62 protein-coding genes and 1 pseudogene (1 of these 63 running past the window's edge) are annotated in these 54,443 nt (G+C 60.8%); 45 read left to right on the top strand and 18 right to left on the bottom strand.

Annotated elements, in window-relative coordinates; all coding sequences use genetic code 11:
• From INQ47_RS23890 to INQ47_RS23875, 4 genes are all read right to left on the bottom strand, one after another.
• Positions 1–322: the 5' portion of a hypothetical protein gene (locus INQ47_RS23890; protein WP_404702766.1), read on the bottom strand. The gene continues 224 nt to the left of window position 1, outside the view; only the first 322 of its 546 coding nucleotides appear in the window; the start codon lies at positions 320–322; the stop codon falls past the left edge of the window.
• Entirely contained in the window at positions 319–588 is a 270-nt protein-coding gene (locus INQ47_RS23885) for a hypothetical protein (protein WP_221100272.1), read from the bottom strand. The genes INQ47_RS23890 and INQ47_RS23885 overlap by 4 nt, the downstream gene beginning before the upstream one ends.
• A 19-nt stretch (positions 589–607) precedes the next feature.
• Positions 608–991 (bottom strand): response regulator transcription factor, encoded by a 384-nt coding sequence (locus tag INQ47_RS23880; protein ID WP_404702765.1) that lies wholly within the window; start codon positions 989–991, stop codon positions 608–610.
• 896 nt (positions 992–1,887) lie between these two features.
• Positions 1,888–2,544 (bottom strand): LexA family protein, encoded by a 657-nt coding sequence (locus INQ47_RS23875; RefSeq protein ID WP_404702764.1) that lies wholly within the window; start codon positions 2,542–2,544, stop codon positions 1,888–1,890.
• Between the two features lie 98 nt (positions 2,545–2,642).
• Here INQ47_RS23875 and INQ47_RS23870 point away from each other — a divergent pair, with 98 nt between their 5' ends.
• From INQ47_RS23870 to INQ47_RS23805, 14 genes are all read left to right on the top strand, one after another.
• Positions 2,643–2,843: a helix-turn-helix domain-containing protein gene (locus INQ47_RS23870; protein ID WP_404702763.1), complete on the top strand. Its 201-nt coding sequence runs from the start codon at positions 2,643–2,645 to the stop codon at positions 2,841–2,843.
• A gap of 334 nt (positions 2,844–3,177) precedes the next feature.
• Positions 3,178–3,969, top strand: a complete 792-nt coding sequence (locus INQ47_RS23865) for a replication protein (protein ID WP_404702762.1) — start codon at positions 3,178–3,180, stop codon at positions 3,967–3,969.
• The gene (gene dnaB / locus INQ47_RS23860) at positions 3,962–5,341 is read left to right on the top strand and encodes a replicative DNA helicase (protein ID WP_404702761.1); all 1,380 of its coding nucleotides are present in this window, start codon (positions 3,962–3,964) and stop codon (positions 5,339–5,341) included. The genes INQ47_RS23865 and dnaB overlap by 8 nt, the downstream gene beginning before the upstream one ends.
• Entirely contained in the window at positions 5,338–5,766 is a 429-nt protein-coding gene (locus tag INQ47_RS23855; RefSeq protein ID WP_404702760.1) for a VRR-NUC domain-containing protein, read from the top strand. Before dnaB ends, INQ47_RS23855 begins: the two co-directional genes overlap by 4 nt.
• Positions 5,763–7,061 (top strand): tyrosine-type recombinase/integrase, encoded by a 1,299-nt coding sequence (locus INQ47_RS23850; protein ID WP_404702759.1) that lies wholly within the window; start codon positions 5,763–5,765, stop codon positions 7,059–7,061. Before INQ47_RS23855 ends, INQ47_RS23850 begins: the two co-directional genes overlap by 4 nt.
• A 436-nt stretch (positions 7,062–7,497) precedes the next feature.
• Positions 7,498–7,815, top strand: a complete 318-nt coding sequence (locus INQ47_RS23845; protein WP_404702758.1) for a hypothetical protein — start codon at positions 7,498–7,500, stop codon at positions 7,813–7,815.
• An 11-nt stretch (positions 7,816–7,826) separates the two neighbouring features.
• Positions 7,827–8,168: an antiterminator Q family protein gene (locus INQ47_RS23840; RefSeq protein ID WP_233692374.1), complete on the top strand. Its 342-nt coding sequence runs from the start codon at positions 7,827–7,829 to the stop codon at positions 8,166–8,168.
• A 199-nt stretch (positions 8,169–8,367) separates the two neighbouring features.
• Positions 8,368–8,691, top strand: coding sequence for a phage holin, lambda family (locus INQ47_RS23835; RefSeq protein ID WP_054892292.1), 324 nt, complete (start codon positions 8,368–8,370; stop codon positions 8,689–8,691).
• Positions 8,691–9,029, top strand: a complete 339-nt coding sequence (locus INQ47_RS23830; protein ID WP_404702757.1) for an HNH endonuclease — start codon at positions 8,691–8,693, stop codon at positions 9,027–9,029. The genes INQ47_RS23835 and INQ47_RS23830 overlap by 1 nt, the downstream gene beginning before the upstream one ends.
• A 158-nt stretch (positions 9,030–9,187) precedes the next feature.
• Positions 9,188–9,733 (top strand): terminase small subunit, encoded by a 546-nt coding sequence (locus INQ47_RS23825; protein WP_404702756.1) that lies wholly within the window; start codon positions 9,188–9,190, stop codon positions 9,731–9,733.
• Positions 9,730–11,418, top strand: a complete 1,689-nt coding sequence (locus tag INQ47_RS23820) for a terminase large subunit (protein WP_404702755.1) — start codon at positions 9,730–9,732, stop codon at positions 11,416–11,418. The genes INQ47_RS23825 and INQ47_RS23820 overlap by 4 nt, the downstream gene beginning before the upstream one ends.
• 2 nt (positions 11,419–11,420) lie before the next feature.
• The gene (locus INQ47_RS23815; protein WP_404702754.1) at positions 11,421–12,632 is read left to right on the top strand and encodes a phage portal protein; all 1,212 of its coding nucleotides are present in this window, start codon (positions 11,421–11,423) and stop codon (positions 12,630–12,632) included.
• The gene (locus tag INQ47_RS23810) at positions 12,619–13,260 is read left to right on the top strand and encodes an HK97 family phage prohead protease (protein ID WP_404702753.1); all 642 of its coding nucleotides are present in this window, start codon (positions 12,619–12,621) and stop codon (positions 13,258–13,260) included. The genes INQ47_RS23815 and INQ47_RS23810 overlap by 14 nt, the downstream gene beginning before the upstream one ends.
• Positions 13,257–14,456, top strand: coding sequence for a phage major capsid protein (locus INQ47_RS23805; protein ID WP_404702752.1), 1,200 nt, complete (start codon positions 13,257–13,259; stop codon positions 14,454–14,456). The genes INQ47_RS23810 and INQ47_RS23805 overlap by 4 nt, the downstream gene beginning before the upstream one ends.
• Here the strand turns inward: INQ47_RS23805 and INQ47_RS23800 are convergent.
• A complete protein-coding gene (locus INQ47_RS23800) occupies positions 14,453–14,947 on the bottom strand; it encodes a pentapeptide repeat-containing protein (RefSeq protein ID WP_404702751.1) in 495 nt (164 codons plus the stop codon). The genes INQ47_RS23805 and INQ47_RS23800 overlap by 4 nt on opposite strands.
• Between INQ47_RS23800 and INQ47_RS23795 the strand changes: the two genes are divergently transcribed.
• The 16 genes from INQ47_RS23795 (at position 14,931) to INQ47_RS23720 (ending at position 29,558) form a co-directional block, all read left to right on the top strand.
• Positions 14,931–15,230, top strand: a complete 300-nt coding sequence (locus INQ47_RS23795; RefSeq protein ID WP_404702750.1) for a head-tail connector protein — start codon at positions 14,931–14,933, stop codon at positions 15,228–15,230. The genes INQ47_RS23800 and INQ47_RS23795 overlap by 17 nt on opposite strands.
• Complete coding sequence (locus INQ47_RS23790; protein ID WP_404702749.1) at positions 15,230–15,556, top strand: phage head closure protein; 327 nt, start codon at positions 15,230–15,232, stop codon at positions 15,554–15,556. Before INQ47_RS23795 ends, INQ47_RS23790 begins: the two co-directional genes overlap by 1 nt.
• 9 nt (positions 15,557–15,565) lie before the next feature.
• On the top strand, positions 15,566–15,736 hold the full coding sequence (locus INQ47_RS23785) for a hypothetical protein (protein WP_402798218.1): 171 nt from the start codon (positions 15,566–15,568) through the stop codon (positions 15,734–15,736).
• Positions 15,737–15,739: 3 nt separating this feature from the next.
• The gene (locus INQ47_RS23780; RefSeq protein WP_233692361.1) at positions 15,740–16,240 is read left to right on the top strand and encodes an HK97 gp10 family phage protein; all 501 of its coding nucleotides are present in this window, start codon (positions 15,740–15,742) and stop codon (positions 16,238–16,240) included.
• Positions 16,233–16,619, top strand: coding sequence for a DUF3168 domain-containing protein (locus INQ47_RS23775; RefSeq protein WP_404702748.1), 387 nt, complete (start codon positions 16,233–16,235; stop codon positions 16,617–16,619). Before INQ47_RS23780 ends, INQ47_RS23775 begins: the two co-directional genes overlap by 8 nt.
• A 55-nt stretch (positions 16,620–16,674) precedes the next feature.
• Positions 16,675–17,178, top strand: a complete 504-nt coding sequence (locus INQ47_RS23770) for a hypothetical protein (protein ID WP_404702747.1) — start codon at positions 16,675–16,677, stop codon at positions 17,176–17,178.
• A gap of 40 nt (positions 17,179–17,218) precedes the next feature.
• A complete protein-coding gene (locus INQ47_RS23765) occupies positions 17,219–17,548 on the top strand; it encodes a hypothetical protein (protein ID WP_404702746.1) in 330 nt (109 codons plus the stop codon).
• A 291-nt stretch (positions 17,549–17,839) separates the two neighbouring features.
• Positions 17,840–21,232 (top strand): phage tail tape measure protein, encoded by a 3,393-nt coding sequence (locus tag INQ47_RS23760; protein ID WP_404702745.1) that lies wholly within the window; start codon positions 17,840–17,842, stop codon positions 21,230–21,232.
• On the top strand, positions 21,229–21,714 hold the full coding sequence (locus INQ47_RS23755) for a DUF1833 family protein (RefSeq protein WP_129932795.1): 486 nt from the start codon (positions 21,229–21,231) through the stop codon (positions 21,712–21,714). Before INQ47_RS23760 ends, INQ47_RS23755 begins: the two co-directional genes overlap by 4 nt.
• Positions 21,714–22,115, top strand: coding sequence for a hypothetical protein (locus INQ47_RS23750; protein ID WP_182374921.1), 402 nt, complete (start codon positions 21,714–21,716; stop codon positions 22,113–22,115). The genes INQ47_RS23755 and INQ47_RS23750 overlap by 1 nt, the downstream gene beginning before the upstream one ends.
• Positions 22,087–25,191, top strand: a complete 3,105-nt coding sequence (locus INQ47_RS23745) for a host specificity factor TipJ family phage tail protein (protein ID WP_404702744.1) — start codon at positions 22,087–22,089, stop codon at positions 25,189–25,191. The genes INQ47_RS23750 and INQ47_RS23745 overlap by 29 nt, the downstream gene beginning before the upstream one ends.
• Positions 25,192–25,193: 2 nt before the next feature.
• On the top strand, positions 25,194–25,676 hold the full coding sequence (locus INQ47_RS23740) for a hypothetical protein (RefSeq protein ID WP_404702743.1): 483 nt from the start codon (positions 25,194–25,196) through the stop codon (positions 25,674–25,676).
• Positions 25,677–25,719: 43 nt separating this feature from the next.
• Positions 25,720–27,669, top strand: coding sequence for a sialate O-acetylesterase (locus INQ47_RS23735; protein WP_404702742.1), 1,950 nt, complete (start codon positions 25,720–25,722; stop codon positions 27,667–27,669).
• Between the two features lie 13 nt (positions 27,670–27,682).
• A complete protein-coding gene (locus INQ47_RS23730; RefSeq protein WP_404702741.1) occupies positions 27,683–28,486 on the top strand; it encodes a hypothetical protein in 804 nt (267 codons plus the stop codon).
• A gap of 95 nt (positions 28,487–28,581) precedes the next feature.
• Positions 28,582–29,028, top strand: a complete 447-nt coding sequence (locus INQ47_RS23725) for a structural protein P5 (protein ID WP_404702740.1) — start codon at positions 28,582–28,584, stop codon at positions 29,026–29,028.
• Entirely contained in the window at positions 29,025–29,558 is a 534-nt protein-coding gene (locus INQ47_RS23720) for a DUF2514 family protein (protein ID WP_108191451.1), read from the top strand. Before INQ47_RS23725 ends, INQ47_RS23720 begins: the two co-directional genes overlap by 4 nt.
• Before the next feature lie 82 nt (positions 29,559–29,640).
• On the opposite strand, the gene INQ47_RS23715 is transcribed toward INQ47_RS23720, so the two are convergent.
• Positions 29,641–31,350 carry a glycosyltransferase gene (locus tag INQ47_RS23715; protein ID WP_404702739.1) on the bottom strand — a complete coding sequence of 570 codons (1,710 nt, stop codon included), beginning with the start codon at positions 31,348–31,350 and terminating at the stop codon, positions 29,641–29,643.
• A gap of 155 nt (positions 31,351–31,505) precedes the next feature.
• Between INQ47_RS23715 and INQ47_RS23710 the strand changes: the two genes are divergently transcribed.
• Both INQ47_RS23710 and INQ47_RS23705 read left to right on the top strand, forming a co-directional pair.
• A complete protein-coding gene (locus tag INQ47_RS23710; RefSeq protein WP_060495488.1) occupies positions 31,506–31,799 on the top strand; it encodes a hypothetical protein in 294 nt (97 codons plus the stop codon).
• A complete protein-coding gene (locus INQ47_RS23705) occupies positions 31,796–32,011 on the top strand; it encodes a hypothetical protein (protein ID WP_404702738.1) in 216 nt (71 codons plus the stop codon). Before INQ47_RS23710 ends, INQ47_RS23705 begins: the two co-directional genes overlap by 4 nt.
• A 306-nt stretch (positions 32,012–32,317) precedes the next feature.
• Here the strand turns inward: INQ47_RS23705 and INQ47_RS23700 are convergent, their stop codons facing one another.
• Positions 32,318–32,632 carry a hypothetical protein gene (locus INQ47_RS23700; protein ID WP_231114308.1) on the bottom strand — a complete coding sequence of 105 codons (315 nt, stop codon included), beginning with the start codon at positions 32,630–32,632 and terminating at the stop codon, positions 32,318–32,320.
• Between the two features lie 17 nt (positions 32,633–32,649).
• Between INQ47_RS23700 and INQ47_RS23695 the strand changes: the two are divergent.
• Both INQ47_RS23695 and INQ47_RS23690 read left to right on the top strand, forming a co-directional pair.
• A pseudogene (locus tag INQ47_RS23695) lies at positions 32,650–32,805 on the top strand (DNA polymerase V subunit UmuC); the annotation flags it as partial.
• Positions 32,806–32,958: 153 nt separating this feature from the next.
• Positions 32,959–33,540 carry an MliC family protein gene (locus tag INQ47_RS23690; RefSeq protein WP_252458239.1) on the top strand — a complete coding sequence of 194 codons (582 nt, stop codon included), beginning with the start codon at positions 32,959–32,961 and terminating at the stop codon, positions 33,538–33,540.
• A 116-nt stretch (positions 33,541–33,656) separates the two neighbouring features.
• On the opposite strand, the gene INQ47_RS23685 is transcribed toward INQ47_RS23690, so the two are convergent.
• Together INQ47_RS23685 and INQ47_RS23680 are read right to left on the bottom strand one after the other, a co-directional pair.
• Complete coding sequence (locus INQ47_RS23685) at positions 33,657–34,412, bottom strand: DUF4239 domain-containing protein (RefSeq protein ID WP_021782109.1); 756 nt, start codon at positions 34,410–34,412, stop codon at positions 33,657–33,659.
• A gap of 851 nt (positions 34,413–35,263) precedes the next feature.
• Positions 35,264–35,938, bottom strand: a complete 675-nt coding sequence (locus INQ47_RS23680) for a polysaccharide lyase family 7 protein (RefSeq protein ID WP_404702737.1) — start codon at positions 35,936–35,938, stop codon at positions 35,264–35,266.
• A gap of 233 nt (positions 35,939–36,171) precedes the next feature.
• Here INQ47_RS23680 and INQ47_RS23675 point away from each other — a divergent pair, with 233 nt between their 5' ends.
• Positions 36,172–36,495, top strand: a complete 324-nt coding sequence (locus INQ47_RS23675) for a DUF1654 domain-containing protein (protein WP_404702736.1) — start codon at positions 36,172–36,174, stop codon at positions 36,493–36,495.
• 38 nt (positions 36,496–36,533) lie between these two features.
• On the opposite strand, the gene INQ47_RS23670 is transcribed toward INQ47_RS23675, so the two are convergent.
• Positions 36,534–37,358 (bottom strand): helix-turn-helix transcriptional regulator, encoded by an 825-nt coding sequence (locus tag INQ47_RS23670; RefSeq protein ID WP_404702735.1) that lies wholly within the window; start codon positions 37,356–37,358, stop codon positions 36,534–36,536.
• A 164-nt stretch (positions 37,359–37,522) separates the two neighbouring features.
• On the opposite strand from INQ47_RS23670, the gene INQ47_RS23665 reads away from it, so the two are divergent.
• Positions 37,523–37,861: a chemotaxis protein gene (locus tag INQ47_RS23665; RefSeq protein ID WP_404702734.1), complete on the top strand. Its 339-nt coding sequence runs from the start codon at positions 37,523–37,525 to the stop codon at positions 37,859–37,861.
• A gap of 66 nt (positions 37,862–37,927) precedes the next feature.
• Here the strand turns inward: INQ47_RS23665 and INQ47_RS23660 are convergent, their stop codons facing one another.
• Positions 37,928–38,110, bottom strand: coding sequence for a hypothetical protein (locus tag INQ47_RS23660; protein ID WP_176682410.1), 183 nt, complete (start codon positions 38,108–38,110; stop codon positions 37,928–37,930).
• 235 nt (positions 38,111–38,345) lie between these two features.
• Here INQ47_RS23660 and INQ47_RS23655 point away from each other — a divergent pair, with 235 nt between their 5' ends.
• Positions 38,346–39,167: a shikimate 5-dehydrogenase gene (locus INQ47_RS23655; RefSeq protein WP_404702733.1), complete on the top strand. Its 822-nt coding sequence runs from the start codon at positions 38,346–38,348 to the stop codon at positions 39,165–39,167.
• Positions 39,168–39,221: 54 nt separating this feature from the next.
• On the opposite strand, the gene INQ47_RS23650 is transcribed toward INQ47_RS23655, so the two are convergent.
• The 3 genes from INQ47_RS23650 to INQ47_RS23640 form a co-directional block, all read right to left on the bottom strand.
• On the bottom strand, positions 39,222–39,464 hold the full coding sequence (locus tag INQ47_RS23650) for a hypothetical protein (RefSeq protein WP_021782100.1): 243 nt from the start codon (positions 39,462–39,464) through the stop codon (positions 39,222–39,224).
• A gap of 97 nt (positions 39,465–39,561) precedes the next feature.
• Positions 39,562–40,089, bottom strand: a complete 528-nt coding sequence (gene gloA, locus INQ47_RS23645) for a lactoylglutathione lyase (protein ID WP_404702732.1) — start codon at positions 40,087–40,089, stop codon at positions 39,562–39,564.
• Positions 40,090–40,313: 224 nt separating this feature from the next.
• Positions 40,314–40,673 (bottom strand): histone-like nucleoid-structuring protein, MvaT/MvaU family, encoded by a 360-nt coding sequence (locus tag INQ47_RS23640; RefSeq protein WP_404702731.1) that lies wholly within the window; start codon positions 40,671–40,673, stop codon positions 40,314–40,316.
• Between the two features lie 361 nt (positions 40,674–41,034).
• On the opposite strand from INQ47_RS23640, the gene INQ47_RS23635 reads away from it, so the two are divergent.
• Both INQ47_RS23635 and cobF read left to right on the top strand, forming a co-directional pair.
• Positions 41,035–42,324 carry an OprD family porin gene (locus INQ47_RS23635; protein ID WP_404702730.1) on the top strand — a complete coding sequence of 430 codons (1,290 nt, stop codon included), beginning with the start codon at positions 41,035–41,037 and terminating at the stop codon, positions 42,322–42,324.
• 67 nt (positions 42,325–42,391) lie between these two features.
• Positions 42,392–43,141 carry a precorrin-6A synthase (deacetylating) gene (cobF, locus tag INQ47_RS23630; RefSeq protein ID WP_404702729.1) on the top strand — a complete coding sequence of 250 codons (750 nt, stop codon included), beginning with the start codon at positions 42,392–42,394 and terminating at the stop codon, positions 43,139–43,141.
• A 69-nt stretch (positions 43,142–43,210) separates the two neighbouring features.
• Here the strand turns inward: cobF and INQ47_RS23625 are convergent, their stop codons facing one another.
• A complete protein-coding gene (locus INQ47_RS23625) occupies positions 43,211–43,561 on the bottom strand; it encodes a response regulator (protein ID WP_176682415.1) in 351 nt (116 codons plus the stop codon).
• A 248-nt stretch (positions 43,562–43,809) separates the two neighbouring features.
• Between INQ47_RS23625 and INQ47_RS23620 the strand changes: the two genes are divergently transcribed.
• Genes INQ47_RS23620 through INQ47_RS23600 form a run of 5 tightly spaced genes read left to right on the top strand, consistent with a single transcriptional unit; the run spans position 43,810 to position 50,309 of the window.
• Positions 43,810–47,277 (top strand): response regulator, encoded by a 3,468-nt coding sequence (locus INQ47_RS23620; protein ID WP_404702728.1) that lies wholly within the window; start codon positions 43,810–43,812, stop codon positions 47,275–47,277.
• Positions 47,274–48,095 (top strand): protein-glutamate O-methyltransferase CheR, encoded by an 822-nt coding sequence (locus tag INQ47_RS23615; protein WP_021782092.1) that lies wholly within the window; start codon positions 47,274–47,276, stop codon positions 48,093–48,095. Before INQ47_RS23620 ends, INQ47_RS23615 begins: the two co-directional genes overlap by 4 nt.
• Positions 48,092–48,667, top strand: coding sequence for a chemotaxis protein CheB (locus INQ47_RS23610; RefSeq protein ID WP_404702727.1), 576 nt, complete (start codon positions 48,092–48,094; stop codon positions 48,665–48,667). The genes INQ47_RS23615 and INQ47_RS23610 overlap by 4 nt, the downstream gene beginning before the upstream one ends.
• Positions 48,661–49,887 carry an ATP-binding protein gene (locus INQ47_RS23605; protein WP_404702726.1) on the top strand — a complete coding sequence of 409 codons (1,227 nt, stop codon included), beginning with the start codon at positions 48,661–48,663 and terminating at the stop codon, positions 49,885–49,887. Before INQ47_RS23610 ends, INQ47_RS23605 begins: the two co-directional genes overlap by 7 nt.
• Positions 49,888–49,931: 44 nt before the next feature.
• Positions 49,932–50,309, top strand: a complete 378-nt coding sequence (locus INQ47_RS23600) for a response regulator (protein WP_003256176.1) — start codon at positions 49,932–49,934, stop codon at positions 50,307–50,309.
• A gap of 48 nt (positions 50,310–50,357) precedes the next feature.
• Here INQ47_RS23600 and INQ47_RS23595 read toward each other — a convergent pair whose 3' ends face one another.
• The 3 genes from INQ47_RS23595 to INQ47_RS23585 are packed head-to-tail and all read right to left on the bottom strand — an operon-like array spanning position 50,358 to position 52,998.
• Positions 50,358–50,939 (bottom strand): TetR/AcrR family transcriptional regulator, encoded by a 582-nt coding sequence (locus tag INQ47_RS23595; RefSeq protein ID WP_404702725.1) that lies wholly within the window; start codon positions 50,937–50,939, stop codon positions 50,358–50,360.
• 12 nt (positions 50,940–50,951) lie between these two features.
• Positions 50,952–51,800, bottom strand: coding sequence for a 3-hydroxybutyryl-CoA dehydrogenase (locus INQ47_RS23590; RefSeq protein WP_404702724.1), 849 nt, complete (start codon positions 51,798–51,800; stop codon positions 50,952–50,954).
• A 13-nt stretch (positions 51,801–51,813) separates the two neighbouring features.
• Entirely contained in the window at positions 51,814–52,998 is a 1,185-nt protein-coding gene (locus tag INQ47_RS23585) for an acetyl-CoA C-acyltransferase family protein (protein ID WP_003256172.1), read from the bottom strand.
• Between the two features lie 168 nt (positions 52,999–53,166).
• Between INQ47_RS23585 and INQ47_RS23580 the strand changes: the two genes are divergently transcribed.
• Positions 53,167–54,255, top strand: a complete 1,089-nt coding sequence (locus INQ47_RS23580) for an AraC family transcriptional regulator ligand-binding domain-containing protein (RefSeq protein ID WP_404702723.1) — start codon at positions 53,167–53,169, stop codon at positions 54,253–54,255.
• The last annotated feature ends 188 nt before the right edge of the window (positions 54,256–54,443 follow it).

Genomic DNA, 54,443 nt, shown 5'->3' with positions numbered 1-54,443 from the left:
GCTGGAACTTGAAACCGCCCTGCGATGCAGCTCGCACAAGGGCAGACTGGGAAAGGCCTGTGTGGGCCATGGCCTGCTTGTAGGTCATGGTCTTCGCCAGTTCTCGGATTGCGTCCAGGCGCTGCTGACGCGCTGCCTCTCTTTTGCCGATCGGCGCTGTAACTGGTCCAGGTCCTGGCTCCGGCTCACGTCGCGGCCGGCGTGGTACATACCCAGCGGCTGGCAGGACTTGAGCGGAACCGCCGGCACTGAAGAAGCTGTCGATGCTCGCATTGAGCTGGGCCAGCACTGCTTCACGCTGTTCAGGAATTGCGCCGATCACTGCAGGTCACCCCGCTTTGTCGCTGCGCCTGCCTCCATCGCATCCACAAACCGCATGGCCGTCCGGTAGCTGTAGGCGAAGCCCTGCTTCGCGCCGGTGGCGATCTCCACCACATCCCACGTCGTGCCGTTGCCAGATGCCTGGTAGCGCGGCGCTTGCTGGCTGACCTTGGCGTGCGCCTCGGCTCTCACTGACTTGCTGCGCTCGAGCAGTGCCGCGAGCACGGCAAGCTTCTGCTCGAAAGCAGGGTGCATTGCTGTCTGCATGGGGTGATCCTCGGGTGGGTCAGACGTGGTATTCGAAGGCCTCGGCCTTACGAACGATTCGAACTTGGGCGGTGCGGCGCTCCGGCGCGCGGCGGTCGCGGCGCATCGGGTCGCTGTCGTTTAGGGCTGCGTGCATGGCCATGAGGCCAACCAGTAAGATGCAGAGGGGGCTGATGATGTTGGCCCTCCATGCTTTGTTCACCGCCTCGATCCGGCGACCGGCTTCGAGCTTGAACAGCACAATCTTGATGCGGTTCGCTGCGGTTCCGGGGCTGACCGCCATCTTTCGGGCGACCTCCTTCGTCGTGAGTCCTTCGGCAACCCACAGCAGGGCTTCCAGCTCACGGGGAGCCAGTGCCTTTCCGAGCTGGCCAATCCATGATCCGCAAGTGATCGTTTCCATGAAGGGTCCTCGGTGGGCTGCATTGGTCGTGACGCTCGCTGCCGTGTACCTCCCGGACCAGAGGAGGGCGAACGTCACGACCAATGCAGTCGATTTAAGGTTGATGGTGGTGAGCGCTATGATCTGTAAGGCGCACGAGTGTGAACCTTAAGGGATGCATCGGTGTGCGATCTGGCCGGCTCGGCGCCGGGATCATTTTTTCGACTCAGCATTACCTGGCCGCCGCTGGTGCTACCCCGACATACGTCAGACGGGCTGAACACTTCCAGGTGTGCGCAAGCCTGCGCATCCAGATCACACACCGATGCAGCCTGGTGATGGGAAACCAGGTAGATCGGGCCGGTTACGTGTCCGGCGTCGTGGCCATCGACCGTCGCTGTGCAGCACTTACGGCTGGCTATCGGGGCTGGTGGCAACCAGCGCGCTCCGGGCGGCTATTCTCTCGGCCTGCCAGCGACCGGCTCTATAGCGTCCGGTTAGGCTGCCATTCCCCATGGCTGGGTTGGGCGTTTCGCTTACTACTTCATGATGGCGTTCCTCCTATGGTTGTTTGATCCGCGCCATGCTCGTCGCCGGGTTTCCCCACCACTGCCTGCTGCAGCTACTGGCTACGCATCAGGTGGCTCGCATGGTTTGGCGTCCTCCCATGGGGGAGTCCGGCAGCTATCCAGAGGCTGCGTGGTCGACGACTTAGCTTTTCCCGACCCAGGTTATGGCCTGGGTGCGTCGAGGTGGTCACGTCTAGTTGTGTAAAGAGCGGTGATTCATCGAAGGCTATGCGTTTCGATGGCTGAACTATACGAATCCTCATAATTCCAGTCAATACGATTCCGCATAAATTTATGCGGTCCACAAAAAAGCCCGCGCGGAGGCGGGCTGCTCGGAAGGGGTTTGGATTAAAGCATGAAGATGGATTTCGGCATCTTGCCGTCCACTACGGTCCCGACAATCTCCCAGGTATCGTCAATCGCCTTGATGGGGTAAGCAGGATTTAGGGGCTTCAAGTAGAGCTCGCCCGCGTCACGCACCAGCTGTTTGAAGGTGGCTTCGTTGGTGTCGCTCATCCTTGCAACAACAAACTGGCCTGGCCGCGGCTCGATATCGGGGGCGACCAGTATCAGGAAGCCCTCTGGAAAGGAATGTCCGTTCGGGCTGGTCATTGAGCTTCCAACAACCTTGAGCCAAAAGGCGTCTTCACCCGCCCAAACGTCCGAGGTGTGACTCGGGAACGAGGAAATATTCCCCACTTCAAAGGCCTCTCTAGCATTTCCGGCCTGTACCCAGCTGATTTCCGGATAGGCAAACGATCTGTTTGGCTGCAGGGCAGCGGTGATGTTGGATTCGTCTGGGCCGCTACTTCCAAACATCAGCCAATCGGGAGACACGCTCAGCGCCTTCCCGAGGCCTTCAATTGTTCCTCGCCTAGGGCTTGAGCTTTCTCCCGAAAGGATTCGATTGATGGTTGGCTGAGGGACCTTGGACTGCCGACTGAGCTCGCTTTCGCTGAGCCCCAGCTCCTTCATCTTCGTCCTAAGCCGGTCTGCAACACTCATAACCATTCCCATATGCGTAGACGTATCCGAGCAATTCTATTGCATAGATCTATGCTTGTTCGTATGATCAGCCATGCAAAAACTCATAGGAATGCCCCATGACAGTTCAAGAAATGTTGAGCCGTTTGTTTCAGCTTGGGCTGTCGCAGGCGGACGTGGCTAAGCGTTGCAACACCACGCAGCCAACCATTTCGCGTGCCTCGAATGGCGCCGCAGTTCGTTACGAGCTGGGCAAGTCAATCGAGCTGCTGCTTGAACAGCGCGAGCGAGAGGCCGGTTCGCCGAACGTTGCCGCCTAACTCTGCACCGCCTGAGGAAATTATCAGCGATCTGGCACAGGGCCAGTAGATAACCGAAGTAACTGTGAATCCATCCAGTACAGGAATCACAGACGAAAAAAAACCGCCTGGCAGGGCGGCTTTCTCTACAGCAAGTAACGAGGTTGATTATGCACTCAGCAACGGATGCTAGCAACACCGCACCATTGTTCACTTCACACGTGAAATCCTTTCACCAGTCTGCCGCACTCAATGCCGCGCGAATGATTCGCCACCAGTACGCAGCAGCTTCGAAAGCCGCACTCCGCCGTGAGTGTGTCGAGCATCTGCGGGCATCGTTGTGCGGAGGTGGGCTGTGACCACCGTCACCACAATCCAACCCAAGAGCGGGTTCACCCGAATGGATAACGACCTGTACGAGGCCCTGATCGGGGCTGAGCTTTCAGGCCGCGAGCTTCGTGTCGCCCTGGCAATCCACCGCCAGACCGCCGGATACAACCTGGAGAGTGCGACCATCGCGGCGTCATACATCGCCCAGATGTCGGGCATCCGTCGTGAAGACGTGTCCCGAGCCATCAGCGAGCTGCTCCGTCAGGGCGTGATTTACCGTGAAGGCGGTAGCCGCAGCCCGATCGGTTTCGCGCCTCTGGGCGAATGGAAAATCGACAAGAAAAACACCCATCCGAACAAGCCAAAAGAAGTGCCACAGTGTGGCGTTTCCCACACGTCCAATGTGGCGTTCTTGCCACACAATAAAGACAGAAATACAAATACTACTCCTGACGGAGTAGTCGGTGATGCCGAGGGTCAACCAGCGAAGGTCAAACCCGCCCGGCAGAAGACAAGACTTGAAGCATGCCCATATCAGGCCATTGTCGACCTGTATCACCTGGCTCTGCCTGAGCTGCCGGCTGTGGCGATCCTGAACGAAGGCCGCAAGCGCACCCTGCAAGCTCGTTGGCGCGAAAGTGATGTCCATCGCGACCTGGGCTTCTGGGCTGATTACTTCGCCCAGGTGAGTAGTTCGCAGTTCCTGATGGGCAAGGTCGATGGCCGCAACGGCTCGAAACCATTCCGCGCCACGTTCGACTGGCTGATTGCCCCGTCCAACTTCGTGAAGGTGGTGGAGGGCAATTACCATGCATGAGCCCTACAACGCTGAGGCCGAGCACGGCCTGCTGGGCGCCATGCTGCAGCGCCCGGAGCTGATCGACACCCTCTCCGATGACCTGTCGCCCGAGTCGTTCTACTTCGCCGAGAACGCCGAGGTGTTCCGCGGGATTCTGGCTGTGCGTGCCGCCGGCAAAGCTGTGGATCTGCTGACTGTTGCCGACCACATCGGCATGCTGGACAACGGCGACCGCGCCTTGGGCCACTGCGCATCTCTGGTGGCCAACACCCCGAGCGTGGCAAGCGCTGGCACCTACGCCGGCATCGTTCGGGAGCGTGCTATTGAGCGCGCCCTGTACGAACTGAGCGACCGAACCCTGGAGATCGTGCAGGGCAGCGGCGACATCCAGGACAAGATCGCGGCCGTGCAGGCGGCGGCCATGGGCATCGACGCCGGCAGTGACGGTGAAGAGGTGGTTAAGGCTGCCGACCTGATGGCTGACCAGCTGGAAGTTTGGCAGGAGCGTCACGACCGGCTGTCACGCGGTGAGACGCTGATCGGCCTGTCGACCGGGTTAGCGGATCTGGACGAGAAGCTGGGTGGCCTGCAGCCCGAGCAGCTGATCATCGTGGCCGGCCGCCCGGCCATGGGAAAGACCACCTTGGCCATGGGATTCGTGCTGGACGCCGTGGTGCGCCAGAAGAAGTCCGGTCTGGTCATCAGCCTGGAGATGAGCAAAGGCCAGCTGATCGACCGCGCCGTTGCCGCCGAAGGCCGGATTCCACTCAACCTGATCAAGAACGGCTCAGCCTGTGAGTCGCATGGCGCCGAGTTGTGCGCTGCAGCGGGCAAGCTGAAGCACGCCAACCTGTTCATCGCCGACCGCGCCGCCGCAACCGTGGGCCGCATCCGTTCGCTGGCTCGCCGACACAAGATGCGCTACGGCCTGGACATCCTGATGATCGACTACCTGCAGCTGATGGACGGCGAGGGCGGAAACCGCACCGAAGCGGTAAGCAGCATCAGCCGCGGCTGCAAGTTGCTGGCTCGCGAGCTGGGCATTCCGGTCATTCTGCTGAGCCAGCTTTCCCGCAAGTGCGAAGAGCGCCCGAACAAGCGCCCTATGCAGTCCGACCTTCGCGAATCGGGCGCCATCGAGCAGGACGCCGATGTGATCCTGTTCGTGTACCGGGACGAGGTCTACCACGAAAACAGCGAGTTCAAGGGCGTTGCCGAGATCATTGTCGGCAAGGGCCGCGACATCGAGACCGGCACCGTCCGAGCTGCCTTCCTTGGCCAATACAACCGTTTCGAAACTCTCTCGGCCAGCTGGCAGCCGCCAGTCAAGGCCCCAAGCCAATCCGAGCGGCCATTGTCGGCCCGCTACGCACGGAAGGAACTCGCATGACAGCACCCGCCCTTCGCCCGTTCAAGGCCAAAGCGGCTCGCGCCAAGCCCGTCGACAGGGAGGGGCAGGAGCAGGCCGCGCTGATGAAAGAATTGCAGCTGCGATACCCGCAGGCCTACAAGCTGATCTACCACGTCCCGAACGGCGGGCACCGGATCAAGGCCGTGGCCGCCAAGCTGAAGGGGCAGGGCGTCAAGGCTGGCGTGCCTGACCTGGTGCTGCCGATGGCGCGCGGCGGCTATTTCGGCCTGTACGTCGAGTTCAAGGCCATGCCTCCCTATGACGCGCCAGTATCCCCGAGCCAGGACGCCTACCTGCAGGCGCTCGCCGATCAGGGCTACCTAGCCATCGTGTGTCGGGGCAATATCGACGCCGTTGAGGCCATCCGCGCCTATTTGCTGCTGCCTGCCACGGTGGCTGCATGAGCGCGACCCGAGAAGTGAAGCTGAGCGAGGCCGAGGTGCGTCGGCAGGCCTCTGACAAGTCGGTGCGTGACCTGCGCGACCCGCGTCATCCCGGCCTGTACCTGCGTTTCTGGAGCAACCGCGAGCGCGGGACTTGGCACCTGGTGCGCGGCAAGAAGTGGGTGCCGGTCGCCCGCTGGCCAGAACTGAGCGTTTCGGCGGTGATTGCCGAACTGCCCACGCTGCGTCAACGCCTGCTGCGCGACCCGGCCACGGCGCCGGTGGTTTCCGGCATGGCCACCGTGGGCCAGTTGCTTGACTGGTATGGTGACCGCATGGCCCGTGACCGCTCGCTGTCGGCAAAGCGCAAGGCCGGCGCCCGGTCCGCCATTGCCCAGCACCTCAAGCCGCGCCTGGATGACCTGGCCCTGGCTGACGTGACTGCCGATGCGTTGGACAAGCATCTGATGTGGCCGTGCCAGGCCGAGGTTTCGCTGTCCTACCTGCGGCAGATGTTCGCGCTCCTGCTGACCGCCTTCCGCCAGGCCCTGCAACTGGGCCTGATTGACCGCAACCCGATGGCGGGGATGCGCTTCAACGACTTCACCAAGGCCAAGATCCTGCCCAAGGCAGCGCGCCTGCGTGACGTGCAGTTGCCGGAGCTGATGCGGCAGCTGGCCCAGGCATTCCAGCAGGAGCCGGGTGACGCCATGCTGGCCCTGATGATGCTGGCCCACGGCACCCGGATCGGTGAGACCCGCATGGCGCGCTGGAACGAAATCTCGCTGGCTGCGGCCGAGTGGTTCATCCCCGCTGCCAACGCCAAGACCCGCACCGAACACCGCCTGCCGCTGACCGCCCAAGTGCAAGCGTTGCTGACCCGGTACCGGGACATCCAGCAGGCCGACGGCTACGAGGGTGTGTACCTGTTCCCGAATCGCCGGGGCCTGTGCCTGAGCGAGACGCAAGCCAGCAACGTGTTCAAGCGCCTGGGGCAGGGCGAGTGGACCAGTCACGACTTGCGCAAGGTATCCCGCAGCACCTGGACCGATCTCGGCATTGACGGCCACATCGGCGAGATGCTGCTGAACCATAAGCTGGGGAAGATCGCCAGCACCTATATCCACACCCAGGCCATGCAGCAGCGCCGCGCCGCGCTGGAGAAGTGGCATGCCTGGCTTGATCGGATCGGCTTTGCAGCCATCCACGGCCTTACCCAGGCCTTATTTGAAATTTCGCAGAATTCGCCAGAGGCCACAGCAGCCGTGGCGCCGAACGACCTTACCGCATTTGTAATTAGCGAGGATTCGAAATGATCGGGAGCACAGCGCAAGCAGAGCGAATCGCTGCATCCATTCGCGATTTCCCGGGCGATTGGGTCTGGAAACAAAAGGGGCACACGCTTCTTCATCGTCCCAGCGGCTATGTCTTGTGGGTTGCCAATGAGGCTTGGGCACTGGGTGAGCGGGTGCATGGGGTCACCAACAGGTTCAGCGAGCTGGAGCAGGGCATTGTTTGGCCGGCGGTGGAGGGCTGGCTGGCCGCTAACAACCTCGGATTCATGGGGCGCTTGCCGAAGGCGTCTGTAGGGTTCCGTGACGGTGCTTGGTGGTGCAGGGCAGCCGACTGCGTGTGGGTTGGCATTGGTGGGTCGCCGGCTGAGGCGTACCAATCCTGGTCGCGAGCTGTATCGGTAGAGTCTCGGGCCGACCAGCGCGCGGATGAAGTGCTCGTTGTGCGGGCATTCGCACGATGCTGAAGAGTCACGGCCCAGACTTCAAGAAGGCTGTGATCGAGCTGGACAAGTGCCCTTTGTGCCGCGGGAGAGCGGTCACTCAGGGTGTGTTTCACGAACTGCCATGCGACCACTGCAACGCCTCGGGCTTTGTGGCGGCTGCAACCGGCGAGGCCCTAGCCCTGGATGAGCTGGTGACCCAGCTCAGCATGAGGCTTCGGGCCGCGCTCCAGAAGATCGAGCAGTTGAAGAACCCTCAGGCATCCGGGCCTGAGGCTACATATCAGGGAAGCAACCGGCGCGGCGCCGGCGGCACCAACTACACCGGGGATTAAGGGGGAAGGACATGAGCAACGTAGAGAAGTCGGCCGAATATCTGCTGGAGCACTGGGGCCGCTGGGTGGTGCTGGGGTCTGGCGTTTCCTGCTGCGCATCGCGAGAAAACACCATCCTCGACCCGATGATCACGGACGATGATGCTCTATTCATCGATCGCCTGGTTGGTCGGCTTAGCAAGCGCTATCCCGAGTGTGGCCAGGTCATCATCAAGTACTACACCTCACGCGACACATCCCTCAGGGACGTGGGCAAGAAGCTAGGCTTTGGCGAAGAGAAGACCAGACAGCTGTGGAAGGCTGGCGTGGCCTGGATCGACGGCGCGATCGACATTCGACGTGACGCCGCTTGACAGCCCCGGTCCTCACCCGTATCTTTCGTGTTACTTTGCGGTAGGTGCGCGAGAGCAAACTCGCCATCACCAGCAGCCTCCATAGAGCCTCGGCATTTTGCCGGGGCTTTTTCGTTTTCGGCCCGCCACACCCATCGCCCCGAGCTGGGAGTGCTGTTGGGGCCGAATCTATTCCGCTCCCCAAAAGGGAGGAATCGAGATGCCAAACATGCCCGAGAAGGATCCTGGCCTGTGGGCCGCTGTGCTCGCCTGGGTGCTGGCTCACCAGCCTCAGTTGTATGCGGCTGGCCTGTCGGTCGCGATCGCTGCCCTTCGTGTGGTGTACGGCGGTGGCACTCGCCGGCAGATGATCTTGGAAGGCGCGCTTTGCGGCCTCATTACCCTGGCTCTGGTGCCGCTACTCGAATGGATGGGACTGCCGCAGGGCATGGCCACCTTCGCCGGTGGTGCTGTCGGCTTCATGGGTGTGGAGAAGCTGCGCGGCTATTCCGATCTGTTCCTGTCCCGCAAGGCTCAAGGCTGATGGCCAGGCTCAAGACGCTCGGCTCCCGCATCAAGGAGAGCGCAGGGTCGCGGGTCAAGGTGGTCACACCTGGCAGCTGGCGGAGCGGCATGACCAGCTCACAGCGTGGCTACGACTACCGATGGCAGAAGGCGCGAGAGCAGTACCTGCGTGACAACCCGCTGTGTGTCTATTGCGCCCGACAAGGGCGAACGGCGGCAGCTAGCGTCGTTGACCACATCGTGGCGCACCGAGGCGACAAGGATCTCTTCTGGAATCAGGCCAACTGGCAGTCGCTCTGCAAGCCCTGCCACGACTCGGTCAAGCAGGCCGAGGAGGCTTCAGGCCTGATCGGCTGACCGCCAACGCAATGGCGCGAGGTCGGCTGAGGCATCATCGCGGCACGCCAGTGACGTGCTGCGAGGGTGGGGGGAGGTCAAAATATAGCGATTCTCATCTAGCTAGACCGCCTCCGACCCCACGTACAGATTTTTTTCCCCCACAGGATTTTTGTTAAATGGCTTTAACATCCCGCAAGCGTGCATTCATCGCAGCGCTGAGGGAAGGTGCGTCCAATCGGAACGCAGCTGTGGCGGCTGGTTATTCGGAGAAGACCGCGTCTGCGGCAGGCTCTCGGCTGGTGAAGGACAAGGACGTGGCGGCCGAGTTGGCCAAACTGCGCGCCCTGGGGCTGATGCCGCCAGATGTTAAAGCCGATGTTAAAGCGAATGTTAAAACCAGGCATGCGCCGGAGCCGTCCGCCAACAGTGAGCCGGCGCCCGAACCTGACGCCGCGAAGGACGAGCACGTCGATCCTGAGCCAGCCGGGTTCGATCTTATGCAGGCTCTGCTGCACCGCGATCCGAAGGACTTCCTGCTGTCGGTGATGAACGACCTTGAGTCCGAGCCGAAGCTTCGCGTCGATGCAGCCAAGGCCCTAATGCCCTTCGTGCATCCGCGTAAGGGCGAGAGCGGTAAGAAGGACCAGGCTCAGGCCAAGGCTGAGCAGGCATCCACCGGCAAGTTCGGCGCACGCCGCGGCCCGCTGAGGTCGGTCAAATGATGGCGTGGAGCACTGCGTGCCCCGACTGGGAGCAGCGCATCGTCAGCCGGCAGAGCCTCATCCCCTTCAAGCCATTGTTCCCGACCGAGGCCGAGGAAGCCCTGGAGGTGTTCGGTGCGCTGCGCATGGTCGACGCGACTGGCAGCCCGCTGATGTCCGAGACTGTGCGCGACTGGGTCAACCAGTTCGTGGCCGCCATCTTCGGGGCGTATGACCCGGATGAAGGCCGGCGCCTTGTCAGCGAATTCATGCTGCTGATCAGCAAGAAGAACGGTAAGTCCACGATCGCCGCCGGCATCATGCTCACGGCATTGATCTTGAACTGGCGGCCATCGGGCGAGTTCATCATCCTGGCGCCGACCAAGGAAATTGCTGACAACTCCTACATCCCAATCCGTGACATGGTGCGGGCCGATGAAGAGCTTGACGCTCTGCTCAAGGTGCAGGATCACCTGCGCACCGTTACCCATCGGCAGACCAATGCCACCCTGAAGGTGGTAGCCGCCGACAGTGAGACCGTCTCGGGCAAAAAAGCTATCGGTGTGTTCGTTGATGAGCTGTGGGTGTTCGGCAAGCGCGCCAACGCCGAGGCGATGCTTCGGGAGGCGACCGGCGGCCTGGCGTCTCGGCCTGAAGGCTTCATCATTTGGGCCACGACCCAGTCCGATGCGCCGCCTGCCGGTGTGTTCCGGCAGAAACTGATGTACGCCCGCAAGGTGCGCGACGGCGAGATCGTCGACAAGTCGTTCTTGCCGGTGCTGTACGAGTTCCCGAAGGCGATGCTTGATGCAGGCGCGCACCGGGATTTCTCCAACGCCTACATCACTAATCCAAATCTTGGGCTATCGGTCGATGAACCATTCATTGAGCGTGGCTACGCCCAGGCGCAGATGGACGGCGAAGAGTCGTTCCGAGGGTTTCTCGCCAAGCACTTGAACGTCGAGATTGGCCTGGCGCTGCTCTCTGACCGCTGGGCCGGGGCTGAATTCTGGGAGAAGCAGGTTTCCAAGAGCTGCCGGACGCTGGAAGACCTGATTGAGCGATGCGAGGTTATCGACATCGGCATCGATGGTGGTGGACTAGATGACTTGCTCGGTTTCGCTGCGGTAGGTCGCGAGCGTGCGAGCCGCCGCTGGCTGGTCTGGACCCATGCGTGGGCACACCCATCCGTGCTGGAGCGCCGCAAGGCGGAGGCGCCGCGTATACGGGACTTCGCCAATGATGGCCACCTCACTCTGGTCGAGCGCATCGGCGACGACGTGGACCAGATTGCGGAGCTGGTGGCTCAGGTGGAAGAAGCCGGCCTGCTCGACCAGGTGGGGCTCGACCCAGTAGGCATCGGGGCGATCCTTGACGCCTTGGAAGCAAAGGGCATTCCTCGCGAAAAGATTGGCGGCGTGAAGCAGGGCTACACCCTCGGCGGCGCAATCAAGACTGCCGAACGCAAGCTGGCCGAAGGCGGACTGTGGCATGGCGGTCAACCCATGATGGCCTGGTGCTGCGGGAACGCCCGCGTCGAGCCCAGAGGTAATGCAATCCTCATCACCAAACAGGCCAGCGGCTCGGCAAAGATCGACCCGTTAATGGCGCTGTTCAATGCCGTGACGCTCATCGCCCTGAACCCAGAGGCGCAGGGGGGAATGGCCGACTACCTAGAAAACGGGTTCTTTGACCTCATAGGCTGACCATGGCATTCAAATGGTACAACCCCGCGACCTGGGGACTCTTCGGCTACACCGATCCGAAAACGGGCGATTATGTCGAGGTTGACTTGGAGGTTGGCGGCAAGCGCACCAAGGCGGGGGTGCGGGTATCCGCTAAAACAGCCCTGTCGATCAGCATGGTTTGGTCCTGCGTCAAGATCCTTTCCGAGTCCCTGAGTGGGCTACCGCTCAAGCTGTACGAGGACAAGGAGGGGAGTCGAGCGCTGGTCACCGGCAATGACCGAATGCTCAAGCTGCTCCGCAAGCCAAACCCTTACATGACCATGCTGAACTTTCTCAAGTTCGTGGTGGTGAACATGGCGTTGCGGGGCAATGCGTTCGCTTTGATCGAGCGGAACGTCCACGGCGATCCCATCGGCCTAGTGCCCTTGGATTGGCGGACTGTAAAGATCGACACCGATGACGACCTTGTCTACGTGGTGACACCCAGCGAGGGCGATCCATATCCGGTGTCCCCCGAGAACATGCTTCACTTCAAGCTGTTCAGCTTGGACGGTGTTGTAGGGCTATCGCCGATAGAGCACCAGGCGGAAACCATGGGGCTGGCGAAGGCTGGGCAGCAGTGGTCGGCGCGATTCATGCGCAAGGGCGGATTTACTGGCGGCTACGTCATTTACGAGCAATTCCTGACCGAAGCGCAGCAAGCCCAGATCATGGCGAAGTTTCCGGATGTTCGGAAAGCTGACGCCGATGACATCGGCAAGATGGCGGTCTTGCAGGGCAACCCAAAAATCGTCCCCGCTGGCATCAGCCAGAAGGATGCGCAGTTTATCGAGTCACAGCAGTTCCAAGAGGAAGCGCTGGCCGGCATCTACGGCGTGCCGCTATGGCTGGCCAACCGCGCTGGCAAGACCTCAATCATGGGTTCGAACCTTGAGCAGCAGCTCACAGGGTTCATCACCTTCGGCCTAAAGCCCTACATCGATACCGTCGAGGACGAGCTGAACGACAAGCTGTTCGGCTCAGGCCCACGCTTCGCTGAGTTCGTGGTCGAGGGACTGCTGCGCGCTGACAGCGCCGGGCGAGCCGCCTACTTCCAGGCCGCCTTGGGTGGCTCGGGCGGCTCGGGCTGGCTGTCGATCGATGAGGTTCGCGAAAAAGAAAACTATGCGCCGCTGGGCGGCGACTACGCCCGGGTTACCCGGTGGGAGATGCAAAAAAATGGCGAACCTTGAAGTCCCGTTCGAGCTCAAGGCCGTGGACGATGCCGGCAACTTCGAAGGCTACGCCGCGGTGTTCAACAACGTCGACCTGGGCGACGACGTAATCCTGCCTGGCGCCTTCACCCGGGTGAAGGCTACTCGCAGCGGAAAACTGAAGCTGGCCCTTTATCACGACCTGACGCGCCTGGTGGGAGCTGCAGATTACAGGCAGGACGACCACGGCCTGCTGCTCAAGGGGCAGGTAAACCTCAACGTCAGTTACGCCCGTGACGCGTATGAGCTGATGAAGGCCGAAGTGCTCGACAGCATGTCGATCGGCTTCAACACCATCAAGGCAGATTTCGAGGACCGCGCCGGCCGGCGTGTGCGCCTCATCAAGGAGGCCGAACTCTGGGAGGCATCCTTCGTACCGTTCGGCATGAATCCCGAGGCGCAAGTCCTCAGCGTCAAATCGGACATCAGGCTTTTCGAGAAGGCCCTGCGCGAACGCATGGGCCTCTCGCAGAAGGAAGCGGCGGCAGTCGCTTCGCTCGGCTATACCGCGCTGCGCCGTGATGGCGGCAGCGAGGCCACGGCGATCGTGGATGAGCTGAAAGAAATTTCCACCCTGTTCACCCACCATTTCGGAGTATCGCCATGAGCGAAGTTAAAGACATCAAAGAATCCCTGGAACTGCAATTGAAGACCGGCTTCGGCGATCTGCAGAAGAAGTACGACGCAGCCATGGCTGAGGTCGAGAAAGGCAATCAGATCACCGGCGATCTGAAGAGGCAGATCGAAGACCAGAAGGGCGAGCTGCAAAAGGTCATCGACCAGGTCGTCGATCTGGAGCAGAAAGGCGTCAAGCTGCGCGGTCAGCCAGGCGAAGGCAAGAGCTTCATCGACCTCATCCAAGGCGATGAAGGCTACAAGTCGCTGAAGAAAGGCGGGGGCCTCGCTGAGCTCGATGTGACGAAATCCGATATGGCCAGCATGAAGGAAATGAAGGTCACTAGCGCTGGCATCGTAGTTCCGCAGTACGATCCAGTGATCCAGCCTGGCATTCGCCAAGAGCTGCGCATCCGTGACCTTCTGACTGCTGTGCCTGTGTCTGGCCAGAACTACACCTACTTCCGCGAGAACCTGCACACCCGTGGTGCGGCGCCTGTCGCTGAAGGCGGCCTGAAACCGACCAGCAATGTCACCTTCACCACCGAAACCGACCGCGTGAAGAAAATCGCGGTCTGGATGCCGGTGACCGACGAAGCGCTGGACGATGTGCCTCAGCTGTTCGCCTACCTGCAGCAGCTGCTGCGTTACGACCTGAAGCTGGAGGAAGAGGCGCAGATCCTCAAGGGCGACGGCACGGGTGAGAACCTGAACGGGCTGATGACCCAGGCCACCAGCTACAACACTGCGCTGAGCAAGGCGGGCGACACCGCCATCGACCTGGTCCGCCGCTCTATCTACCAGGTGCGCAAGCAGTCGAAGATGTCGGCCGATGGCGTGGTGATGACCGAGCTGGACTGGATGAACATCGAACTGCAGAAGGACGGCGAGAACCGCTACCTGTTCGCCAACTTGCAGGGCCTGGTCACTCCGATCCTGTGGGGCCGCCCGGTGATCACTTCGGACAGCATGGACGAGGGCGACGAGGATACCGGCGGCGAGTTCCTGACTGCGAACTTCGCGCGCTCCACCACGCTGTTCGACCGCATGTCGTTCCTGTTCAAAATGGGGCTGATCAACGACCAGTTCATCAAGAACGAACGCGCCCTGCTGGTCGAGGAGCGCCTGGGTCTCGGTGTTCGCCGCCGCGAGGCTCTGGTCAAAGGCCGGTTCCCGGCAGCTGCCTAATACACAACCCTGAAAAAGGGCCGGCTTAACGCCGGCCCTGTCGTTTCTGGAGGCAACATGAAAATCAAGATCCTGTGGGGTTTTGTCGGCAACGGCTCGCTGCTGGGCGCGGATTCCAACAAGGTCAAGGCGGGCGCAACCTTCGATGAGGTGGATGACGAGTACGCCCACACTCTCATCGGTAAGGGCCTGGCCGTCGAGGTCGACGCCAATGGTAAGCCCCGCGTGGCTAAGCCGAAGGAAACCAAGCCTGCCGGGCCCAAGGAAGATAAGGCTGCTGCCGAGAAAGCCGCCGCCGAGAAGGCTGCAGCGGAAAAAGCGGCAGCTGAGAAGGAGGCTGCCGAAAAGGCCGCCGCCGAGAAGGCTGCAGCGGAAAAAGCGGCAGCTGAGAAGGAGGCTGCCGAAAAGGCCGCCGCCGAGAAAGCAGCTGCTGATAAGGCTGCTGCCGAGAAAGCCGCTGCCGAGGCCAAGTAAATGCTCGATCTGGCCACCGTTAAGCTGCATCTGCGGGTCGACGGCACGGAGGAAGACGCCTTGATCGGCGGCTACGTCGCGGCGGCCAAGGCCCATGTCGAGCAACACTGCGACCGTAAGCTGGTGGATACCGACCCGGTTGGGCCCGAAGAGATGGGGCTGACCGGCGATGTCGAGCAAGCGGTCCTGCTACTGGTCGGCCACTGGTACGCCAACCGCGAGGCTGTTGCCGTTGGCACCATCGCCACCGCCATGCCCCTCGCGGTCGAGCGGCTGCTTTGGTACAGGAAGCGTTTCTGATGAAAGCCGGACCCATGCGTCACCGCGGCATGTTGAGAAAGCCAGAGCGCGTGCAAAACAAAACCGGTGGATTCGACCAGGTGTGGGCTGATGTCGGGAAGGTATGGGCCGAGATCACCATGCCCACGGGGAGGGTTTCACCGGTAGCGGAGCAGCTTGAGGCCGTTATCAGTGCTGAGATCCGTATCAGGCCTCGATCTGATGTTGTCGCCGGCTGGCGGTTCACAGAATTGCACACCGGTGTGACGTACAGGATCGAGTCGCCGCTACTCAACAACGAACGGGACATGCTGCGGCTGCTGTGCTCCAGCGTCCCTAACCCCTGAGGTGAAAGTATGAAAATTCGAGCGCTGGGCCCGCTAACGGGCGCATCTGGTGAGCGTGAAAAGGGCGAAGAGTTCGTGGTCGAAAAGGCCTATGGCGATGGCCTGATTGCCCGCGGCTATGCCGAAGAGGTTGTCGAAAAGGCCGAGAAGCCCGAGAAGGCCGCCCAGGCCAAGGAGTAAACCATGGCTCGCCGGTCCAGCATCCGTGGTGACATCCGGCTGCGCCGGACGTTGCGCAACATACACAAGACCATGGACAACGAACTCAAGCCGGAGATGGAAAAGGCCGCGAACAGGATCCTGGAGACACAGCGACAGCTGATGCCCAAAGACACCGGGGCGGCAGCTGCAGCGCTGACTGTCTACGTTTCACCGAGCGGCCTGGATGCTCAGATCGGTATCCGGGGTAAGCGCGCCAATGGCAGGTTTTTCTATCTGCGCTTCATCGAGTACGGGACCAAGGGCTACATCGGCGGGAAGCGGGCGGGGGAGCGCAACCGGCGCGTAACCAACAAGAGCGACGGCACCCACTTTTTCGGCAAGTACCCGGACATTCCGGCCAGGCCGGCGCACCCATGGCTGCGCCCGTCGATGCAGGTCAATCGGGAGTATGTGATGGCCGACATTGAGGCTGCTGTGCGCCGCACGCTGCGCAAGGCCAGCCAGGGGGTAGGCAATGGCTGACCCATCGCTGGCCCTGCAGGAAGCGATATTCGCCCGACTACAAGCTGAGGTCAGTTGCCCGATCTACGACGGGGCGGACATCAACACCCCGATGCCCTACGTGTCGATCGACCGGGAAATCTCGGTGAATGCCAGCCCGATCTCTGGGCGCAAGCGCGAGACGCGCCTGATCTACCTGTCAGTCTGGTCTGATGCCGTTGGCCAGGCTGAGGTGAAGCGCATCAACGGCGAGGTTATCGCCGCCCTGGACGAGCGCCGCCTGCCGATGGAAGTAGGGCGTGCCGTATCCGTTCGGGTCGAGCAGGCCGACGCCCAGCGCGATGCCGACGGCATCACTTACCAGGGATCGATCACCGTCCGTGTGATCACCACCCACTGAATCACCCACTGGCCGCGCTGCGGCTTCTATCCAACGTGGCTTTGGAGGATCACCCATGCCCGCAGAAGACAACCTCAATACAGCCGCCGGCTGCCGCCTCTTCATTGGCAGCAAGACGGGGGCGACCACCAAAACCGAGTACGAGGCCGACACCTATGTGCGTGTTGGTGAAATCGAAGACCTCGGCGAGTTCGGCGACACCTACAGCAGCGTGACCTTCACGTCGCTCGAGGATGGCCGGGTGCGCAAGTACAAGGGCACGGCTGATGCCGGCGACATGACCATGACCGTGGGCCTGGATAACGGCGATGCCGGCCAGAACGCCGTCAAGACCGCCCACAAGGATCGCAGCAAGGGCGATTACAACATCAAGGTCACCCTCAACGACGGCGACCCTGATGCATCCCCGGCAATCAGCCCGACCACCTTCTACTACCGCGCGAAGGTGATGAACAACACCGTTGCGGCCGGCGCCGCTGACAACGTGGTGCGCCGCAACATCACCTTTGGCATCAACTCGGAAATCCTCGAGCTGTTGCCGGCCCCTGTCACCCCATAAGCGCCCGGGGCTTCGGCCCCGGCCTCATAGGACCTGATCCATGAACAACACGCTGCACGGTACCGTTACCGTCCACCTGGGTGACGAAGTGTTCACCCTTACCCCAACCCTGAAGGCTGTGCGGGCGATCGAGAGCCGCTTTGGCGGCCTGCGCGGTGCTTCCCAGGCGATCAACTCGCTCAGCGTCGACGGTTGCGCTGCCATCCTTGTGGCCGGTGCCGGCCTCGACGAGAAGACTGCCAAGGCAGTGCCAGAGCAAGTCTGGCAGCACGGCGTTCTCGATGTGTCGACGCAGCTGAACGCCTACTTGGTCGCGCTGTACAACCCGCGCGGAAAAGACCCGGGAAACGACCAAGCCGGGACGGCGTAAGCGTCATCGAAGACGGAAGTTACGTTGACCGGCTGTACTCGATCGCAACGGGCTGGCTTGGCTGGCAACCCGATGTGGCTTGGCGAACGCCGCTACCCGAGTTGTTCATGGCGTTGGATGCCAGGCTGGAGTGGTCGCATATGACCAACCCCTTCGGCAAAGGAAAGGCGCAAGGGGCCAAGCCGAAACCCAGCGCCTCGGCCGTGGCCGACAAGCTGCGCCAGGCGCTGACGGGCCGAAACGCATAGCTCAACACCCGCTCCGGCGGGTTTTTTCGTTCTGGAGAATTACATGGCCGACCAACAGGTCCAGGGGATGCTGGTCCAGATTGAGGCGACCACGGCTCAGCTGCGTCGAGAGTTGGCCAATGCCGATCAGTTGGTCGCTCGGTCATCCCAGGCGATCGATCAGAGTTTGGCGAAGGTCGACTCTGCTTTTGATCGGGCAGGCGCCGCAGCGCAGCAAGCCGGTACTCTCGTTCGTGGTGCTTTCGCGGCCGTGGCCGGAGCCGGCCTGATCGGCGGAATCATTCAACAAGTCGACGCCTACGGTCAGATGTCTGACCGGATGAAGGCTGCAGCCGGTAGTGCTGGCGAGTACCAGCTGGTCCAGGAACACCTGCTGCAAACTGCCCAAGAGACCTATCGGCCTTTGGCTGAAGCCCAAGAGCTTTACATCCGCACTGCGGACGTAATGCGCAGCCTGGGATTCAACACTCAGCAGACGCTCGACATCACCGACAGCTTCAGCTTCCTGCTGGTGACCAACGCCGCCGCTGCCGACAAAGCCGGCTCCGCGCTTGATGCGTACTCGAAAGCGCTGCAGACCGGCAAGGTCGAGGCGGATGGCTGGGTGTCCATTCAGGACGCCATGCCGACCATCGTCACTGCGATTGCCTCCGCAACCGGAAAGAGCGCTGAGGAGATCAGGAAGCTCGGTGTCCAGGGCAAGCTGTCGCTCGATGACATCAACACTGGCCTGCTGCGCACCGTGGAGGTCAACCGCAAGGCTGCGGCCGACATGTCCACCAGCGTGCAGGACGCGATGGTGAACATCAGCAACTCCATTCAGGCATTCCTGGGTGGTATGGAAGAGCAAACCGGCATAGTCGCAGGCTTCGCGAACGTGCTGATTGCGCTGGCGGACAACGTGGACCTGGTGGCCGTGGCCATGGGCGGCGTTGGAGTTGCTGCGCTGACCAACTACGTTGCGAAGACCGGACTTGCCGTGCAGGCCGCGCGGGCTGACCGTGCTGCGCGCATTGCCCAGGCTGAGGCAACACTGCAGGCGGCGATTGCGGATCAACGGAAAGCTCAGACTGCCACCATTCTTGCTGAGCGGGAGGCTATTGCGGCGCGCGGTACCGCAGTTCAGACCCAAATGTCCCTTCAGCTCGCAACGGCGCGGACAAAGGAGGCCGCTGCAACTGCCGCAGTAGCAACAGCTCAGTCTGGGTTGAAGGCAGCTTCGGCCGGTCTCCTTGCTGGCCTGGGCGGACCCATGGGGTTGGCGATTCTCGCCGGCACCGCCGCGGCAAGTTTCCTCCTGCTTCGCGACAATGCGGACAAGGCCGGGGTCAGCCTGGAGGACATGCAAAAGCCCGTATCCCAACTGCGGGAGGAGTTCCAGAAGCTCAACCGGGACCAGCGCGAAGCCGCTCTGGTGAAATGGCAACAGGAGCAGATCAACGCCGCGGACAAGGTCAAGGATGCCTATGGCGATCTTGCCCAGTCCATACGCTCTGCGACAGTAACAGCACCTGTTCGGGACTCGGGTGGTCAGTACAACAAGCAGCTGGCCGACTACCAAGGAATCATCGACCGGCTGAATGAGGCTCGGTCTTCAGGTGCAGACCTTGCCCCAATCCTCAAGGAGGTCGGGGCGCGCTTCCAACTGCCAGCGGCTACGTTGCAGGGTTGGATCACCCAGGCGGGCGCCGTCAGTGATGCTGACCAGCGTTCAGGCCTGATTGCGGAAACCTTGCGCGTCCTCACCGGGGTTACCAAGGAAAACACGGTCGCGACCGAAGCGAACAATGCCGCGAAGACCGGTATGAGCAGCGCTGGCCAGACCTACCTGGAAACTCTGCAGAAGCAGCTTGGCGGCCTGCAAGACAACAACGACGCGATCAAGATCGCAAACCGCTACATCGCAGAGAATGCAGACCTCACCGAGACCGATCGGCAGGCGATTCTGTCGGCAGCCAACGCTATCGAGGCGCAGAAGAAGGCCAACGACAAGGCTAACAAGGCCAAGCGTGAGGGGGAGTCAAAGTCTGAACAGGCTGCCAAGCAGCAGCTGAAAGACTTCGACGCAGCTGAGGAAGGCTACAAGCGCCAGATTGAGCTGATCAACACCACTGGCGACAAGCACAAGGATGCGACTGAGGTCGCCAAGCTTTCCTTCGAGCTCCAAGAGGGGAAGCTAGGCAACCTGTCCAAAGCGCAGCAGAAGCGCCTGCTTGAGCTTGCTGCTGAGCTGGACGTGCTGAACAAGATCAAGAAGGCCAATGAAGATGACCTGAAGCTCAGCGCCTTCCGGTCCGCTCAGCAGAGTGGCACCCGAACTCAGGCTGACGGTTTCGATCAGGAGCTTGCTGGTATCGGCTTGGGCGACAAGGCGCGTGATCGCATGCGCTCTGAGCTTGCCCTGCGGCAGAAGTATGTCGCGGATCTCAAAGCGCTGAACGAGCAGCGTAACACTGGGCAGATCAGTCCAGAGCTGTACGCCGGCGAAACCGAGATCCTGAAGCAGGAGTTAGATAAACAGCTCGAGAACCAGAAGAACTACTACGCAGCGGTAGACGAACAGCAGTCCAACTGGATGAACGGAGTGCGTGAGGCTTGGGCAAATTATGCCGACGAGGCAAGGAACTATTCGGCCCAGGCGGCCGATGCCACCACCAACATCTTGGGAAGTGCCCGAAGCGAACTGAGCACCTTCATGACCGATGTTGCCACTGAGACTGAAAGTGCTGGTGATGCACTGGGCAACATGATCGGTGGCTTTGCTGAGTCGGTGCTCAACGCGCTGGCCGACATGGCCGCGCAGTGGCTCATTTACCAAGGGGTCCAGCTGCTCGTCGGCAAGACTACCCAGGCGAGCGCTGCGGGAATGATGGCAGCGAACGCCCAGGCGACAGCGCTGCAGGCCGGCCTGGCTGCCTTTGCTTCTACTGCAGCAATTCCAATCGTTGGTCCGGCCCTGGCACCAGGTGCAATGGCAACTGCGCTCACCATAGCCAACCCGTTGGCTTCGGCTGTGGGCATGACCGCGATGTCGGGTGTGGGCTTCATGGATGGCGGCTACACAGGACACGGCCGCAAGGATGAGGTCGCCGGTCCGGTGCACCGCGGCGAGTACGTGTTCGATGCTGAGGCTACAGCGCGCATTGGCGTGGGCACGCTGGAAGCCATCAGCGACGGTCGTGCCGCCTTCGTAGGTGGCCCAGGCAGTTCTTCAGCCCCCACTGCTGATTCAGTGGTCTCGGGCGGTCCGGCGCCGGCTCAGCCTGCGCCCCAGGTCAACTTGTATGAGGATGCCAGTCGCGCAGGGCAAGTTCAGATGTCAACGGGTCCGGATGGTCGTCAGATCCTTGATATCTGCGTGGCAAACATCCGGCAAGGCGGCGTGCTGGCCAAGGCTTATGAACAAACCTATGGGGCAAAAAGGGTAGGGCGATGACCGCGATTGCAACGTTGTACGCCTCTGGTGGCAAGGCGTGGATCATTCCGACTCTTGAGCTTCGTTGTCCAGCCTGGCCGGCGCCGATCTACCTCTGTGCAGGTTTCGACGATGTGTTGGCCACTCTCGAGACAGGGGCCAAGGTGAAGTTCACTGCCGCGGCCTTCGATGCAGCGCTGCCCAAGCGCGACGACAGTGGTAGCCAGACGCTGACCTTTGCCATCGACAACGTCACCGGCGTAGCGCAGCAGCTGATCGATCAGGCGCTGGAGGCCCGGCAAAAGATCACCCTGGTGTTCCGGATCTTCTTGTCGTCCGACCTATCAGCACCTGCAGAGAAGCCGTACCGGATGACGGTGCTCAGTGGGTTCATGGAAGGGGCCAGCGTGCAGCTGCAGGCTGGCTACTCCGACTACATCAATTTGGCCTGGCCAAGGCGCAAGTACACCTTGAGTTTCGCCCCCTGCCTTAGGTACGTGTGATGTTTGACAGCTACTTGGCCGCCACCTACGAGGATGGCGGGCGCGGCCCTGCGCGCTTCGATTGCTGGGGGATGGCCAGAGCGGTGCGTCATGAGGTGTACGGCCTGCGACTGCTGCCGAGCTGGGGTTATGTCCGAAACACCATGCCGATGGAGTTCACCCGAGCGGTCAACCACGAAGCCGCTGGCATGGAGCGCTGCGAGCCGGAGGTCGGCGCGATCGCCTGCGTCTGGCGGGGCGATATCTGCATCCACGTTGCGCTGATCGTTGAGGCCGAAGGCCGGCTGCATGGCCTGGAGATGAAGCCCAGCGGGGCGACCATCAAGCCGCTACGGCGATTTCAAGACCAGTACCTGAAAGTGAGTTACCACCGTGATCGAATTCTACCCGAGCAAGCTTGAGGGCTCCCCCCTGGAGCGCCACAGAACCGACAAGGTGATGACGATCGAGGGGTGGCTGCAGCGCAACGTTCCAGGGTATGCGCCGCGATCGGCACCGCCCATCAGCATCGAGGTGAACGGGGTCTTCATTGCGCCTGCCCACTGGGGCAAGGTCGAGTTTTCCCCTATGGACAACGTCCGAATCTACCCGGAGCCCAAGGGCACCGGCCTGGAGGTGGCTGTGTGGGCCGTGGTGGCCGCCGTGGTGGCGGTCGGCGTCATCATGCTCACGCAGAAACCGCTGACCACCCCGACGAACAAGTCGCAAAAGGGACAGAGCCTTAACCTGGCGAAGACCACCGGCAACCAGGTCAAGGTGGGGGACATAATCCGGGAGGTCGCCGGCCGCACGCGAATCTTCCCCGACTTCCTGGTGCCCCCTCGGCATTACTTCGTCAACGAAACGGAGCAGTGGGTGGAGATGCTGCTGTGCGTTGGCGTGGGTGAGTTTGAGATCAACCCGACCGACGTGAAGATCGGCGACACCCCGATCGCATCGCTCGGTAGCACCGCGCGATACCGGATCTACGGCCCAGGCGAGTCGTTGGCTGATGAGCCGGCTCGGATCTGGTGGCACAACTCCACCGAGGTTGGGTCAACCAGCACCGGCGGGGCAGGCCTCACGCTCACGACCACCACCACCGTGGCCCAGCAGTTCACGGGTGAGTCGGTGCTGGTTGCCGACCATGTGCTGACCGTTCCAGAGGGCGCTGGCTGGTTCCCGCTCGGCTGGGACAGCGGAATGATCGCTCGCATCGAGGTGCCGTACCAGTACACATACACCGGTCCGGTTGATGGGAGCGCAACCGTGGTCAGCGGCCCGCATCTGCCCATGCTAAAGCCGTATGTTGGAATGCGTATCGAGATATCGGGCGCCAATGCTGGCGAGTACGTGGTGTCCAGCTATACGCCAGAGGTGCCAGGCACGCCGGCAGTGCCAGGTAGCGCCTCGATGGTAACCGGCAGCGCGGCCCCTACGCGCTTCGACTTCAATGTGACGCCGCTGAGCTTTACGGTTTCTCGGGGAGCCAGCGACTTCCCCGTTGCTCTGACCACTGCCACCACCGACCTCGCCGGCCTGGTGTCTGCAGTGAACGCCGCTTTGGCAGGCACGCCGTTAGTGGCCAGTGCATCGAGCGGGCGCTTGCGGATTGCTGAGCAGGCCGCGCCGTTCACCGGTACCGGCCTGACCATCACCGGTGTAGTCGTCGACATCCTGGGGGCGAGCCCCGTGTTTGCGACGGGCGTGAAGTCTGAGGCGGCAACGGATGGTCAAGATGCCTCGATGACCATGGCGTATGACGGCGGCGCTCCAGCTGTAGGCCTGCAGACCGGTGAACTGCTTTCATCGATCGGTTATCGCGACATGCGTTACCGGATCACGGAAGTTTCTGATGATTCTGTGGAAGATGACAGCGAGACCCCGGAAGACGAGAGCCATGGGCCTTCAGCGATCACAGTCGTCCGCCTGACCGACACCGGTTCTGTTGACGATGAGTGGGATGGGTTCGACGCGATCCAGAGCAATGGCGTAAGCGCCGTGCTGGACGGGTCAACCACTGAAGGCGACTGGGCGGGGTCGTTCGTGGTCTGCCCGGAGGGCGAGACTGTACGCCGGGTGGAGCTGGACTTCTTCTTCCCGAGCGGCCTGATCCGCTACACCGAGAAGAACGGCAACCAGCGTCAGGTCAGCGTGAAGGTCGAGGCGCAATACCGCGATGCCAGCACGGCAGGTGACTGGACCTCCGTTTTCTGGACCTTCACTGCAACCCGCCGAGATCAGATCGCTTTCACCCGAGCGGTAACCTTCCCGACCTACATGCGCGGGGAAATGCGGGTCCGCCGAATCGGTGAAGAGTCTACTGCCAACACCAAGCAGGACCGCGTGCAGTGGTATGGCATGCGCGCCAGAATAGACAAGGCGCCGCTGCGCTATCCCGGCGTGACGGTGATCGCGGTCTATGCCCGGGGCGGTACCAAGCTGTCAGCACAGTCCGAGAGTCAGGTATCAGTGATTGGCACGCGGAAGCTCCCGGTGCTGGTCGATGGCACCTGGTCGGCGCCGACAGCTACCAGGGGCATCGCACCCTGGGTTCACTACGTCGCGGAGGATGCCGGCGCCACTGACGACGATCTGGATATCGAAGAGTTCGTGCGCCACGCCGCTATTTGGCAAAGTCGGGGGGACTACTTCGACTTCGCAGTAGAGGAGGCAGGCACGGTCAAGGACGCCCTGAACGATGCATTGAAGGCCGGGTTTGCGAAGTTCACGCTTGAGCGCGGACGGATCACACCCGTGCGCGATGAGCTGCGCACCCAGATCGGCAAGATGTACACGCCGCAGAACATGACCAGCCCCCTCAAGCGCGCTTTCACACTGCCGGCACCGGATGACTACGACGGCGTGCTTATCAAGTACCGGGACGGGAACACCTGGGCGGAAGAAACGGTGAAGTGCAAGCTGGACGGTGACGCATTCAGCAGGGTCGAGGAAATCACGCTCGATGGCGTCACTGACCGCGATCGTGCCTGGCGGTATGGCATGCGGCAGCGCCGGGCGCAGGTCTACCAGACCAAAAGCTACAGCTGGAGCACCGAGCTCTCGGCGCTCAATAGCGGTTACCTCAGCTATGACGCTGTGGCAGATGACATTCCGGGGTACGCCCAGTCCGCGATAATGGTTGATTGTTCCCATGGAGAGGGGCCGGTAATCGTTGAAAGCAGCGAGCCGTTTACTTGGGAATCCGGGAAGACCCATGTGCTCGCAGTTCGCAGGCCTGATGGTTCTGTCAGTGGGCCATGGGCTGCGGCGCGCCTGGACGACTACAGAGTAATCATCCCGACGATTGATTTCGAACCGGATCTTTCCCTGGAGATTGAGCCCCCGCACTTGCTGTTCGGCGTCTCGAACAGGTGGTGCTACCCGGTCCTCATCACATCCATCGAGCCGGGTGACTACTCGGCGGATATGGAGGCGGTCAACTACGACGCGCGTGTCTACGCGGATGACGACAACTTTGCACCTGAGGATGCTTGAGGATGCTGACCTTTCCGGATGATCTCCCGCTGCCAGTGGGGGATGGGTACGGCTTCAAGCCCGTAAGCCCGATAGTCAGGACGACGATGTCAAGTGGTCGGGCCATGCAGCGTCGGCGGTTCGGCAGCGTTCCTACGCTGCTGCCCGTCAGCTGGTTGCTCTCAACGGCTGAGGCCAAGCTGTTTGAGGGATGGTGCAAGTGGGGCATCGGTTGGGCCGACTGGTTTCTCTGCCCGCTTCGGACGCCGCTGGGGCTGAAGCCGCATCGCGCCAGGTTCACCGACATCTACACCGGTCCCGAGTTTGTGAGCGATGACCTGTGGCGCTACACGGCCACGCTTGAATTGTTCGAATTGCCAATCGTCGACGAAGCGGAGTTCACCTCTCTGCTTGCCGGTATGTCGATCACGGTAATGACTGCTCAACTGCGCTCCCTGCTGGAGCGTTGGTACACCCGATCATGGCCCGGCGCACCGGCCACCTAATTACCTGCCCACTTCGGTGGGCTTTTTTTCGCCTGGAGTAAACATGAGCGGAGCAGAAGATCTCGCGCGCTTGACACAAACGATCGACAAGACCGACGAGCTGCTACTGTCGCCGGAAGTGAAAATGGTGGAGGTTTCGCCTGGGGTATGGCGACCGACCAATGCGATGGTAATGACTAACCTGGCGACCTTGCTTGGTGGGGCAATGCCTTATGTCTCAGTCGCGGCAGGCCTTGCCGGCACTGAGAACGACACCAACTTCAGCGTTCTTTCTAGTGCTGACGACGAGTATGTAAACGTGTACCGCAACACTGCGGGGACCGCGGTGTTCGTGGATACCTACCCGAATGCCAAGAAGGTCAAGCAGGTACAGGACAGCACCCAGTTCGCCGTCGAGACAGCACCGCCCCGCAATATGTCGGAAACTCACCCTTGGGCCCTCACCGACGAACTGCTTCGGGTAATCTTGGGGGTGAGAACCGACGGTGTCGTCGATGCGATCCTCGACCGGCTGCCTGGCCTGTCGCTGGTCGGTGACTTCGCGTGGGCGCTCTGTGACCAGAATGACACCGTGATCCTAGGTATCAAGTGGAGCGGGGAGGTAGTTTTCTATCAGCCGCCGGCCAGTGCGGCCAGTTCCATGGCATGGGTTGAGGGGCCGTCTGGCCAGCGCGACGTATGGGTCTTGGTGAGCGGGGTTCCATACCAGCTGACTTCCAGCGGCGACAACACTGACCCTGATTTGCAGTCTGGTACCGTCAGCTTCCTTCGGCGCTTCAACTCCGTGAGCATTCAATCTATCGACCTGCCTGTCGCTGGGTCGGTAGCGCCCTATGTAAAGAAATTCCTGCACATCCTTTTCAACGGTCAATCCCTGATGCGTGGTATCGGTTCGGGCACGCCGATTACTGTTCAGCCACCAGCGGCTAACCGTCTGTACACCCTGAATGATGGGGTGCAGCTTACTGATGAAACGGGAACCTTGTCCTCGGCTATGGTGGCCCCCTTCAAACCGTTGACTGCCAAGGCTCTGGAGTCGCCCGCGCTGCAGACTGCTGCGAATATCAATCGGATGCGCGGCCTGCCCTCGGATGTCGGCCTGCTCACCAGCGACCACTCCCGCGGCGCCCAGGGCATCACCTCGCTGAACAAGGGCACTACCCCTTACAACAACAGCATCACCGCAGCCACGGCGGCTAAAGCCGAGGCCGATCGCCTGGGCTACGGCTACGAGATTCCGTTTGTTGGCTGGAATCAGGGGCAGCATGACGGCGGCATGGCCGCAGGGGTGTACATCGGTCACCTGCTTCAGCTGCAAACCGACTATGACGCCGACCTGCGAGCAGTGTCCGGGCAGTTGAACACCATCCCGATGCTGCTGACCCAGATGAGCAACTGGACCGCGCCGGCCTACAACCGGTCCTTCAGCAACATCCCGCATGAGCAACTGCAGGCGGCGCTGGAGAACCCCGACAAGTTCGTCATGGCCGGGCCTCAGTACTCCCTGCCGAGCAATACCGACGGTATCCACCTGCCTGCGGCCTCGTATGCACGCGATGGGGTGATGGTTGCCCGGGCAGCACGCGCGATTATCAACAAGCGAATTTGGTTGCCGCTGCATTGCCTGTCGGCCAAGCGCTCCGGGGTAACTGTCGACTTGCGCTTCCACGTCCCGACCGGGCCGCTGGTTATCGACACGGTCAACGTGCTGGACCCTGGCTTCTACGGCCTGCGCTGGATCGACAGCACGTCTAGCGCGACTGTTACCAAGGTCGAGAAGACCGGCTTCGATACGCTTCGGCTCACCTTGAGCAACGAGCCGACCGGTACTGGGCAAATGGTGGGTATCGCCGATATTGGCGTCGCCGGCAGCCGGGCGGGACCGACCACGGGCGCCCGAACCTGCATCCGAGACAGCGCGCCCGATCTCGATGCAACTGGTACCCCTGTCTACAACTGGGCCTGCCACCAACGAATTCAAGTCACCAACTGATGGAGTGCACCTCATGGCTTTGCGAGGTCAACTGATTGTCCTGCCTGGCGTCCAGGCACCTGCAGCACCTGGGGCGGTGAAACTCAACGTTTCCGCTGCTGACCGCATCGCATCGTCGATGCCCTACATCCACCGGGCGATGGCGCCCAAAAGTCTGGTGGCCCTGGCCGAGGGTGGCGTCTCGGGCAATTGCCGGGTTACCGGCGAAAAGCTGCTCCAGAAGGGGTCGTCGCCCTCGGTCCTGCGGCTGAGTACCGTTGGCGGCAAGCCAGCACTGGGGTTTTCTGCCGATGACAGCCTTGGCTCGCTGGCTTTTCAGCCTGGTAGCATGCCGACTTCGTATACTCTGGTCATGCTTGTGGCGATTACCGAGCCAACGAACCGGCTGAATTTCATGATGGGTTATACCGGTGAGACTGCGATTGCCACTGTCCTGCGCTATGACACAACCACTGCGTCTCCTGAGGTAAAGAGGCTCATAGCTTACGGAAGCACCAACAGCGCCCCTTATGCTGAAACGCCGAAACCTGCAGGGACATGGGCGGTAGTTGTCGTGGATTACGACGACACTACCAAGAAGGTCTCTATCGCTGTGAACCAAGTGGACACCTTTGTCGAAAACACCAAGTCAACAGCAAGCGCTGCAGCAGCAGACAGCTACTTGGAGATCGGCTATCACGGAAGCGGCAACAGCCTGCGGACCTCGAAGGTGGGGGACACCTTCGTGTTCAATCGATCGCTCCGCGCCAGTCCGACCAACCTGGCGCAACTTGCGCAACTGGTCGCGGCGCTGAAAACCGAGTACGGCATCGCCTGATCTGCAAGCTGTGAACGTGGCCGCTTTGAGCGGTTTTTTGTGCCTGAAATTCATGTTGCCCGCCATGCGCGGGCTTTATTTCGTCTGGAGAAACCATGTCCACACCGCGCGGCGTTCGCAATAACAACCCGGGCAACATCGATTTCAACCCCCGTAACGCGTGGCAGGGCCAGCTTGGCTTGGAGGTGGGCGTGGCCAGCCCGCGCTTCGCCCGCTTTGACCAGGCCGAGAACGGCATCCGGGCCCTGGCCAAGCTGCTGCTCAACTACCGAGGCAAAGACGGCATGCCCGGCGTGGGTCGCCCTGGTATCGATACCCCGCTGGAGTTCATCAGCCGCTGGGCGCCGGCCAGTGAGAACAACACCTTGGCCTATGCCCAGGCCATCGCGAAGCGCCTCGGCGTAGGCGTTCGCGATTCGATCGACATCTCCAAGCCGCAGGTGCTGCGTGAGGCTGTGGTGGGCATCATCGTCCACGAGAACGGCGGCAACCCATACAAGGTTGAAGTGATCGACGAGGGTGTGCGGCGGGCACTGGCATGAACTGGCTGGCCGCTGTGCCGGCCTGGTGCTGGTGGCTGATCGCGCTGGTAATGGTGGCTGGAGGCCAGGAAATTCGCGTAGGAGCGGAAAAAGCTGCGGCAGCCACCGCCCGCGGCGAAACGGCTACGGCGCGAACCGAACTATCCGACTATCGCCTGCAGGTTGCAGAGCGAGACCGACGCGCCGCCGCCCAGGCCAGAACTGAAGAACAACGCCGCCAAGCAGTGGCGGACGAGGAGGGTGAGCATGCACGCAAGAAACTGGAAGAGGTCACTGGCCGCGCTACTGCTGCTGAGTCTGCTGCTGGCGGGCTGCGTGGGGAGATCGCCCGACTGCGCGCCGGCCACAGAGCCACCTGCGATACCATCGCTACCCAGCAGCGCAAGGCAGGAACCCCTGCCGTCGTGGTGCTCGGGGGATTGCTTGAGGAGTCTGACCGAATGGCGGGAGACCTCGCGGCAGCGCTTGAGCGAAGCCGAATAGCCGGCCTGGCTTGCGAAGCTATGAGCGACGCAATGCGGAAAAATTAAAAGATGGGAGAGGGGGAAGGGGCGACGCTTTGCTGAATGGCCCCTACATTAAGGAGTATGCCGGGGCCATAAGCGTAGTTGGTCAGCCAATCAAGCGGAGCGTGAACGACTTGTGCGGGATAGTTCCCTTGTGGGTCTTCGGCCCCTGGCCGAATTTGATAGCGTAACGTGACGAATCCTCATCAAGTTTCATACTTTTGATTCGGTACACGCCTGGTTCAAGCTTCGAAATCTTGTCGTTGAATTGCTTCGATCTGTCGATCTTGATGATCTCGACATGCCGGGCCGATTGAGAGAGCTCTTCGGTGATGTCGTTAGCCGAAATGAACAACGTGCCCGAACTGCTGGAGTGGGAGTTTTCGATAGACTTGCTCTTCGATCCATGCTTTGGAGCAGCACCTTTTTGCGCCAGTCCGTTGACCAGATCAATCCACTCCTTGCCAATTCGCTTGGAAGAATACTTGGCGGCAGTTGCCAGGGCGCCCTTCGAAAGCCCCTCGAATGCATTGTTGTCTTCGGCGATTTCAAGAATGCGTTCTGCTAGCTCTTTTTCGGACTCCACCAGGTAGCCGTTAGCGTAGTCATCGATGATCTCGATAGGGCCGTAATTCGTGTTGAACGAAATTACCGGCGTGCCCATCGACATCGACTCGATGATGCTCAGGCCGAAACCTTCAGAGAGCGAAGTGGATAAGGTGCAGCGAGCCCGGGAGTAGACGGCATGTGGAGCTCGGGTGTAGCCGTTGAGAGACACGTTGTCTTCAAGATCTAGCTCAGAAATAAGCTCAGAAAGCTCATCGGCCAAAGCACCGCGACCCCAGATCTCCAGCTGGAGTTTTGGGTTTTGCTCTACGACGATCTTGAAGGCGCGAATGGCGCGGTCGAGGCGCTTGCCACCTTCAAGTCGCGAGACGATTGCGAAGACGTTCGGGTCTCTGGAAACGTCTTGCTTAATAGCAAACTCTGTGACCGAGTTAGGAATAACAACGGCGTTGGAACTTTCCCCGAACTGCTGCTCGATGTCCCTTTTTTGGCTTTCGGTAAGCAGTACAAGAGCATCGCAGCTGTTGGCGTTATCAATGATCAGCTGGCTGCGAGGCTTAATCGGGCTGCCAAAGGTGAACGGCTCCATGAAGTGGTTCCCATGGAGGGTCAGAACCTTGGAGATCTTGCCGCCGAGAACATTGGTCACAACGTCGCTCGTTGAAGAGGCGTCGGAGATTATGACCGTGTGCGCGCCGTAGTCGGCAAGCTCTTCGAGCCATGCTGAGCATGCTTCGTCACGTGTTTTGTACTGTTTCGATCTTTCGCTATCAATTACCAATTCGAAAGATACAGAGTTACCTTCGGCGTCCAGGATCTCCCGGGCAAATACATCGCCAAAGCTGTTCATGTATTCGCGACTCTGGAACTCGGTCAGGCCGATGAAACGAGATCTTCGCTTTGGAAGGTTGGATGCAACCTTGACTGAGAGCTGCTCAAGATCGGTGATCTTGGTGCCGGAGCGACGCATTACGGAGGCTTGGCAATAGTAGTAGAAGAAGTTCAGCGCAAGTACTGGCTTTGCCAGCTGCCCGCTGATGCGCAGGGACTGTACAGAACCTTGCAGCCCAAGGTCCCAGTCGATTGAAACGATGCACGACCTGAAGCCGTTATCCGCCAGAATGGCAGATCGGTTGAGCGACACCCGTGTCACCCCTCCGGCAGAGGCAGACAATCGGTTTAGGACAGAAACCACCTGAGTTACAGCCGGTGGAGCAGCCCGTTTTCTTCCCATCAATGCGCCAAGCATCCGTACACATCCTGATCCGTTACAAACCCGGCATTATGCCAGCAACCCTTGCTAACTGCAGCTTTTAGAAATGGCGAACTGATCCGCTGACCGGCAATTGCCCGCGACCGATCCCGCCTATACGATACTGTTTATTCATACAGTATTGGTACCCTATGTACTTCCTCCTCGTTCGCCGCCGCGTGAATGGCGTGGCCATCCCTACGAATCAGCTCGGCAAGATCACGCCCATTCGGGCCGACATCCACATCGGCGACCACCACAGCGAGCCGCTGGGCCGGGTATCGACCCAGGCTTGGGTGTTCAACCCGTCGCCTGGGCCGGACATCATCCCGCGGCTGCACGATGCCAAGGTCAACGGCATGGCCCAGCTCGGCATCAACATCAACGGGGTGGAGGAGATCGACGGCGTGCTCTACGCGCAGTCCTGGTGGTGCAGGGCAGAATGATGGTTGGATTACCACAGGCCTGGGTGGCAGAACTGGACGATCAGGTGGCCCTGATCGCTGATCCTGATGGTCGCGCGGCTGTGCTCAGTGAAATGGCCTATGCCGCTCACCGGAGACAGGAAGTCGATGACGGCGACCTGGTCGACATGCTGGAGATCGTCGAGGCGGCCAGGTTGTGGGCGCTGGATGAATCCGAGAGGGGTTGGGAGTAGGTCGGCAGAGCGCCGGGAGACGGGGCGGAAACCGCTGGATAGGTGTACAGCCGGCTCGTACCAATTTTTGTACCAATGGCTGTGTTTTGGGGTGGGATGCAGCGTGCCGGGGAGGGCTGGAAGGCCCGTAAATACGGGCTTTCCTCACTTTCGAAAACTCACCAAGACGCGAAAAACATCTCTGGAGTATGGCTGAATTGCTGTCGAATGCCTTATGACTAAAGGGCGCAAGGTGAACGATATTTAATCCTGTACCCATTACGTTCTTTTCCAGCTTCGCCAGTTCCGTCCAATCGTTGGCAGAATTCAACCACTTGGCGTAGGTCGAGAGAAGCACCTGCACCGAGCGCCCAAGCTGCCCAGCAATGAACGCTGGATTCGTGGTGACGAGCCAGAAGGCTGGAAGATGAATGGCGACTCCGTCGAGACGCGGCGCTTCTGCTTCGAGCGGTATTGCGCGATCTCTCTGGCCCTTGCCAGTGCGCCAAGAGCCCGGCTGTTCAACATTACGGTGCGGGTGTATTTCGTCTTGGTCCGCTCGACTGCCTGCTTTTCAACCACGATCCGGCAGATGTGAGCCGTCTTTTTCTCGACGTCGACCTCATCCCAGCGCAGCGACATAATCTCGCCTGTGCGCATACCCACCCTGCGACACGCTGCTGATGACCCGATTTGCCTCAGAGGTGGTCGACCGTATCTTCAGGCTCGGTTTTCGGTACAGCAAGGCAGAGGTGCTGCTGATGGACTTGCGGCAACCCGGTGAGTTGGAAGAGGACTTGTTTGCGCTCAAGCAATGAGTGGCTGCATTCGACTTACATCTGCCTTTAAAAAAGGACGGCTAACGGCCAACAGCAGTCATTAGCCGCCGAAAAGCTAGGCCACCGGCCACGCCATTCAGCGCAGAGCTAGACTGAGCCCAGTATTCTGAATCGCTAATGGTGGTTCCCATGAAGCACTGGCTTCCCCTGCTGCTCACCCTGCCTCTGTCGCACACCCAAGCTGCGGTACCTGCCTTCAACTGCACTCAGGTCGAGGCCGGCAGCATCGAACAACAGATCTGCCAGAGCGAGCCGCTCTCGGCACTGGACCGGAAAATGGCCGAGGTCTACACAGCCGCGCAGCAGAAGGCCGGCAATGAACATCCGCCGGTGCTCAAGACCGAGCAACGGGGCTGGATCAAAGGCCGCAACGATTGCTGGAAAAGCGCGGACCAGCCCGCCTGCATCGCCGACAGCTACCGCCTGCGCATCGCCGAACTGCAGGCGCGCTACCGGCTGGTCGAGACCACCGGCCAGGTGTTCTACCAGTGTGACGGCAACCCGGCCAAGGAAGTGGTTGCCCGCTTCTTCCGCACCGAGCCGCCCACGGCCATCGTCGAGTTCGGTGACCGCAGCTCGCTGATGTACCTAGAACAGACCGCAAGCGGCGCGCGCTACCAGGGACAAAATGAGAGTTTATGGGAGCACCATGGCGAGGCCATCGTGGTGTGGGGCTATCAGGAGCCGGAAATGCACTGCACAGCGCGTTGAAAGCCGCCGCTATGACCCATTGCAGAAATTCTCCAGGGGTAGCTATCGGCCAATATCGAACTTTGATGTGGTCCGCCACGAGGACATCATCCAGAACACAGGCGCGCCCTGCTTCCTTAAAGCTGCATTACGGCGAGCGCCCTGCGCAGAGGCTCGTCGGATATCTGGATAGGACCGTGAAATGGTACGTCCATATCCAATACCAGATACACGGAGGCCGCGATAAGCATTGAAGAAACGACGAACATTCCTGTCACCATTGAATTACGTGGCGCTCGGTATCCAAAACTGGCGAAAATGAGCGTCAACCACGCAACCAGCATCCCAATGAGTGGGCCGGGAATTGCCCCCTCTGACTGCTCGACGATCCTCCAGCGTTGCTCGATAAGCGAATGATATTGCTGACGAATATCCTGAAGCATAGTTTCATGGTAGCGGTCCGGCGGCTTTATGGCAGCCAAAGATTTCCCTATGTCATCCAAGTATTTAGCTGCCTCGCTGTTACGATGTTGCAGCGCCTCGTCCCCCCGGTATGGCGTCTCGATAGCGTGCTCAAGATAGGTGACCAGTCGGTTGCGGGTGTCTTGTGCCGATTCGCCATAGCCCCGCAGTGTCCGATCAAATATGATCATGCTGGTTGCATACCCATGAAAGTTAGCGTCAATGGACTCGAAGGTATTTTTGGCAGAATTGATCATCAATCCAAAGACCAGCGATGTCATAACCACAAAAATGTTAGCTACCAGGCGAATCACTGTATTTGTGTCTTCGTCTCTGTGGTGGGATGCCAGCTTTGGGTACCACTGCATCATGAGAAGCGAGGCGGCAACCAAGCACCCAAAAATGGCCACTGCGATCCAGAGAGAATTCATGCATCAAGGCCTCGATCAATCTGACTCAAGTCTTAAAAGATAGACCGTGGCCGACCGCTTTGGGTCGACAGCGGACTGTGGGAGGTGGCTGTAGCTGACGACCCAGGATGGATCTTGGTTGGCTGAACGTCTGGATGGGGGAGTAAAGCTGTCTAAAACCGCCCGAATGCGTCTCGGTCTTATTGGGCCAAAGTCGCTGAAACTGGCTGAACCCTATTAGACAGGCCAGATGCTCAGGCCGCTTGCGGTGCGGTCTGAGGATAGACCCCCACGCTACTGCTGCATTGCCGGGATGTACTGGATGGACGCACAGCCGGCGCGTACCAATTTTTGCACCAATGGCTATGTTTTTGAGTGGGATGCAGTGTAGCGAAAGGTCCCGGTATTGATGTTCTCGCCCGTGTCCGGTGATCTGATATAAAACCTTTCTGGACAGGGTAAGCGCACACTTGATGTAGCTCAGAGCTTCTGAGCATTGAGAGGTGCGTATGACCATAGATAGGGATGGAATGGATTGTGATCAGCAGGCTATCAGGCCGGCTGAAAACAATGGTCCGCCAGGCAGTCAAGACTCGGAAGGTAAAAGGGAGCAGCCCGAGGATCGCGACGATTCCGCACATAATCGGCCCTTTCGAGGCAGGCAGAGACCAGGCCCGCCGGACCCATCGCGGGCATCCAATGCCGAGCGTTATAGTTATCACAAGCGCCCACTGGAGTAACTGCCAGTACAGTGTGTAAAGGCTGGCGGAAGTACTGTTCAGCCCAGCTGATAGAAGCCCAGCCCCGCGCTGGGCTTTTTGCATTCATGCGACGCCATGAGGGCTTGTGCTAGCAGGGCTGGGCATCGACGTTCAGCGGTGGATGAGCAAGAGCTCGCTGATGATGCAGATCGAGCCGTCCTCGGCGGGTGTTGCGTCGGTGTAATCGACCTGGTTGTAGACCCCGCCGTGGAACTCGAACAGGTGTGAAGCCCAGGTGCTGTCGAGCTGCAAATTGCCCGACGAGGCGGTTACCCCGTTGCATTCGGCCGTCACGGTTACCACGCCTTCAGACGTGGTGTGAATGCTGATGTGGAACGTCGCTCCCAGTGGCACCCCCTTCAAAACTGTGGAGTTCACCGGGTCGGTCTGGTTGAAGGTGCGCCGAAACCCGAAGGTGATGTTGCCCTTGTTCCAGAACACCTTTACCGGCGGGCCGTCATCCCCGCGTACGTGCATCTGGGCAATGACCACCTTCTGCGCCGAGTTGACCTTGGTCAGCGTCATGGTCTGGCGATTCCAGTGATCCTGGGCGCTGGCCAGCGTCCAGTCTTGCGTTTCTGTCCATTCGCAGCGTGTCCTGTGGGTGCTTTTGCTCGAAGCACCTTTGGTGGGGGCTGAGAACTGGATCGAGCCATCGCTGAGCACCGTCACGATGCTGGGAAAGCGGGCAATCGCTTCAGCACCGTTTAGCTCCAGAGCAACGGGATTGGTTGAGGAGACGGCTACCGGCGTGGCAATGGTGAGGTTGCTGATATCTACAGCCATGGGGAACTCCTGGCGAAAGGGTTTGAGTGGTAGAGCAGCCGTGCAAATGGCGGTCGAACACAAAATTAGCTCACGGCTAAAATCAAATCAATAGCTTTTGGCTAAATTAATTTCGCTTTGTGGGATGTTACCTACTGGCGAAATTTTTTCGCGGTGGGGCTTTACGCTGTATTTGGCGGTGGGATAAGCTTTCGCTGAGTACTGTACAAATATACAGCTATCAGGATAAGAATATGTCTAGGCACATGCAGTCGGAACCTCAACAGCGCCAGGAAATGACTGGAATAGAGCGGCTTAGCCTGCGGGTATCGTCAATGATCAACCACCCGCTCGCGCAGACGCAGCGTTGGGTAGTGGTGCACCGCCTGGATAACGACGGTGAAGCGGAATGGGAGGAGGTAATGGGCCAGCTGCGGGAGACGCCCGAGTTGCAGCTGACGTTCAATGATGACGCTAGCGTGACGGTGCGATGGGCGCGCGGCAGCGTGGAAGAGCGTGATGATTTTGTCGTCGAGCGCGACTGCGAGGTGCAGGTCGAGGAGGCGGCTCCTTTCTGAACTTCAGCAAAAGCCCGCCGGTCAGAGCGGGCTTCGGTTTATACCAGGTGGGCATTCCACACCAGGAGGACCCTGGCCTGTATGTAGGTCTCTTCCCGACGAATCATGCGGTCTTTGTGCCGCGAGTTGTCGGAGATCATCTCGAAGTGGTCCTCGTCCGCGATCTGTAGCCGCTTGATGTAGATGTGGTCGCCCCAGGAAAAGAAGTAGATGCCATCGCCGACGAATTCGCGGATGCTGACGTCGACGATCAGCGGGTCGCGGTGCCTGATGGTCGGCTCCATCGACTGACCCCAGCCGGTCACCATCTTCAGGTGATGGTGCTCGCTGAACTCTACGCCCAGCTCGCGCAGGTGGCTGGGGCTGACGCGAACGTCCTTGAACATCTCGGGGTAGTCGTGGGGGATCTGGCCGCCGCCCATGGCGGCCCGCACGTCATAGTGGGCAATCCACACTTCGTCACCGACCAGGCCGGGGCGAAGCAGCTCGGCTTTCAGCAGCGTGGCATCTGCAGGCTCTTGCGCAGCTGCCAGCAGCCTTTGCCGGGTTTCTTCAGAAATGCCTTTGCCGCTACGGGCAAGCATCTGCTTGACCAGGTCGGCTGCGGAGAGCCTGTTATCACCTGACTCGACTGCCGCTTGCACGTGTTCGCCTGGCGACAGTGCGTCGAACCAGCCCCGTGGCAAGCCTTCGATGCCCTCGATGCGGCGGGCCACGTCATCGCCCAGGTTTTTCACGGTCTTGTCGGAAAGAATCTGGCTCAGGTGTGCAGGCGCCATCCCCCAGCGCTCTGCGCAGGTGCCCTTTCTCTGGCTGCCGATCAGTTTCACCAGGTTGTGCTTGCGGATTTGGTAAATGTCCATGGGGTGAAGCATGCCAGTGTTTAGCTTGCTGCTAAATGTGCGCACGGCTAAATCTGCCCTTGTAGTAATGTTAGCTGTAGGCTAAATTAAGCGCGCGAACAAGGAAAGCTATCGAGACATTTTTCTCCAGGGCTGATCACACCATCATCTGTAATGAGGCTCTCATGGATCCGACCGACCTCGGCCCGGGCACCGTCACTTGGTTGGGCGGTACGGGGACTGTACTGCTAGGTGCGTTTCTTTGGCTGCGCAAGTGGTTGTCCCGCGATGCAGTCGACCGTGCGATGGACAATGCTGAGATTGCAGTCATTCGCCGTCTGACAGAACTCCTGGATATCGAACGGGACGCCCGAAGGGAGGCGCAGGCAAAAGCTGATCTGCTGACCAAGGAACGAAACGAGCTGGTGATGACCGTGGGCCGGCTGCAAGGCAAGGTCATGGTGCTGACCAATCAGTTGGGCAGTAGCGGTCAAACACGAGGTGGCAACCCTGGCAATTCGTGAACAAAAAAAAGCCCGCCAGTTTGGCGGGCTACAAGGGCGTAGGGAGCAACGCACAACAAATTCGGGTCAGGCAGCCAAGGTGCCTGGTTGCAACTGTTCGGCCAGTGCCCGGGCTGAGGCGAGCGTCGGCATCGGGCCGCTGACGGCTTCGCCGTTGCGAACCAGGTACCAGCACGCCAGCAGGCCCTGCTCACGCAGTGAGGTGGGAACGGCGCTACCGACAACGGACATGATCTGGATAGTGGCCATGGGGACCTCCTGTGAAACATGGCTCCACCATACGCAGCAGCCGGGGCAGTTTGAAATCAACTTCCTCGATAGTGATCATTGCTCCTATCAACCGTTACCACGTTCGGGCCTTGTTACTTTGACTCCGTTCTCTGTCAACCGAGCACAGGGAAACGGTAAAGGTTGTGTAAGGGACGACCAGTGGCTGACTCTGTTACGCTGAATAAACGTTTCAGTCATGACTAAGGAGCCTGTTATGCCGACAACTCCAAGCCGGGACACCGTGCTTTGCATCTCTCTGGCCGGTCGCCCGGGGACCTTCGGCGTGCGCTTTCACAACCACCTGTACCAGCAGCTGGGCCTGGATTTCTATTACAAGGCCATGCGCACCGATGACCTGCCGGCGGCGGTGGCAGGGATCCGCGCTTTGGGTATTCGCGGCTGTGGGGTGTCGATGCCCTACAAGGAAGCCTGCATGGCTTTGGTCGATGAAATCGATCCCTCGGCGGCGGCCATCGAGTCGGTCAATACCCTTGTCAACTGCAATGGCCACCTGAAGGCTTACAACACCGATTACCTGGCCGTGCGCCAATTGCTGGTGCAGCACCAGGTCGATCCGGGCACTGCGTTTGCCCTGCGAGGCAGTGGGGGCATGGCCAAGGCCGTGGCCAGCGCCTTGCGCGATGCCGGCTTTGCCGAAGGCATTATCGTTGCACGCAACGAGCAGGCCGGGCGTCAGTTGGCGGATGTCTGTGGTTATCGCTGGATGCCTGAGCCTGGCGATATCTGCCCGCCGATGCTGGTAAACGTGACGCCGATCGGTATGGCAGGCGGGCAGGAGGCAGATGAGCTGGCGTTTCCCGAGCACGCCATCGCGGCGGCGGAGCGGGTGTTCGATGTGGTGGCGATGCCGGCGCAGACGCCGCTGATTCGCCGGGCTCAGGCGTTGGGCAAGCCGGTGATCACTGGGCTGGAGGTCATAGCGTTGCAGGCGCTGGAACAGTTCGTGTTGTACACCGGGGTAAGGCCGACGCAGGAGCAGGTGGATGCGGCTGTGGCGTACGCGCGCGCTATCTAGTTGCCCCAGCCCCCTTCACGGCTTTAGCTGCGAAGGGGGCTGGCGAAACCAGGGTCAGAACACCTTGTTCCCGCCATCGAGCTGCTTGTCGACCAGTGCACGGCCATGGGCCAGTGACACATGCTGCGCATTCTCAAGGTCGGAGAAGAACTGCATTGGCATCGACATGCGCTTGCTGGTGTGCCCGTCAGGTGCCGTGATCAGGCAGCCGGCGGCATAGGGCAGGGGTGAGTCGGGGTGGGGCATCACGCTGGCGGTGATGGTGTGCTCGCGGTATTCACAGTGAAGAGATTGCATCGTCCTTACCTCGCTGTGGCATGTGAAGCAGTTACCTTCATATACCACAGCAAGAGGCCGGGAGTTCCCGGCCCGACGAGCGCGCCGCGACGAACGCTCAGCCTTTGAGCTCGGTTGGCTGGATCACTTCGACCCAGTAACCGTCCGGGTCCTTGACGAAGGCCAGGTGGTTCATGCGTCCGTCTTGCAGGCGTTTCTGGAACGGTACTTCCAGCTCCTCGAAGCGCGCGCAAGCGGCACGTACGTCGGGTACCGAAATGCAGATATGGCCAAAGCCGCGCGGGTCGGTGTTGCCATTGTGATAGGCGAACTCGGCATCGTTTTCGGTGCCATGGTTGTGGGTCAGCTCCAGCACGCCAGGGATCGACTTCATCCACTGGTGGCGGGCGTTGTCATCAGTGGGGATCTGTGCCGGGTCGACCAAGGCCAGGAAGTACAGGCTGAAAGCGGCTTCAGGGAAGTCACGCTTGTCCACCAGGCGAAAGCCCAGCACGCGGGTGTAGAAGTCCAGCGACTTCTCGATGTCCTTGACCCGCAGCATGGTGTGGTTGAAGACGAACTGGGCGGTGGCGGCGTCAGGTTGCGCGGTGACGCCAGGCAGGGTTTGCAGATCGTGCAGGCTCATGGGAACTCCTGAGACGGGGCCGGGCGCAGGGCACCGGCAAAACAGACAGGCTGGCCATGATACGGCAGTGCGACGATTGCGCAAATGAAAGCGCCCTGCAAAGGCAGGGCGCTGAAATTAGAGGCCCGCATGTGCGGGCGCGTGATGGGGTCGCTAATCCTTTAGCTGTTTCGATACTGAGCCAGTCCTTGTGAAAAAAGTGTGAAGCCTGTGTGCACATTTCATCAGCGTACCCAGCTTTCTACCGTGGCGGCCCCATACTGTTCTTTCCAGGCTTTGAGGCCGCGGTGGTTGCCGCCTTTGGTCTCGATTCGCTCGCCAGTGTGCGGGTTCTGATAGACCTTGATCACCCGCGGGCGCCGTTGTTGCTTGGGCGGTGTGCTGGAAGTGCGGGCCACAGCCTTCGGGTCGAGGATGGCGATGATATCGCGCAGGCTCTTGTCATAGCTTTTCATCAGGCCGACTAGTTTCTGCTCGAATTCGATTTCGCGTTTGAGGCCGGCATCCTTTTTCAACGCTTCCAGTTGCGCCATCTGTTCCTGGAGCGCTTTTTCGGCAGCACGAAACTCTGCAAGTCTGGACACTGTAATCACTCCTGTACGTCGGTCGTGGCAGGGCGTGACGAACATTGAAGAAGAGTTAAAACGCCGGCCACGCAGGTGGGTTCCACTGTTCGCTGATATCGAGTGTAGTCATTCATGGCTACTGGGTAAACTGCTAACTTTTTGTAAGTAAGCCGGGAACTTTCCCAGTTTTGCGGGCGATATTTGGCAGTTTTTCTTCGGTTGCGTGAGCGGGCGCCTAGACCATGGTCCAATGGCCCGTACCAGAGCCTTTGCGCGATCATTTCAGATGATGGCCGACTCATGTTCGGACCTGCCGCAGTGCCGTGGCCAGCCCGTGCCACAGGTTGTTAACTCGTCTTCATTCTGGATGTTTCCTCGCATGTTTTCCCCTTTCCCCCTCGCTCCCGGGCGTCGTGTTACCGGCCTGTTTCTATTGTGTGCCGGTGTCAACGCCCAGGCTGCCGGGTTTCTTGAAGACAGCCGTGCCAGGGTCGAAGCACGCAATGTCTATTTCAACCGGGACTTCCGGGACGGTTACAGCAGTTCCAGCCAGGGCGCATCCAAGCGCGAAGAGTGGGCACAAGGCTTCATCCTCAATGTGCAATCGGGTTATACGCAAGGCCCGGTAGGTTTCGGTGTGGATGCGCTGGGCATGTTCGGCTTCAAACTGGATTCCAGCCCGGCCGACAGTAACAGTGGGTTGCTGCCCTCGTCCGGTCACGATCCCCGGCACTCGGCCGACCAGTATGCGAAGATGGGCCTGGCGGCCAAGGTCAAGGTCTCCAGTACTGTGCTGAAGTACGGCTCAATGATGCCCGATGTGCCATTGCTCAAGTACAACGATGGCCGTCTGCTCCCGACCCTGTTCCAGGGTGTCATGCTCACCTCCGAAGAACTGCACGACCTGAAGTTCACCCTGGCTCGCCTGGACAAATACACGGCTCGGGATTCCACCGACCGCCAGGACATCCGCGTGCATTGCAAGAACAAGCGTTATGCTTGCGATACCGAAGCCGACCACTTCGACCTGGCCGGTGTCGACTATCGCTTCAACGAGCGTTTCAGCGCCCAGTACCAAGTGGCCAAACTGGAGAACATCTATCGCCAGCACTTTCTCGGGCTGGTGGCCAGTCAACCGCTGGCGGTGGGCAGCCTGTCGGCTGACTTACGGCTGATCAAAAGTGATGACATCGGCAATGCCCGTGCGGGCGAAATCGACCATCGCGCCTTCAGCGGCATGCTTGGCTACAGCCTCGGTGGCCACAAGATCAGCGCCGGCTGGCAGCGCATGTATGGCAACAGCGCCATGCCGTACCTGGATGGCAGCAACCCGTACCTGGTCAACTACGCCCAGGTCAATGATTTCGCCGCTGCCCAGGAGCGCTCCTGGCAAGTACGCTACGACTTCGACTTCAAGGCGCTGGGGGTGCCCGGCCTGACCTTCTTCACCCGTTACATCAACGGCGACAATATCAAGGTGCCGGGCAGCCGTGCCGAAGGCAAGGAGTGGGAACGCGACACCGAGTTCAAGTACGAGGTACAAAGTGGCACTTTCAAGGATGTCAGCGTACGCCTGCGTAATTCCACTTACCGCAGCAACTATGAAAGGTGGGCGCGTGACATGGATGAGACGCGGGTCATTGTCAGCTACAACTTCTCGATCTTCTAAGCAGCTGCTTTGCCAAATACCGGTAACCGCCTGACAATGGTGGCGGGTTCCCGCAAAGGGCAGGGCAATGAAAGACCTGTTGTTGATCGGTATCGGCGCGGGTGACCCGCGCCAAGTCACCTATGAAGCGGTCGATGCGCTGCGCAGTGCCAGCGTGTTCTTCGTGCTCGACAAGGGCGACGACAAAGATGAACTGGTGCACCTGCGCAAAGCCATTCTGCAGCGCTATCGCCCCGAAGGTGGTTATCGCCTGGTGCCGGTGGTCGACCCGTTGCGCGATGCTCAGGCGCAAGACTACCTGGGCGCGGTGCAGAACTGGCACCGGCAGCGTGCTGCGCTGTATGCGCGCCTGATCGAGGAGGAAATTGGCGACGGTGAAACAGGTGCCTTCCTGCTGTGGGGCGAGCCCACCCTCTACGACAGCACCCTGCGCATACTCGACCTGGTCCGCGAACAAGGTGTGAGGCTGCGCTTGCAGGTCATCCCTGGCATCAGCAGTGTGCAGGCGCTGGCGGCGCGGCACCAGGTACCGCTCAACCGCATCGGCGAGCCCCTGACTGTGCTGCCGGGGCGGCGCCTGGCCGGGCAGGGGCCTATCGACAATGTGGTGGTGATGCTCGACGGGCAGTGCGCCTTTGCCGGGCTCGATGACCCGGCATTGACCATCTATTGGGGGGCGTACCTGGGGACTGAGGATGAAGTGCTGATTGCCGGGCCGTTACAGGCGGTGAAGGCGCAGATACTGGAAGTGCGTGCGCGAGAGCGGGCGCGCAAGGGGTGGATCATGGATACCTATCTGCTGCGCAGAGCGCTGTGAGGTGGGTCGCCTGTGCCGGCCTCTTCGCGGGCAAGTCCGCTCCTGCAAGCGAAACAGGCGACACCGTGCTCAAGGGTTACCCAGAATACCCACCACCGTGTCCCGCAACTTGTCGATACTGAAGGGTTTGCCGATCAGGTGCATGCCCTCCGGTACATTGAAGCTGTCGGCGTAGCCGCTGGCGAACAGCACCGGTAATAGTGGCCGCAGTTCGCGCGCTTTACCCGCCAGCACTTCACCTCGCATGTCCGGCAGCCCCACATCGGTCATCATCAGTGCCAGTGCTTGGTCCGGGTCCTCGAGTACCCGCAGGGCGGCTGCGGCGTCTTCTGCCTCGATGACCTTGTAGCCCAACTCGTCGAGCACTTCGACCATCAGCATGCGTACGATGTCGTCGTCTTCGACTACCAGAAGGTGCATGGTTCAAATCCTGTACAAATGAGTGTCTTTAATCTGTGCACCGCGCGGCATCAGAAGTTCCCGAGGATACCGCTCCATGCAAATAGATGGAACGATTGCCGAACGCAACCTTCAAATACTGGCTTAATGCCCTGCCAGACCTGTCAAAGCTGGTTAGACTCGCTTATCAGGACAGCGCAGTGGCAGATAACAATAACGACTGACCGGCCACTCTTTTCAATGGACTTTTCTAGCTCGGGCGTTTTCTCATGATTCAAGCAGCCTCGATGGACCAGCGAAGCTTTCGCAAGCTGTTGAGCCGCAACATCGGCCTTCCCTTGGGGGTTGGCCTGCTGGGGGCCGTGGCCTTCGTCGCGGTGATCAACTACCTGCTTTCGGCCATGCAGTGGGTCGAGCACACCGACCGGGTGATCGGCAATGCCAACGATACGGTCAAGCTGTCGATCGACATGGAAACGGGCATGCGCGGCTTCCTGATCACGGGCGACGAGCGCTTCCTTGACCCCTACGAGGTGGCCAAGCCACGCATTTTCGGCAGCCTGCAGAGCCTGCGCGGCATGGTCGAGGACAACCCCCAGCAGGTCGACCGCATCGATCGGCTGATCGCCTTGCAGCAGGCCTGGAACGACTTCGGCAACCAGATGATTAACCTGCGTCGCAGCCAGGGCGATTACCAGACCTTGATCGGCAACGGCCGGGGCAAGCGCATCACTGATGAAATCCGCAAGGAATTCGACGACCTGATCAGTACCGAACAACAACTGCGCATGGCCCGCAACGAGAAAGTCAGTTCCGTCACCGTGATGGCGATCTCGTCATTCGTGCTGTTCATTGTCGGCCTCAGTGCATTGCTGGCCTACCTGGGCCGTCGTGACCTGCTGGCACTTTCGGCCAGCTATGATGAAAACCTGCAGGCCCAGCAACGCTCGGCGCAGCGCCTGGAGCACCAGGCGTGGTTGCGCACCGGCCAGACCCAGCTGGCGCAGCAGGTGCTCGGGCAGCTGACCTTGCCCATGCTTGGCGAGAACATCCTGCGCTTTTTTGCCTCTTATCTGGGCAGCGTGGTGGGCGCCGTGTACGTGCGCGACGAGCATGGCCGGCTGGTGCGCGTGGCCTGTTATGGCCTGGGTGCCGAAGAGCAGGCCCGCGAGCAGGTCGAGCCGGACCACCATGGCCTGTTGGCCCAGGCGGTCCGCGAAGGCCGCTTGCTGCGCCTGGACGACCTGCCCGAAGACTTCTATCGCCTCAGTTCCGGCCTGGGCAGCGGCTTGCCGCGCAGTGCGCTGCTGATGCCGGCGACCGAAGACGGGCAGATCAACGGGGTGATCGAGCTGGGTTTCCTGCGCCCCTTGCAAGAGCGGGATGAAGAGCTGCTGGAACGGGTCGGCGGCAACCTGGGCATGTCGATCGAGAGTGCCCGTTATCGTCAGCGCCTGCAGGAAGTGCTGGCCGAAACCCAGCAACTCAACGAAGAGCTGCAGGTGCAGCAGGAAGAACTCAAGACTGCCAACGAAGAGCTCGAAGAGCAGTCACGGGTGCTCAAGGAGTCGCAGGCCCATCTGGAGACCCAGCAGGCCGAACTCGAGCAGACCAACGAGCAGTTGTCAGAACGCACCGAAGCGCTGGACCGCAAGAACGATGAGCTGAGCCAGGCGCAGTTGGAGCTGCAGGCCCGTGCCGACGACCTGCAGCGATCGAGCAAGTACAAGTCCGAATTCCTCGCCAACATGTCCCATGAGCTGCGCACGCCGCTCAACAGCTCGCTGATCCTGGCCAAGTTGTTGGCTGAGAACGGTGAGGGCAACCTCAGCGAAGAGCAGGTCAAGTTCGCCGAATCCATCTACTCGGCTGGCAACGATCTGCTTAACCTTATCAACGACATTCTTGATATCGCCAAGGTCGAGGCCGGCAAGCTTGAAGTACGGCCCGAGACCACCCAGGTCGAGCGCCTGGTCGAAGGCTTGCGCGGCATGTTCCAGCCACTTGCCGGTCACAAGGGGCTGGCCTTCGAGGTCAAGGTCGAGCCGCAGGTACCGACCACGCTGTTCACCGACCGTCAGCGCCTGGAGCAGATCCTCAAGAACCTGCTGTCCAACGCCATCAAGTTCACCGAGCGTGGCCAGGTCAGCATGAACGTCAGCTTCCAGGCTGGCAGCGGTATCGTGTTCGCGGTCCGTGACACCGGCATCGGCATTGCGGCCGATCAGCAGCAGGCGATCTTCGGCGCCTTCCACCAGGTCGATGGCACCAGCAATCGCCGCTATGGCGGCACTGGCCTGGGCCTGTCGATCTCCCGTGACCTGGCGCATTTGCTCGGTGGCCAGATCATTGTCGACAGCAGCCCTGGGCAGGGCAGTGTGTTCAGCCTGATTCTGCCGGAGCGCTATGCCGCCGAGGCCGAAGACGTCGAGCCGCAAAGCCTGCGCCCGGCTGTCGATGCGTTGCCGCCTGCACCGCAGGCGCCGCTGGCCGCCGCCGTCATGCGACCGGCACCGGCTTTTGCCGACGATCGCGAGCGCGCACCTTTCGATACCCGTTGCATTCTGGTGATCGAAGACGAGCCCAACTTTGCCCGCATCCTCTTCGACCTGGCCCATGAGCTGGGCTACAGCTGTCTGGTGGCCCATGGCGCCGACGAAGGCTTCGAGCTGGCGGCCCAGTACATTCCGGATGCGATCCTGCTGGACATGCGCCTGCCCGACCACTCGGGCCTGACCGTCCTGCAGCGCCTCAAGGAGCAGGCCGGCACCCGCCATATCCCGGTGCACATCATTTCGGTGGAAGACCGCGTCGAGGCGGCCATGCACATGGGGGCGGTGGGGTATGCGGTCAAACCCACCAGCCGCGAGGAGCTCAAGGAGGTGTTCGCTCGCCTGGAAGCCAAGCTTACGCAAAAGCTCAAGCACATCCTGCTGGTGGAAGACGACGACCTGCAGCGCGAGAGCATCGCCCGGCTGATCGGCGACGACGATGTCGAGATCACGGCCGTGGCCATGGCCCAGGATGCCCTGGCGCTGTTGCGCCAGAACATCTACGACTGCATGATTATCGACCTCAAACTGCCAGACATGCTCGGCAACGAGCTGCTCAAACGCATGACAGCTGAGGATATCCGCGCCTTCCCGCCGGTGATCGTGTATACCGGCCGCAACCTCACCCGTGAGGAAGAAGCCGACCTGCTCAAGTATTCACGCTCGATCATCATCAAGGGCGCACGTTCGCCGGAGCGCCTGCTGGACGAAGTGACGCTGTTCCTGCACAAGGTCGAATCGCAGTTGTCCAACGAACGTCAGCGCATGCTCAAGACCGCGCGCAGCCGCGACAAGGTGTTCGAGGGCCGCAAGGTGCTGCTGGTGGACGACGATGTGCGTAATATCTTCGCCCTGACCAGTGCCCTGGAGCACAAGGGCGCCATTGTCGAAATCGGCCGCAACGGGCGCGAAGCCATCGAGCGCCTGGAGCAGCATGACGACATCGACCTGGTGCTGATGGACGTGATGATGCCGGAGATGGACGGCTTCGAGGCCACCCGCCTGATCCGTCAGCAACCGCGCTGGCGCAAACTGCCGATCATCGCCGTGACCGCCAAGGCCATGAAGGATGACCAGCAGCGTTGCCTGCAAGCCGGTGCCAATGATTACCTGGCCAAGCCGATCGATCTGGACCGCCTGTTCTCGTTGATCCGTGTCTGGCTGCCGCAACTGGAGCGAATTTGACTAGCGAACGCAACACCGACATCGAGATCCGGCTGCTGATCGAGGCGATCTACCTCAAGTACAGCTACGATTTCCGCAATTATTCCGGCGCTTCGATCAAGCGCCGGATTCTCCACGCGCTGCGTCAGTTCGATTGCCTGACGGTGTCTGCGTTGCAGGAGCGCGTGCTGCACGACCCGGGCATGTTCATGCAGTTGCTGCAGTACCTGACGATCCCTGTCAGCGAGATGTTCCGTGACCCTGACCACTTCCTTGCCGTGCGCAACGAAGTGGTGCCGCTGCTGCGTACCTGGCCCTCGATCAAGGTCTGGATCGCTGGCTGCAGCACGGGGGAAGAGGTGTATTCCATGGCCATCCTGTTGCGTGAGGAAGGGCTGCTTGAACGCACCATCATCTACGCCACCGACATCAACCCGCATTCGCTGGACAAGGCCAAGCAGGGTATCTACTCGATGCAGAGCATGCGCGAATACGAGGAAAACTACCGCCTGGCCGGTGGCCGTCGTGACTTTGCCGAGTACTACACCGCCGCCTATGGCAACGCCATCATGGACAGCAGCCTGCGCGACAACGTGACCTTCGCCGACCACAGCCTGGCCACCGACAGCGTGTTCTCCGAGACCCAACTGGTGTCGTGCCGCAATGTGCTGATCTACTTCAACAAGGACCTGCAGGATCGGGCGCTGGGCCTGTTTCATGAATCGCTCTGCCACCGGGGTTTCCTGGTGTTGGGTAGCAAGGAGTCGGTGGACTTTTCGGCCTACAGCGAGCGTTTCGAACCGCTGGTCAAGCCCCAACGGATTTTCCGTAAATCATGAACGGCGTACGTGCAGTGGTGATCGGCGCCTCAGCGGGTGGCGTGGCGGCATTGTTCCAGGTGCTCGGCACGTTGCCATCGGCGTTCGCCATACCGGTGCTCTGCGTGCTGCACCTGCCGGACGATCGCCACAGCCAGCTGGCTGGCGTGATGCAGCGGCGGCTGCATCGGCCGGTGTGCGAGGCACGTGACAAGGAGAGGATCCGCTGCGGGCAGATCTATGTGGCGGGGCCGGGTTACCACTTGTCGGTGGAGCGCGACCTGACGCTGTCGCTGAGCCAGGAAGAACCGGTGCATTTCTCGCGCCCCGCGATTGACTTCCTGTTCCTCTCGGCGGCCGATGCCTATGGCGACGGTTTGCTGGGTGTGCTGCTCACCGGGGCCAACGAAGACGGCGCCAGGGGCCTTGCCTACATCAAGAACAATGGGGGGCGCACGATCGTCCAGGACCCTCGTGACGCACAGGTTGCCCTGATGCCGGAGGCTGCTCTGGCCCTGCACCAGCCCGACCATATCCTTACTCTGAGCGGTATCGGGCAGTTGCTCGCGACCTTGGAATACAGCGCATGCTAAGCCACACCATCGCCAAACTGCTGATTGTCGACGACTTGCCGGAAAACCTGCTGGCGCTCGATGCCCTGATCCAGGGCGAGGACCGTGAGGTGCACCAGGCCCAGTCTGCCGAGGCTGCGTTGTCGTTGCTGCTCGAGCACGAGTTTGCACTGGCCATTCTCGATGTGCAGATGCCGGGCATGAACGGTTTCGAACTGGCCGAGCTGATGCGCGGCACCGACAAGACCAAGCACATCCCGATTGTCTTCGTCAGTGCGGCGGGCCGCGAGATGAATTATGCCTTCAAGGGCTACGAGAGCGGGGCCGTGGACTTTCTGCACAAGCCGCTCGACACCCTGGCGGTGAAAAGCAAGGTCTCGGTGTTCGTCGACCTGTTCCGCCAGCGCAAGGTGCTTGGCCGGCAACTGGAAGCCCTGGAGCAGAGCCGCCAGGAACAGGAGCTGCTGCTCAGCCAGCTGCAGGTGGCACGGTGTGAGCTGGAGCATGCCGTGCGCATGCGTGACGACTTCATGTCGATCGTCTCCCACGAGGTGCGTACGCCGCTCAATGGCCTGATCCTGGAAACCCAGTTGCGCAAGATGCACCTGGCACGGGGCAACCTGGACGCGTTCAGTGTCGACAAGCTGCAGGCCATGGTCGAGCGCGACGAACGGCAGATCAACAGCCTGATCCGGTTGGTCGAGGACATGCTTGATGTTTCGCGCATCCGTACCGGTAAATTGTCGCTGCGGCCCAAACTGTTTGACCTGGGCCAACTGGTGCGTGGGCTGGTGGAAAACTTCACGGCGCAGGCCATGGCCCTGGAAACACACATCGAATTGCAGCGTTGCGAAGCGCTGAAGGGGGAGTGGGACGAATTCCGGATTGAACAAGTAGTGGCCAACCTGTTGTCCAATGCAATGCGTTACGGCGAGCGCAATCCGGTGCAGGTACGGGTGTTCGAGCAGGGCGGCATGGCCTGGGTGCAGGTGCAGGATCACGGTATCGGTATCAGCGCCGTCAATCAGCAGCGGATCTTCCAGCAGTTCGAGCGGGTCGCTGCCCAGCAGGCCAGCGGAGGTCTGGGCCTGGGGTTGTACATCTCCGAGCAGATCGTCCAGGCGCACGGTGGCCGGATACAGGTTGAAAGCGAGGAGGGCAAGGGGGCCACATTCACCCTGCAATTGCCGCTGGCAACATTCAAAGAACAAAACGACCAGGCGCGAGCAACCTCTGTGTAAGCCTGGGGTCTGATGGCCAACTGTAAGTATTTCAAGGCGTTAACATGAGTGAAGATGCACAAGATGTGGTTCTGGTCGTCGAGGATGAACCGGCGATTCGCATGATTTTGCGCGATTACCTGGCGGGCGAGGGGTACCACGTCCTGGTGGCTGAAGATGGCGAGCAGGCGTTTGCCATCCTGGCCAGCAAACCGCACCTGGACCTGATGGTGACGGACTTCCGTTTGCCGGGAGGGATCTCGGGCGTGGATATTGCCGAGCCCGCGGTGAAGTTGCGGCCAGACCTGAAGGTGATTTTCATCAGCGGCTACCCGGCGGAGATTCTCGAGTCTGGTAGCCCGATCACTCGCAAGGCACCTATCCTGGCCAAGCCGTTTGACCTGGATACCTTGCACGAGCAGATCCAGTCGCTGTTGCGCTGAGGCATCCGGCCTCTTCGCGGGGCAAGCCCGCGCAGAGGCCCTGGCAGGCTATCGCAGCGTCCGCTCAATCCCGCCGACCAGCAAGTTTTCCATCAGATCCAACCCCTGCTCTTCAGGCATTGCTTTGAGTAACCCCGGCAGTTGGTTGAGAAGCGTCGCCAGTACATGCGCTGTGGCGTCCAACGCTTGCCCCGGCAGTTTCGCTTGCGGTGCGATCAGACGCAGCAAACCTGCCTCATAGCGCTTGCGCAACGCTGCCAGGTGCGCCTGTTGCGCCTCACTCAAACAACACAAATCCCGCTCGGCCAGCCGAAACTGCAGCGGCCGCTCGGCATGTAGCTGCCAGTGCGCAGCAATCAGGCAGCTCAACGCCGATGCCCCTCGGGCCATGGCCCGACGGGCCTGGTCCAGCGTGGCTTGCAGCTCTTCGTACAACTCCTCGATCAAGTCGTACAACAGGTCCTGCTTGCTGGGGAAGTGATGGTACAGCGAGCCGGCGGTCAGCCCCACATGGGCTGCCAGCTCGCGCATGCTGACCTGGCCAAAGCCCTTTTCGGCAAACAATGCCATGGCCCGGTCACGTCGCTCCTCAAAGTTGGCACAGCGCATTGCGGCATTGACCGGGGGCATGATGCTTGGTCCTCAGTAGGTGAAGAAACCGCGACCGCTCTTGCGCCCCAGCCAGCCGGCCGCGACCATTTCCTTGAGCAGTGGAGCAGGGCGGTACTTGCTGTCGTTGAAGCCGTCATGGAAGGCCTCCATGATCGCCAGCAGGGTGTCCAGCCCGATCAGGTCGGCCAGGGCCAGCGGGCCAATCGGCTGGTTGCAGCCCAGGCGCATGCCGGTGTCGATGTCCTCGGCACTGGCCAGGCCTTCCTGGCGCACGAAGATCGCCTCGTTGATCATTGGCACGAGGATGCGGTTGACCACGAAGCCCGGGCGGTTACCGGCGGTGATCGGGGTCTTGCCGACTTTTTCGGTCACCACCAGGGCCTGGGCGTAGGTGCTGTCGCTGGTCTGCAGGCCACGAATGATCTCCACCAGCGCCATCATCGGTACCGGGTTGAAGAAGTGCACACCAATGAAGCGCTCGGGGTGCTCGATGCAGGCGGCCAATTGGGTAACCGACAGCGACGAGGTGTTGGTGGCGATCAGGCAGTCGGCGGCGACGTTGGCTGCCACCTGCTGCAGGATGCGCTGCTTGAGCTGCAGGTTCTCGGTAGCCGCCTCGATCACCAGGTGGGCAGCGCTGAGCTGGGTGTAGTCGGTGCTGGTGCGGATGCGGGCTTTGGCGGCTGCGGCTTTGTCGGCGTCGAGGGTGCCTTTGCTGACCTGGCGCTCAAGGTTCTTGCTCAAGGTGGCCACGCCGCGCTCAAGCGCTGCATCGGAAACATCCACCAGCAGCACCTGGTAGCCGGCAATTGCGCACACTTGGGCAATGCCGTTGCCCATGGTGCCAGCGCCGATCACGGCGATCTGTTCAATGCTCATGTGTCAGCCTCCCTCAGACGCGCTCGAACACGACGGCGATGCCTTGGCCACCGCCGATACACATCGTGGCCAGGGCGTAGCGGCCCTGGATGCGCTGCAGCTCATGGATGGCCTTGGTGGCGATGATCGCACCGGTGGCACCCACCGGGTGGCCCAGGGAAATGCCCGAGCCGTTGGGGTTGACCTTTTCCGGGTCGAAGCCCAGCTCGCGGGCAACGGCACAGGCCTGGGCGGCGAAGGCCTCGTTGGACTCGATCACATCCAGGTCTTGTAGGTTCAGCCCGGTTTTTTCCAGCACTTTGCGGGTGGCGGGGATCGGCCCCAGGCCCATCAGCTCAGGCTCCACCCCGGCGTGGGCATAGCCCACCAGGCGTGCCAGAGGCTTCAGGCCCAGGCGGCGCACCGCGTCACCTGTGGCCAACACCAGGCCGGCAGCGCCATCGTTGATACCGCTGGCGTTGCCGGCGGTGACGGTACCGTCTTTCTTGAATACCGGCTTCATGCCGGCCAGTTGCTCGGCGGTTACATCAGCACGCACATGCTCGTCGACACTGAACTGCACGCTGCCCTTGCGGGTTTTCAGCTCCAACGCAACGATCTGGCTGGCGAAGCGGCCCTCGGCAATGGCCCGAGCAGCGCGGCGCTGGCTGGTCAGGGCCAGTTCGTCCTGCATTTCGCGGGTAATGCCGTGCTTGGCCGAAACGTTCTCGGCGGTAATACCCATGTGGAAGTGCTGGAACGGGTCCTGCAGCACGCCGACGGTATAGTCGATGCCTTGCAGATCACCCATGCGTGCACCCCAGCGCGCTTGTGGCAGCAGGTAAGGGCCACGGCTCATGGATTCGGCGCCGGCCGCGACGGCCACGTCGGTGTCGCCCAGCAACAGGCCCTGGGCCGCAGAGACAATGGCCTGCAGGCCAGAGCCGCACAGGCGGTTGACGTTGAATGCCGGCGTTTCCTTGGGGATGCCGGCGTTCATTGCCGCTACCCGTGCCAGATAGGCGTCACGCGGTTCGGTGGGGATTACCGTGCCCATCACCAGGTGGCCGACTTGCTCGGCGGCCAGGCCCGAACGCTCGATGGCGGCGCGGGTCACGGCGCTGGCCAGGTCGGCCAGTGGCAGGTCCTTGAGGGAACCGCCGAAGCCACCAATGGCTGAACGGACGGCACTGACGACGTAGATTTCTGCGCTGCTCATAAGGGCTCCGATTGCGAAGGCGTGGCGGGACCGGGCCAGGCTCTGCGAGAATGGTCGGCGGCCCCGAAGTGGGGTCGAGTCTAGGCAAAGGCTCTGTTGCAGCCTATGCCGGATCTGTTCAAAGAACCTGGCACTTTTTGCCACTCAGCATAGACAGCGAAAACCGCCATGCGCGAAAGCGATTCAGTCGCCGTGTACTTCCTCAACGCCATGCTCCACGCCCTGCGTGACACCCCCGCCGAGCGTGATGCCCAGCTGCTTGCGGTGGGCATCGCCCCGCAGCTGCTCGATCAACCTCAGGCGCGGGTGCCGGCCAAGGCGTTCGCCCAGCTGTGGCTGGCGTTGATCCAGCGCCTGGACGATGAGTTCTTTGGCCTCGACAGCCACGGCATGCCGCTGGGCAGTTTCGCCCTGATCTGCCGGGGTTTGATCCTCGAGCCGAACCTGGAAAAGGCCTTGCGCCAGTGCATGGGTGGCTTCGGCCTGTTCCTGCGTGACCTGCATGGCAGCCTGACGGTACGTGGCGGGCGGGCGCTGATCAGTGTGCAGTCGAACATTGCCGACCCCTTGACCCGGGTCTATGCCGAGGAAACTTACCTGGTGCTGATGATCGGCATGCTGTGCTGGCTGGCCGGGCGGCGGATTGCCATCGACCGCACGGAGCTCGCGGTGTCGCGCCCGGCTCAGGAGGACGACTTGCTGCTGTGGGGGCCGGACCTGCGCCTGGGCAGCGGGCGCACCGAGGTGGAGTTCGACAGCGCTTACCTGCGCCTGCCGGTGGTGCAGGACCGGGCGGCTTTGAAGACCTTCCTGCGCAGTGCGCCGCAGGGCCTGGTAATCCGCTTTCGCAATCAGAACGGGCTGGTGGCTGAGGTGTATCGGCACCTGCGGGCATTGCGCTATGGGCAGTGGCCGACATTGGCCGCGCTGGCGCAGCAGCAGGGGATCAGTGCCAGTACCTTTCGCCGGCAGCTGGAGCGGGAGGGGCGTTCGTACCAGCAGATCAAGGATGAAGTGCGCCGGGCCATGGCCTTCGAGCGGCTGCGCGAAGGCGCGCTGAGCATCGCCGAAATTGCCGAGCAGGCGGGGTTTCAGGAACCGAGTGCGTTCCACCGGGCGTTCAAGAAGTGGACCGGGCAGAGCCCAGGAAGCTACCGGGCGCGGCTGGCCGGCCTGCGTTCTACCTGTGGGAGCGGGCTTGCCCGCGAAGAAACCAATGCGGTGGATGGCACCGGCTCTGCCGGTGTTCGCGGGTAAACCCGCTCCTACAGGGCACGCACAGAATTGTGGGGGCGGGCATGCCCGCGAAGAAACCAACGCGGTGGATGGCACCGGCTCTGCCGGTGTTCGCGGGTAAACCCGCTCCTACAGGGCACGCACAGAATTGTGGGGGCGGGCATGCCCGCGAAGAAACCAACGCGGTGGATGGCACCGGCTCTGCCGGT

It is taken from the genome of Pseudomonas sp. 3HC3, assembly GCF_044904505.1.
Taxonomy (GTDB): Bacteria; Pseudomonadota; Gammaproteobacteria; order Pseudomonadales; family Pseudomonadaceae; genus Aquipseudomonas; species Aquipseudomonas putida_Y.
Note: the sequence above shows the minus strand (reverse complement) of the source record. Positions and strands in the feature narration are given on the sequence as shown.

Coding starts and splice junctions, on each gene's coding strand:
- INQ47_RS23710 (WP_060495488.1), top strand. CDS start 31,506: ATGTACTTCCTCCTCGTTCGCCGCCGCGTGAATGGCGTGGCCATCCCT.
- INQ47_RS23670 (WP_404702735.1), bottom strand. CDS start 37,358: ATGGACATTTACCAAATCCGCAAGCACAACCTGGTGAAACTGATCGGC.
- INQ47_RS23815 (WP_404702754.1), top strand. CDS start 11,421: ATGGCATTCAAATGGTACAACCCCGCGACCTGGGGACTCTTCGGCTAC.
- INQ47_RS23605 (WP_404702726.1), top strand. CDS start 48,661: ATGCTAAGCCACACCATCGCCAAACTGCTGATTGTCGACGACTTGCCG.
- INQ47_RS23660 (WP_176682410.1), bottom strand. CDS start 38,110: ATGGCCACTATCCAGATCATGTCCGTTGTCGGTAGCGCCGTTCCCACC.
- INQ47_RS23835 (WP_054892292.1), top strand. CDS start 8,368: ATGCCAAACATGCCCGAGAAGGATCCTGGCCTGTGGGCCGCTGTGCTC.
- INQ47_RS23685 (WP_021782109.1), bottom strand. CDS start 34,412: ATGAATTCTCTCTGGATCGCAGTGGCCATTTTTGGGTGCTTGGTTGCC.
- INQ47_RS23580 (WP_404702723.1), top strand. CDS start 53,167: ATGCGCGAAAGCGATTCAGTCGCCGTGTACTTCCTCAACGCCATGCTC.
- INQ47_RS23785 (WP_402798218.1), top strand. CDS start 15,566: ATGAAAATTCGAGCGCTGGGCCCGCTAACGGGCGCATCTGGTGAGCGT.
- INQ47_RS23635 (WP_404702730.1), top strand. CDS start 41,035: ATGTTTTCCCCTTTCCCCCTCGCTCCCGGGCGTCGTGTTACCGGCCTG.
- INQ47_RS23780 (WP_233692361.1), top strand. CDS start 15,740: ATGGCTCGCCGGTCCAGCATCCGTGGTGACATCCGGCTGCGCCGGACG.
- INQ47_RS23740 (WP_404702743.1), top strand. CDS start 25,194: ATGCTGACCTTTCCGGATGATCTCCCGCTGCCAGTGGGGGATGGGTAC.
- INQ47_RS23880 (WP_404702765.1), bottom strand. CDS start 991: ATGGAAACGATCACTTGCGGATCATGGATTGGCCAGCTCGGAAAGGCA.
- INQ47_RS23735 (WP_404702742.1), top strand. CDS start 25,720: ATGAGCGGAGCAGAAGATCTCGCGCGCTTGACACAAACGATCGACAAG.
- INQ47_RS23620 (WP_404702728.1), top strand. CDS start 43,810: ATGATTCAAGCAGCCTCGATGGACCAGCGAAGCTTTCGCAAGCTGTTG.
- INQ47_RS23585 (WP_003256172.1), bottom strand. CDS start 52,998: ATGAGCAGCGCAGAAATCTACGTCGTCAGTGCCGTCCGTTCAGCCATT.
- INQ47_RS23655 (WP_404702733.1), top strand. CDS start 38,346: ATGCCGACAACTCCAAGCCGGGACACCGTGCTTTGCATCTCTCTGGCC.
- INQ47_RS23610 (WP_404702727.1), top strand. CDS start 48,092: ATGAACGGCGTACGTGCAGTGGTGATCGGCGCCTCAGCGGGTGGCGTG.
- INQ47_RS23755 (WP_129932795.1), top strand. CDS start 21,229: ATGACCGCGATTGCAACGTTGTACGCCTCTGGTGGCAAGGCGTGGATC.
- INQ47_RS23700 (WP_231114308.1), bottom strand. CDS start 32,632: ATGTCGCTGCGCTGGGATGAGGTCGACGTCGAGAAAAAGACGGCTCAC.
- INQ47_RS23850 (WP_404702759.1), top strand. CDS start 5,763: ATGAGCGCGACCCGAGAAGTGAAGCTGAGCGAGGCCGAGGTGCGTCGG.
- INQ47_RS23875 (WP_404702764.1), bottom strand. CDS start 2,544: ATGAGTGTTGCAGACCGGCTTAGGACGAAGATGAAGGAGCTGGGGCTC.
- INQ47_RS23870 (WP_404702763.1), top strand. CDS start 2,643: ATGACAGTTCAAGAAATGTTGAGCCGTTTGTTTCAGCTTGGGCTGTCG.
- INQ47_RS23600 (WP_003256176.1), top strand. CDS start 49,932: ATGAGTGAAGATGCACAAGATGTGGTTCTGGTCGTCGAGGATGAACCG.
- INQ47_RS23765 (WP_404702746.1), top strand. CDS start 17,219: ATGAACAACACGCTGCACGGTACCGTTACCGTCCACCTGGGTGACGAA.
- INQ47_RS23590 (WP_404702724.1), bottom strand. CDS start 51,800: ATGAGCATTGAACAGATCGCCGTGATCGGCGCTGGCACCATGGGCAAC.
- INQ47_RS23725 (WP_404702740.1), top strand. CDS start 28,582: ATGTCCACACCGCGCGGCGTTCGCAATAACAACCCGGGCAACATCGAT.
- cobF (WP_404702729.1), top strand. CDS start 42,392: ATGAAAGACCTGTTGTTGATCGGTATCGGCGCGGGTGACCCGCGCCAA.
- INQ47_RS23795 (WP_404702750.1), top strand. CDS start 14,931: ATGCTCGATCTGGCCACCGTTAAGCTGCATCTGCGGGTCGACGGCACG.
- INQ47_RS23715 (WP_404702739.1), bottom strand. CDS start 31,350: ATGCTTGGCGCATTGATGGGAAGAAAACGGGCTGCTCCACCGGCTGTA.
- INQ47_RS23775 (WP_404702748.1), top strand. CDS start 16,233: ATGGCTGACCCATCGCTGGCCCTGCAGGAAGCGATATTCGCCCGACTA.
- INQ47_RS23650 (WP_021782100.1), bottom strand. CDS start 39,464: ATGCAATCTCTTCACTGTGAATACCGCGAGCACACCATCACCGCCAGC.
- INQ47_RS23805 (WP_404702752.1), top strand. CDS start 13,257: ATGAGCGAAGTTAAAGACATCAAAGAATCCCTGGAACTGCAATTGAAG.
- INQ47_RS23595 (WP_404702725.1), bottom strand. CDS start 50,939: ATGCCCCCGGTCAATGCCGCAATGCGCTGTGCCAACTTTGAGGAGCGA.
- gloA (WP_404702732.1), bottom strand. CDS start 40,089: ATGAGCCTGCACGATCTGCAAACCCTGCCTGGCGTCACCGCGCAACCT.
- INQ47_RS23840 (WP_233692374.1), top strand. CDS start 7,827: ATGAGCAACGTAGAGAAGTCGGCCGAATATCTGCTGGAGCACTGGGGC.
- INQ47_RS23720 (WP_108191451.1), top strand. CDS start 29,025: ATGAACTGGCTGGCCGCTGTGCCGGCCTGGTGCTGGTGGCTGATCGCG.
- INQ47_RS23675 (WP_404702736.1), top strand. CDS start 36,172: ATGTCTAGGCACATGCAGTCGGAACCTCAACAGCGCCAGGAAATGACT.
- INQ47_RS23810 (WP_404702753.1), top strand. CDS start 12,619: ATGGCGAACCTTGAAGTCCCGTTCGAGCTCAAGGCCGTGGACGATGCC.
- dnaB (WP_404702761.1), top strand. CDS start 3,962: ATGCATGAGCCCTACAACGCTGAGGCCGAGCACGGCCTGCTGGGCGCC.
- INQ47_RS23730 (WP_404702741.1), top strand. CDS start 27,683: ATGGCTTTGCGAGGTCAACTGATTGTCCTGCCTGGCGTCCAGGCACCT.
- INQ47_RS23625 (WP_176682415.1), bottom strand. CDS start 43,561: ATGCACCTTCTGGTAGTCGAAGACGACGACATCGTACGCATGCTGATG.
- INQ47_RS23680 (WP_404702737.1), bottom strand. CDS start 35,938: ATGGCTGTAGATATCAGCAACCTCACCATTGCCACGCCGGTAGCCGTC.
- INQ47_RS23705 (WP_404702738.1), top strand. CDS start 31,796: ATGATGGTTGGATTACCACAGGCCTGGGTGGCAGAACTGGACGATCAG.
- INQ47_RS23750 (WP_182374921.1), top strand. CDS start 21,714: ATGTTTGACAGCTACTTGGCCGCCACCTACGAGGATGGCGGGCGCGGC.
- INQ47_RS23760 (WP_404702745.1), top strand. CDS start 17,840: ATGGCCGACCAACAGGTCCAGGGGATGCTGGTCCAGATTGAGGCGACC.
- INQ47_RS23825 (WP_404702756.1), top strand. CDS start 9,188: ATGGCTTTAACATCCCGCAAGCGTGCATTCATCGCAGCGCTGAGGGAA.
- INQ47_RS23770 (WP_404702747.1), top strand. CDS start 16,675: ATGCCCGCAGAAGACAACCTCAATACAGCCGCCGGCTGCCGCCTCTTC.
- INQ47_RS23855 (WP_404702760.1), top strand. CDS start 5,338: ATGACAGCACCCGCCCTTCGCCCGTTCAAGGCCAAAGCGGCTCGCGCC.
- INQ47_RS23820 (WP_404702755.1), top strand. CDS start 9,730: ATGATGGCGTGGAGCACTGCGTGCCCCGACTGGGAGCAGCGCATCGTC.
- INQ47_RS23885 (WP_221100272.1), bottom strand. CDS start 588: ATGCAGACAGCAATGCACCCTGCTTTCGAGCAGAAGCTTGCCGTGCTC.
- INQ47_RS23690 (WP_252458239.1), top strand. CDS start 32,959: ATGAAGCACTGGCTTCCCCTGCTGCTCACCCTGCCTCTGTCGCACACC.
- INQ47_RS23830 (WP_404702757.1), top strand. CDS start 8,691: ATGGCCAGGCTCAAGACGCTCGGCTCCCGCATCAAGGAGAGCGCAGGG.
- INQ47_RS23790 (WP_404702749.1), top strand. CDS start 15,230: ATGAAAGCCGGACCCATGCGTCACCGCGGCATGTTGAGAAAGCCAGAG.
- INQ47_RS23665 (WP_404702734.1), top strand. CDS start 37,523: ATGGATCCGACCGACCTCGGCCCGGGCACCGTCACTTGGTTGGGCGGT.
- INQ47_RS23845 (WP_404702758.1), top strand. CDS start 7,498: ATGCTGAAGAGTCACGGCCCAGACTTCAAGAAGGCTGTGATCGAGCTG.